Raw genomic sequence first — 57,671 nt, 5'->3', positions numbered from 1 at the left:
TGCAGTCGCCAATGCTGGTGGTAAACCTGGAATTTCTTTAAATTTACGACATTCTTTTCTAACTGATACCTCACCAACGACCTTTAGCGATCGCTTAGAAACAGGGCTGAAAATTTTAGCTGCTGATAAAAGCATTCAAGTGATTCTGATTAACTTTCTGGGTACTATTCCTCAAGTGTCCCAAATGCCAGAAATCATTGCCAACTTCCTACAACTAGACCCAAGGGAACTCCAATCTCAGGTATTAAGCGCCAATGGCAGTAAAAGTAAGCCGTTACACATCCCACGCTTGGTTGTCCGTCTTGGTGGTAGTGATTTCCATAGCGCCAGAACATATTTAGCCGCACTCAAAACCCAGAGTGACACTCTGATATTAGTAGAAAATTTAGATGAAGCTGTGGCCCAAGCAGTCCGTCTAGTCAAGTTACCTGCTCACAGAAAATAGTACGCTTTCGTTTCTGATGACCAATGATATCGTGTTCGGTTAAAGACTGATAATTAAGGCCGACGCGGAGATAGGGAGACGCGGTGACGCGGAGAGTTTTTTTGGATAAGTAATTAAGCGAACATGATATGACCAATCACCAATGACCAATCACCAATGACCAATGACCAATGACCAATCACCAATGACCAATCACCAATGACCAATCACCAATCACCAATGACCAATCACCAATGACCAATCACCAATCACCAATGACCAATGACCAATCACCAATGACCAATGACCAATCACCAATCACCAATCACCAATCACCAATCACCAATGACCAATGACCAATCACCAATGACCAATCACCAATCACCAATCACCAATCACCAATCACCAATCACCAATGACTAATGACTAATGACCAATGACCAATCACCAATGACCAATGACCAATCACCAATGACCAATGACTAATGACTAAATTTTATGAACTTAACGCCAGACAGCAAAGTTTTAATCCAAGGGTTCTCTGAATTTATATCAGCAACTGATATTGCTCAAATGAAAGCATATGGCACTAATTTGGTAGCTGGTGTCAATCCTGGATGTGGGGGACAGCAAATGTACGATCTCCCAGTCTTTGACTTAGTAGAGGAGGTGACAGCCAAATTCGGGACAATTGACACCACAATTATTTGTGTACACCCTTACCAAGTGCTAGATGCAGCATTAGAAGCGATCGCTTCTAATATTGTGCAGATAATTATTATCTCCGCTGGTGTCCCACCTTTAGATATGGTGCAACTACTCCGCAAAACTGAGACTCGTGAGATCTTAGTGGTAGGCCCCAACAGTCCGGGAATTATCGTCCCCGGCAAAATTCTCTTAGGTACGCAACCAAGTGAATTTTATACCCCTGGAGGAGTGGGGATTGTAAGTCGCAGCAGTACTCTTACCTATGAAGTAGCTTGGGAATTAACCAAAGCTGGTTTAGGTCAATCGATTAGTGTCAGCATTGGTAGTGATGCGATAGTTGGTTCATCGTTCCTCCAATGGCTGCAAATTCTGGATGAAGATGAAACCACCGAAGCGATCGTTTTAGTCGGTCAACCAGGAGGTAGAAGTGAAGAAGCCGCAGCGCAGTACATAACTGAAGCTATTGATAAACCAGTAATTGCCTACATAGCAGGTAGACACGCACCACTAACCAAGAATTGGCGACAGATGGGAACGGGAACAACTGTTGTGAGACGCGATACTAATTTTGGGACAACCAAAAGTAAATTAGCAGCTTTTCAAGCAGCACAAATTCCAGTTGCCGAAAGTCCGGCTCAGATTCCTGAATTGCTGAAAAAGTTGACTATAGCAAAGTCCTGAGTCCTGAGTGCTGAGTCCTGAGTGCTGAGTCCTGAGTGCTGAGTGCTGAGTCCTGCCCCCTGCTCCCTGCTCCCTGCTCCCTGCTCCCTGCCCCCTGCCCTAAAAAGGATGGGACATCAAATTCCCCAATTGATGCTGACACCAAAATTAGTATCTGGTTCGGCTGTCACCGTTCCCAAACCACCTTGTCCAATGGCGTTACTGGCAAAAACGTCAAATGCCAATCCTGCTTGTGGTAAAAAGCGTAAGCCAGTACTCCAAACATCTCTTCCTTCACTCAAGATGGGCGTATATTCTCCAATCAATTGCAATTTATCGGAAAGAGCCTGGTTAACCCCAAAACCCACGCCAATGCGGGAAACTTTCCCAAAAAATCCACCTTTGGGATTAATGGATATGGAAGTTTGGGGACTGAGTTGATAACTAATGGGCAACTCTGTATACAAACTGCCGGTTAAAGATTGACCTTTGAAAGTCGTCTCACTGATGCCTGCAAGTTTAAAACCCAGAGACAGGGAATCGCCTTGTGCTTGATTCAAAAACCGTAGTTTCATTGCACCGCCAATTTTGACACCCGAACCAGATACATCTTGAGCAGAAATGCGATCGCTTGCCCCAAATTGATCAACCATAAGTTCTAACTGTGCATCATTTGTCAAGCCATAGGCCAGGGCAAAACTGGCACTACCATGAGTACCCAGCCCTCCTCTAACTTGAAACTTCCCAGTTGGTAAAGTGTTAGCGCTGGCAAGTGTGAAACCATCAAACAGAAGCGTCTGATCCCGGTAGGAAAGCGGTGCTTGGGGGCGATTGTCAAAATTAGCTGCGTATCCTTGTCCAAAATCAATCACGTGCTTGAAGCGAATCCCCACCTGGAATTCATCACCATCAGGAAAAAAGGCCAGCAAGCCTGTCGTCGGTGTTGACCCATAACTGTTAGTTGCATAAACCTCTGCTCCCATTCTGGGATTAACAGCATAATCTACACCTAGAGTCCACAGTAACTGCCGAGAGATAGAACGGTCTTTGGAATTAAAAGTATTGCCTCCAGAACCAAAAGGCGCTTGAATATTGCCAAACAAATTCAGCCTTTCTGAAGTTTGCCAGCTAAATCCCGTCCCAATGTTGAAAAACGTCCCAAAAAAATTCGCTCCCCTAATTGTTTCCGGGAAGAAAACCACTCCCGGAGTCAGATGCAGTTGCAGATTTCGAGATACGTTATAAGTAGCGGGAAACTGCAAAGCTCCCACTGGTCTGGTAACAGAAAAGTTTCCCCTCGAACTGTTTGGTGAAGGATTGTCAAAAAGCTCTGAACTCGCAGTTAAGTTCAATAACTGAGCCGTACCCATCACACCGACAGCCAAACGTTCTGAGGTGATTAATCGATATTTTAACTTTGTTCCATAACTTACGGTTGTCAAATCACCGCAATTGCCTCTAGTTTCGCATTTTGCATAATCATCAAAAATATCACCTGTAAAACCTATTTGGAAGTTATCTGTCACTCCCCAATCGATATCAACTTGATAGGTTTGCAAACCCGTACCCGACAAAGAATCATCGGTTGGTAAAACTTGCAGAAAACCCGCTTCTCCCTGAACTGCTCCCTTTTTCAGCTGGTTGGCTGTTTCCAAGTTATGCAATTTGGTGGGCTGTTCTTGCAATGGAGAACGGGGAGCTACTCTCTGTACATCTTTGGTGGGATTGGGAGCCGATGATGGCTGTTCTTGCTCTGTCTGTGCGACTGTTTCCGCAGAAAATACTAAGGGAACCTCCGGCTGTAAATCTTTGGCTTGATTACTAACAGGATTACTAACAGGTAAAATCACAACGCTAGGTTTTTCTGCAACTTCCTTTGGTGCAGTTTGGGTATTAGAAACTATCGGTGCTTCTTCAGATGCATAACATACACTGGGAAAGGCAATAGTTAGCAAGGCACAAGAAAGGATTTTGAAGATATTCATATGTTTTTGTGATAATCGCATAAATTATACATTAGACAATGTGTAAAAACTGGACAAAAATCTGGTATCTATGAAAACTTAGATACACAATTTTTTGGGTATTGTATGGCATAATACAATTAAGTGAAGATTTTGTGTCACATAAATTTTTAATTACGCATTACGTAGCCTTTGGCAACGGTCGGAATCACTCAAACTACTTGAGTATGTCATTCTCCGTTAAATCTTGTTACTCCCACATTATCAAAAATCCCCAATGGGTTCTCTACCAATTCTGTGTGATAGCTTGCGTGGCGTAGCCATAGATGCACCAAATACTATTTTTTTTCAACGCAAAGGTACGCGGAGGTTAACGCAAAGGTACGCGGAGGTTTTCTCAAGATAATTCGCTATGTTCCCCAATAATTAGGCGCATTTTCACGGTATTACATATTTTCCTTGTATTTTTCTAACAATTGGGGAAGATGATCATAGCCATCTACACCAATCACAGAAATCATCTTCGGGCGATTTTGTTGAAATATAACTTGGAATTTATCAGCCCCAATTTGTCCTTTGATTATTGTTAATAAACCTGCGGCTTGTCGCCACTCGTGGGAAGAAATTTGCTCTAGTAGATACATTCCTAAACTACCAGTATAAATAGCTTTATCGGAATTTTGCAGATGATAATAAGCTTCTGCTAAATAAGCTAAATTGCGCCCTTGGAGATATAAATCACCAGAAACTTGTGCCGTTTTAAAACCTACTTCTAAATATTTAATAGCCGCTTCATGTTGTGCTATTACTAAATAGGCAATTCCTAAACTGCTAAAACATAAAGCTTGACTTTGAATATCGCCTAATTTTTCTGCTAACTTTAAACCTTGTTCTAGATAATTAATTGCCGATTCATATACTTCTGGTTCGATGTTTTCCAACTGTTGGGCTTGCATAACTTCGCTGTAACCTAGATTTACCAGGGCGTTGGCTTCTCCAGTTTTGTCACCTGCTTGCCTACTTAAGATTAATGCTCTTTGACTATAGTTAATTGCTTCGGCATAATTTTTTTCTTGGACGTAGGTACGACTGAGGTGGTTGAGATTGGCAATTTCACAAGAGCTATCTTTGGCATTTCTGGCTATTTCCAAAGCTTGCTGATGAAAATTAATCGAGCGGGGATATTTGCCTAAAGCTCGTTGAGAATAACCTAAAAGGGTCAAAATGCGGGCTTTTTCCTGTGTTCCTGCTACAGAACGCAAGGGTTCATCTAAATAATCGAGAGCATCTCGCAAAGAACTACCAGAAAAGGAAGCAAAAATCCCACCGTAGAGAGGGAAATAAGGACGCTGGGCAAAGGTTCTCAGAATTTGGAGCATTATTTGTGAAGCTCCATTGCTGTATGCTACTGCTTGGGTTTGAAAAGCGATCGCTAATTGACTCCAAATGACTGCAAAGGTCAAAAATGTAGAAATGGATAATTTGGGGCCAGCTTGGATATCATAAGCTTGTTGATCAAACCAGCTAATTAACCCACGTTGTAGGAACTGTAAAACTATTGCTAGTTCTACCCAATTGCTAAGGGTGATTTGCTGTTGCTGTTGAGTAAATTCAATTGCAGATTGCTCAAGTGCTAAGGTGCGGAAAAATGCTGCGGGAAATTCGCTTTTGACTAACTTTGCCCAACTTGCCCAAGGGCCACGTTCTCCCGGTACACCACCAAATCCTAGAGAACCTTTTTGTTCATACATCCAACTCAGTAGGTTTTCTTGAATTCGCTGCCAAGAAGCAACACCACGCGTAATTCCTGTAGATATTTCCGCTAAATCGGAATTAGCTGCACCAAATTGCTGTAAGGATTTGGCTAACTGCTGTAATTGGGATAAATTTAAGGTATGTTTTTGATTAGGATCGGTCAAACGCAAGAATACGCCTAAACGCTCATCATTGCTGGCAATAGTGATTTCGCGGACTGCCAAAATTATAACTTCTGTAGCTTTATTTTGTTCTTGCCAGCGTTGCCATTGTGTTTGAATAGTTTTAATGGCTCTTAAACTGCGCGTGGCCTTAGATTTTTTGAGTTCGTCTGGTTCGTTGTCCACTTGGGCTTGAATAGTATTCAAGCGATCGCTCAAAGCTAACTCAAACACTTCCCCTGTACCGTTCGTGATACCTTTGAGTAATATTTGATATACCTGCTCTACAGAGCTAATTTTACCCTTGAGAGTGGTTTCAACAATTTGATCAATTAATGCGAGGTAATGATCGCGCAAAGGTACGGAGTCTGACACTTTAGCTAATAGGAAACATCACAACAATTCTCATTCTATAGTAATCTACAAGATATCCGACTTCTCTAAGCTATAGAGGATATTAAGAGAATGTTGTCAGTACTCGGGCAAAATAAATTGCTCCCGTTGGGCAAGAGAACAGGAAACTCTTAACAGGCAACAAGGAATACAGCGGTATCTTCATTTCTGAAGATGAAAAAACCTCTGAATTTAAGGGTAAGCTGATCAGTATTTAAACTGTATCAGAGCGTCTTTGCGTCTTTCTGAGACTGCAGATGATGCGACTTAAAGGCACATTAACTTATGCCTTCAGCAGCAATCAAAACCGATAAAACAAAGTCTAGTACCGCTTTCTCGGAATTAAAAATTAAAAATCAACAATTTAAAAAGTTGATTAAACAAGCTTTGCAGGAATTTTTAATGGTTTGTTGACGGCTGCCGTTGTGTACTAGTAAAAATTAATCTTGTCATGGTTCACAAAATTCACCAATTTTTTGATAAATTTAAAGTAGAGACAATAATTTATAAAGTTGTCTTTTAATTCCTTGCTTGAAAATGAGGTTACAAGGTATGGATACCGCTATTAAATATGACATTGGAATGATAAAGGAAGAAGCACATCAACTTGTGAAAAAGGGACTTCTTAACCGTCAACAGCCAATTTATACTCTTTGTAAATATCTTCCTGACCGTGAATGGACTTATTTTGAGCATGAGCTAGAAAAAAATGAATATTTACTCAGAGACAGGATTATTGACCTGCTCGGTTGTGAAGATTGGCAAGAAGATTAAAACCATACTTAGAATCAATAACAAATAAACAACATCCGCAATCAATTTCAAATTTAGATATAAACTCTCAAAACATACAACCCTTGAATTAATTCGAGGGTTTTCCACTCGAAAATTATGCAAAATAAGTAGGGTTTGCTGTTCGCGTAGCGTGCCGTAGGCATAAAAGTCTTTTCGTTAGGGGTTAGGAGTCAGGAGTCAGGAGTCAGGAGTCAGGAGGAAGAATTAGAAGCAGCTTTTGAATAGTTGCTTTGGGGGAAAAGTGATAGCGTAAGCGCTGACTTGTCAGTTCAGTTTTTGATGGGTAAAATGTCTATTCCTTGCACCTTCTTAACCTTTTTCACCCCTGAATCCCTTGATTTATTTAGGTTTTACATTTATATGCCTAACGGCACGCTCCGCGAACAGCAAGCCCTAAGTAAGTCAAATTAAACTATTAAAACTGTCGGCATCATTTTTCTTTCTTGATATCAGACCAATCCTCTCCCATTCCACAGAATTGGGGTAGGTTCTTCTGTAACCATTCTTGCTGACGTGATGAGGCCAGGGAGTGACTGGAGTTGTTGTCATAAATAAGCCGCTTTTCATTTGCGTCATTGTATGCAACTCACAAAATATCTTCCTGTCGAGGTATGATCTTCATATTTCATTTTATTATAATTGTTTGGATTAGTGCCATTGCAGGTAGTGCCATTGCAGGTCAGCCATATTAGAATTACGAGGCAAAAGCTTATATGAAGACATTCCAACGCATCAAGACAGAAGTTACGCAAATATCATTTGAATCATTGCAATTGATGGAATGTCTTCCTGTTGGAGTGTGTTATTTGCAGCGTGATGGCATAGTCAGTTTTTGGAACTCATGCCTGGAAGATTGGACAAATATTTCCAGAGAAGAAATTATTGGTAAAAATCTGTTTTTATATTTCTCTCATCTCAATTGTCAAGATTATGTCGAACAATTGAACCAAACTTTCCAAGCTGGAAAAGTGACTGTTTTTTCACCCCAGTTGTACCCGCATTTTTTGACTGGTATAACTAAAGATGGAAGGTTCCGTTCGCTACAAGTGACAGCAACGCCAATTGCGACCACAAAAACTACAGGTTTTGATGCCTTGCTGTGTATGCAAGATCTGACTAACTCATTGGATCTTGTCCATCAGTGTCTGACTAATCAAAAGTTACAACCAAGCCAAGTAACTTACCCGCAGATGTTTGAAAACAACCGAGCGGTACAAATATTAATCGATCCTCTTACCCTAGGCATCTTTGACGCTAATCCAGCCGCAAGTCAATTTTACGGCTATAGCCGCGAAGTTTTGCAACAGAAAAAGCTCTCAGATTTAATTGTTTTAGTAGATGGTTCTCCTATTCCCAACAAAGCTTTAAAACAGCTGGCTTATCCGGGGAATTTTTTATATTTTCATCAGTTGGCATCTGGTGAAATTCGTCAAGTTGAAATTTATTCCAGTCGGATTAATATCGATAGACAGAATCTACTCTACTGTATTATTTCTGATTTGACAGAGCGTTTGCAGGTAGAGGCAACTCTTCGGCAAGCTAATTCTGAATTACGACGTTTAGTCAATATGGATGGATTAACGCAAATTGCCAATCGACGATGTTTTGATGCCGTAATCAATTTAGAATGGCAGCGACTGCAACGGGAAAAAATGCCTTTATCATTAATTCTCTGTGATATAGATTATTTTAAAAGCTACAACGACTGTTATGGTCATCCGGCAGGTGATGAGTGTTTGCGACAAATTGCTCAAGCGATCGCACGCACTTGCAAACGTCCGGCTGATTTGGTAGCTCGTTATGGTGGTGAAGAGTTTGCTGTTTTGCTTCCTAACACCCCTTTAGAAGGAGCAGTTTATTTTGCTCAACAGATTCAACAGCAAATAGCCAGCTTATCTATTCCTCACCATCATTCTTCAGTTAACGATTATGTCACATTAAGTATGGGCATCGCTAGTATTATTCCAGTTCCAGATTATTCACTAGAATACTTAATTAAAAATGCCGATATTTCACTATATGCTGCTAAAAACCAAGGGCGCAATACATATTCTTATATGGGATCTTGAGGGTAAAAAATTTAGTATAGACAAATTATTGACTCCTATCTACTCATGAATAGAATATCGTTCACGCAAGTATACTGACGTACCTATTTTTGTTATTGAATTGCTATGGGGGTTTTACCTAAAATTATCTCTGACAAGGAACAGTAAAGACTCTGAGTAAATACTGGCATTTCTTGCCAACAAGTACGGCAAAACCAGTAGGTTTCATCTCTGCGTATATGTTGTAAAAGTAAATTAGAACAACAGGGACAATAATTCATCTATTTCTCAAATCCGGTTTTAAAATGTGTTGATCTATTTAGGGTAGCCATGAAAACAACCCAGAGATATGAACAAGCAAGTGTTTATAGTTCTAAACTATAATTTACAAATATGAGGAAGTTGTGAGGTAACTTTAAATAACAATATATTTTTTAAGAATTTTTCACTAATTCTGGGGATTTAAGTAAAAAGCAAGTATGTTATGTCAACAATACCTTTGCCAAATTGAAAAAGCCTTGATTCGTAGGTTGGGTTGAGGCACCGTGGCGTTAGCGGTAGCGTGCCGGAGGCATCAGCCATAACGCAACGCATTTGTTGGGTTTTGCTACGCTCAACCCAACCTACCAAAAAATGGCAGGTGATATATAAAGCGCATATATGGCTACGCCACGCAAGCCATCATAGAGAAACGGTATCAGTTTGTCTCTACGTACTCGTTATATCCTCACAAGTTCCTCATATTTGACGTATATAAAAAGAATGGTGGAATTCAAAAGTAGATCAATTTATTTACTAAAAACTTCTTAATAAAATAGTTGTAGCTTTTAAAGGACTCGACAATATGCTAGAAATACGAAAAAATCAAGAAAATGATCGCCTATTATCCAAAGAACAAGCACTAGTTTTACCTTTTAATGCCGTGGGGATTGCAGATATTCCCTTCGTGGGTGGAAAAAATGCTTCATTAGGAGAGATGATTCAGCAACTGAGTCCCAAAGGAGTAAAAGTTCCCACTGGGTTTGCTACCACCGCTTATGCTTATAGATTTTTCATTACTGGGGCAGGTTTAGAAGCTAAATTGAGAAAGATATTTGCTTCTTTAGATGTAGAGGATATAGATAATTTGCGACAATGTGGTCAACAAGCTCGGTCGCTGATGCTCAACACGCCATTTCCGCTAGAATTACAAGAAGCGATCGCACAATCCTATCAAAGTCTGTGTCAAGAATACGGTGAAGATACCGACGTTGCAGTTCGTTCTAGCGCCACAGCCGAAGACCTCCCAGATGCTAGTTTTGCCGGACAGCAAGAAACCTATCTCAACGTTCACGGACTTAAAAGCCTATTAGAATCTTGCCATAAATGCTTTGCTTCCATTTTTACTGACCGTGCTATTTCCTACCGACAAAAAAAAGGCTTCGACCACTTTGAAGTAGCCTTATCAGTCGGGGTACAAAAAATGGTACGTTCTGATTTGGCTTGTTCTGGTGTGATGTTCTCCATTGACACAGAAACAGGTTTTAAAGATGCAGCCTTAATTACCGCTGCTTATGGTTTGGGTGAAACCGTTGTTCAAGGTGCAGTTAACCCAGACGAATATTTAGTATTTAAACCAACTCTCCAACAAGGCTTTAAACCAATACTCCAAAAACGTTTGGGAACAAAAGAAATTAAAATGGTTTATGACTTGGGCGGGATGAAATTAACCAAAAATGTCTCCGTTTTACCATCAGAACGCAATCAATTTGCCCTGAATAATGACGAGATTCTACAACTTGCAAATTGGGCTTGCATTATTGAAGACCACTATTCCCAAGTCCGTGGTATGGATACGCCAATGGATATTGAATGGGCAAAAGATGGGGTGACAGGAGAATTATTTATAGTCCAAGCTAGACCAGAAACAGTACAATCACAAAAATCGAAAACCGTCCTTAAAAGTTATCACCTCCAAGAAAAAAGTGCAGTTTTATTAACAGGTCGTAGCGTCGGTGAAATGATTGGTCAAGGTAAAGCCAAAGTTATTCTCGACGCGAATCAAATTCAACAATTTCAAGCCGGAGATGTGCTAGTTACAAACCGCACTGACCCAGACTGGGAACCAATCATGAAAAAAGCCAGTGCTATTGTTACTAACTCTGGTGGGAGAACCTGTCATGCATCCATAATTGCCAGAGAAATGGGAATTCCTGCCATTGTTGGCTGTGGTAATGCGACGACATTATTACAAACTGGACAAGAAATTACTGTGAGTTGTGCTGAAGGTGAAACAGGCAAAGTTTATGCAGGTTTATTGAACTTTGAAATTCAAGAATTAACATTAGATAACTTGCCACGCACCCGCACCAAAATTATGATGAATGTGGGCAACCCAGAAGAAGCACTAGGTTTAACCGCAATTCCTAATGATGGTGTAGGTTTGGCAAGGATGGAATTTATTATTGCTAACCATATCAAAGCCCATCCTTTAGCATTACTACATTTTAATGATTTAGAAGATGAACTTGCTAAATACAAAATTGCTGAATTAACTGCCCAATACGAAAATAAAGCCGAATTCTTTATTGATAAACTAGCACAAGGTATTGGGACAATTGCCGCCGCTTTTTATCCTAAACCTGTAATTGTCCGGTTGTCGGATTTTAAGAGTAACGAATATGCAAACCTCTTGGGTGGGAGACAATTTGAACCCAAAGAAGAAAACCCGATGCTTGGTTGGCGTGGTGCTTCTCGTTACTACGATCCCCGTTACCGCGAAGGTTTTGCCTTAGAATGTGAAGCCATGAAGCGGGTAAGGAATGAAATGGGTTTAACCAACATGATTTTGATGGTTCCCTTTTGTCGAACTCCCGAAGAAGGAAAACGTGTACTGGCAGAAATGGCAGCCAATGGCTTGGTAAAAGGCGAAAATGGCTTGGAAGTTTATGTGATGTGCGAGTTACCCAGTAACGTCATTTTAGCTGATGAATTTAGCCAAGTCTTTGACGGCTTTTCGATAGGTTCCAATGACTTGACACAATTAACTTTAGGACTAGATCGGGATTCTGAGTTAGTGGCACATCTATTTGATGAACGCAATCAAGCTGTCAAGAGAACAATTGCCAAAGCGATCGCAACTGCAAGACAGTTTAAACGCAAAATCGGTATCTGCGGCCAAGCACCCAGCGATTATCCTGAATTTGCCCGTTTCCTAGTTGAAGAAGGCATAGATTCGATTAGTCTCAACCCTGACTCTGTACTCAAGACTCAGTTAGAAATTGCCGCAGCGGAAGGCAATATCATGTCCAGTTGAATACTTATCATTAGGGTTGACACGGGGACGCGGTGATGGGAAGACACGGGGACGCGGTGACGCGGGGAGTTTTTTTGATATAGCAACGGACAAGGCGGTTAGGATATCAACGAATGATAAAACTTAGACAATCAGAAACTTCTAGCACTGCCCCCTGTCACCTGTCACCTGTCACCTGTCACGTCCATCCGGTTTGATTGGTGAATTGACTGGTGCAACGTATTTTTTCAAAAATAAAATAGAACTGATAAGTAGAAAGGCACAAAAAAACCGTAGACGCGCAGCGGCAGCCTACTTACAGCAGTTTGCATAGTTAGGAGGTACAAAATCTAAATTGAAACCTATATACAAAGCCAGTTTTACTCCTGACTCCTGACTCCTGACTCCTGAATTCTGCTGTATATTACCAAAATTATTAAATTAATTAATGTCTGTAAAATAAGAGATCATTTAACCCTTATTTAAGAATAGAATAATTTTGATAGCTAAAAAAATAAATCAGCTTCCTAGTTCAGTGATTAATTTATCCCCTATTATTTACCAACTCTGTAAAATTTCGGATTGATATTCATCAATAAACTTGCTAGGGACTAACGGCTTGGGTGACATCTTGCCTCATTGTCAATAGCCTAGTGCAGCTTGGCAAAAATCACTATCCAGTGAGGTTCAACTTCAAAGCTTTTTTAGAGGATGTTTTGATTTTTAATTTCCAGAACTGGTACTAGCCACCTGTTAATCAACAAGATAATTAAAATCGACCATTAATTATGCAATTCAAGAATCCGCTGATTGATTTGCCTTCTTTACATAAACTGATTGATCATTATCCCTTAATGATTAGTCCTAATAGTCATGTAGTCGATGCTATTATTTTGATGAATCAAGAACAAAGTGATTGCTGTCAACTTGCCAATTACCCAACATCATTTCCATCCAGCAAATTGAGTAAAAAAGTAACTAGCTATGTTTTGGTGGTAGAGGGAACGCAGTTACTAGGAATATTTACTATTAGGGATGTACTCCGATTAACAGCCTTGGGCATGGATTTATCCAGGGTAAAAATAGCTGAAGTGATGACGCAGCAAATCATCACATTGAAACAATCAGATTTTCGGGATATATTTACAGTTTTGTTACTTTTGAAGCAGTATCAAATTCACCATTTACCGATTGTCGATGATGAAGAAAAATTAGTTGGAATAGTAACTGAATCAGGTTTGTTACAAGAGTTGGATTTAGTCAAAATATTAGGTGTAATTGAAGACGAGCTTTGCGGGAGCAAACAAACAGAATCAGTTTTGCGTGGACTTACCGATGAGTTAGAACAACGGGTGGCAGAGCGCACAGTAGAATTGGTAACTGCTAATCAATCTCTGCAACAAGAAATCAATGAGCGCAAACAAGCAGAAGCAGCACTCAGAGAGAGTGAAGAGCGACTGACGTTAGCTTTAGAAGCCGCCAAAATGGGTATATGGGATTGGGACATAACAAATAATAACTATCTGTGGTCTCCCAATATGGGGCCACTATATGGACTACCCAGCGACACCTTATGTCCTAGCATTGAAAACTTTCTGAATTTAATCCATCCTGAAGACCGTGAATCTTTTACACAAGCTGTAACTCGCACCATTGAGCAAGGAAGCGAATTTGGCATCGAATATCGGGCGGTTTGGCCTAACGGTAGCCTACATTGGTTAAACAATAGCGGAAAAGTCTGCTATGACGAAACAGGTCAGCCGACGCGAATGATTGGGACAACTAGAGATATATCCGAGCGCAAGCAGACGGCACAGCAAATCTATGAACAAGCTGCCCTATTGGATATCGCTACCGACGCGATTTTCGTGCGAGATTTCCAGATGGATATCTTATTTTGGAATCAAGGTGCAGAGCGGATATATGGTTGGCAGATTCATGAAGCTTTGGGTAAAAACCTGAAGGATCTTTTTTACTCCACCAGTTCTTACCCACAAGAGGCAGCTGCACTGAAAGCTGTAATTAAATATGGCTCTTGGCTGGGTGAGTTATGTAAAGTGACTAAATTCGGTCAGGAAATTATTGTTGAAAGTCGCTGGACATTGATGTTTGATGGTGAAGGGCATCCCAAATCCATCCTCATTGTAGATACTGACATTACAGACAAAAAACAACTCCAAGAACAGTTTTTCCGTACCCAGCGACTGGAAAGTATTGGTACTTTAGCAGGTGGCATTGCCCACGACATTAACAATATATTGACACCCATTTTAGGAGCCGCGCAAATACTCAAAGGTAAATTCAACAAAAACCCAGAACTCCACCAGCAAATGCTGACAATCATTGAAAACAATGCCAAACGCGGTGCTGATCTAGTCAAGCAAGTGTTGTCCTTTGCACGAGGATTTAAAGGAGAACGCACGATTGTACAAGTTAGGCACTTAATTGGGGAAATTATTCAAATTGCTAGGCATACATTTCCCAAATCCATCGAATTTGTGACACAAATATCGGAAGACCTTTCGGTTGTTTGTGGAGATGTCACCCAACTACATCAAGTGATTATTAACTTAGTAGTTAATGCCCGTGATGCTATGCCAGAGGGGGGTATTCTCAATATTTCGGCGCAAAATATGTACCTTGATGAAGCTTATACCCGGATGCATCTTGAGGGCAAAGTCGGCAGTTACATTGTCATTACTGTCATGGATACGGGAATTGGAATGTCTCCAAGTATACTAGAGAGAATTTTTGAGCCATTTTTCACTACCAAAGAGGTAGGTGCTGGTACAGGATTGGGTTTATCAACGGTGCGTGGGATTATTAAAAGCCACGATGGGTTTATTACAGTTTCTAGCCAAGTTGGTCAAGGAAGCAAATTTAAGATCTTCTTGCCAGCTGTAGAAGCCCCTCAAAATCAGCCTCAAGATCAATTGGAAATGCCGCTAGGACAAGGAGAGTTGATTTTAGTGGTGGATGATGAAGCCCAAATTCGAGACGTAGCTACAATCATCCTGGAAAACCACAATTACCAAACTATGACTGCAAGTAATGGAATTGAAGCGATCGCTCTCTATGCCCAACACAAACAGGAAATCAGTGCAGTTTTGATGGATATGATGATGCCAGAAATGGATGGTATCACTGCTATCCGCACCTTGCAAAAAATAGACCCAAAGGTACAAGTTATTGCTTCTAGTGGATTAAGTACCACAGATGTATTGCCTCAAGCTGATGAAATGGAAGTGCAAGGAGTTTTATTAAAACCCTATACTGCCAATCAATTATTGCAAAACTTAAACGACATATTCAGAATGCAGAATGGTTAGCCATTTCCAGGTCTAATCCATTTCATATCGTGTTCGGTTCCAAACTTACAGCAGATTGCAGGTAAATGATTTACAGTAATATAGCAGAATTCAGGAGTCAGGAGTCAGGAGTAAAACTGGCTTGGTGTCTAGGTTTCAATTTTGATTCTGTACCTCATTGATCTGCAATCTGCTGTATTAAATCAACTGCTTCTCATGTACCCTATATAAAGTGTTATTCTAAGAATTACTCTGACACTCACTTGCATTGCATCGTTCCCTGTTTAACATTGGTTGAAGTTGCTATTCCTCTCTCTCCCGAAATATTTGAAACCTAGAATTGACAAGGCTTTTCAGCTTCTATTTCCGTTTTCGTAGGGATCTCGGCTCAATGCCTATCTTTAAGCGCCCGACGAGCTAATTTAACGTAGGTTTTCACTGTGGTGTAAGGTATTTCTAAATCCTCAGCTATTACTTGTAATGATTCCCCCATTTCTCGCCGTGCTAAAATTGTTGCCCATGTTGTAGCGATTTTTTCGGTGCGTTCTCCCCCAGTTCGTTTGCGTTGCGCTGTAAATATTGTTGTTAATTCCTCAATGCGTTCTGGGAGCAAGTTTGTTATTATTCCGGAGGATGTCTTTAATTCTGGTTCTATCCATTCTAAGCAGGTTTGTCCGAGTCCAAAAGTAGTTTTGTGGCCTGTTCCACAGTAGGGAGCAAGTTGGACTAAGGCATAAAATAACTGGGTAAACTCAATGTTAGTTAAAGCACTTTTACTCAAACCCAAGGAAATTGCCCCTGTAAAACCAGTCACTGAACCACGTTTACCAGCTGCGACTTTGACTGATTCTAAGCGGTGTTGATGAATGATGACGTTTTCATCTATCCAGTTTAGAAAAGCGTCTTGTTCTATGGACATTCCTGAAAAATCATTCCAGCGTCTGAGGTAACTATGGAAAAGATTGAAGGGAACAGGAAGGGGGAAATGATGCCCTTTGCGGCGAAAACTGGTAGGGGAAATAAAACTCAGATTAATGTTTCTGTGGTTTCCCATAGATGATTGTAGTAGTTGGCTATAAGTAGTTGGTGAATTGACAATACTTATCTGTTTTACTTGTAAGGAAGCATCCCTTAATTTCAAAGTAGTTGGAGGTTGGTTTAACCACTGACTCAAGAACTGAACTAATGGTTGAGAAATGGCGTTAATCTGCCAACGATATATATGATTTGCTTGTAGTTGTAGTTGTTTTCCGGTGGGCAGTAGTTGACCTTCGAGGGCAGAAATGTTAAAAGGTTTTTCTGATTCGCCATCATGCAGATATGCTGAAAGGGTTGGGTTAATTTGCCGCACCTGGTCTAGAAACCAAGCATGAAGTCCAATGGTATATTGCGAGTATAGGAATGTGGAATTGGTGACTTCCAGGTCAAAGACTAAACCAACTAATTCAGTATCATCAGCCCATACCAAAGGGGTATTTTTTGATGGGGTTTTGCGTTTGCTAGATGTAGCTGCTCTTGGCATTTTTTTTGATGCTACATGATCTTATGCTCAGTATTTTACTCTGTTTCAGTCCCCTTGCGGGGATTATTTATGTGGAAACTTGGAGGGGCAAAAAGAATCTTTACAAGAACATTGCAATGTTTCAGTCCCCTTGCGGGGATTAGTTATGTGGAAACTATTGCAGATACTGCTGTTGGCATCGTTATCGTTCCCTTTGCAATGTTTCAGTCCCCTTGCGGGGATTAGTTATGTGGAAACCAAAAATGCTTGATTCTCGCACACTTTATTACATCAATTTGTTTCAGTCCCCTTGCGGGGATTAGTTATGTGGAAACATCAAGCAAATATTATATTCAATCTTACGAAATTTTGTTTCAGTCCCCTTGCGGGGATTAGTTATGTGGAAACAGGAAGGTAGTAGAACAAGTGCTAGATATCCAAGGACAGTTTCAGTCCCCTTGCGGGGATTAGTTATGTGGAAACGAGTTGAATATAATACAGCAGGAGGTATTAGAGATGTTTCAGTCCCCTTGCGGGGATTAGTTATGTGGAAACTACCGTTGCTGTTTCTAGCGTTGCCGAAGCTGTAGCCGGTTTCAGTCCCCTTGCGGGGATTAGTTATGTGGAAACCTATTAGTACTTCAACTGCTACTCCAACAATTCTAGTTTCAGTCCCCTTGCGGGGATTAGTTATGTGGAAACAAAGGGATTACGCTGATCTGCACCTGAAAAAGTAAAGTTTCAGTCCCCTTGCGGGGATTAGTTATGTGGAAACAAAATGATTTACCTTGTACTCATGATGCCTTGGATGGTTTCAGTCCCCTTGCGGGGATTAGTTATGTGGAAACAATCAGATCAACTGGTCAGGGTCGAGCAAACAGTGTTTCAGTCCCCTTGCGGGGATTAGTTATGTGGAAACTTTCAGTTTTGATTGGTTAAAGGAAAGATTCAATGGAAGTTTCAGTCCCCTTGCGGGGATTAGTTATGTGGAAACTTTCTGTCAGTTCTGGTGGTTCCAAGTTGTCAATAAAGTTTCAGTCCCCTTGCGGGGATTAGTTATGTGGAAACATCAAGAGATTTAGATCCAATCGTGGGAGTTAGCTGTTTCAGTCCCCTTGCGGGGATTAGTTATGTGGAAACCTGACTTATCTTTAGGTCTAGCTCGTAAGGTAGGAGCGTTTCAGTCCCCTTGCGGGGATTAGTTATGTGGAAACTTGCTAATCCCATTGCCGGATTACTTCCACTAATTGTAGTTTCAGTCCCCTTGCGGGGATTAGTTATGTGGAAACAACTCCAAACACATCCTGAATGCAGCATAGTCAGTATAAAGTTTCAGTCCCCTTGCGGGGATTAGTTATGTGGAAACATAGCCCTTTCAATAATTCCATAGGCATCTAATTGTGTTTCAGTCCCCTTGCGGGGATTAGTTATGTGGAAACCCCGTCATCTGAAACATAATCTGCGGGCGGAATCCAGGAGTGATTTTGGCAGACCTCTCAAAAAACCTCATTTCAGGCTTTGGGTTAACTGCCAACTGAAACTAATGAAACGCTGAAAGTATTTAATTATCTAGGTTCTGGCGATTTGGCGAATCCCTGGGGTTTTTGACCTCGCTTCGGTCTGCCAAATTTATCCTTATATTACAGCATTTTTCATGTAATTAGACCACACTCTTGATTCCTCTTGACTCTTGATTCCTCTTGACTCTTGATTCCTCTTTGCGCCTCTGCGCCTCTGCGTGAGACAAAAAAATGTGGTTCATTTACCCGAAAATCGCTGTAAAAGTAAAATTTAGCAAGTTACTTGTCAAGATTTATTTGTTTACAAATAGTGAAGCATTCATTATTGACTAATTATATATGATAAAAACCTATTTCTTTGGTAATATCAGCCGCAATTCTTTGTCTTAAATCATAAGGTAATAGAATTTCTACCTTCGGTCGCCATGCTCGTAAACGCATAATTACATTATTATCTCCATGTCGATATTGAAGACTATAATAAGCATCCTTTGGTGAACGATTCTCCATAACTTTTAATAATTCTGCCTTTTGTTCTGAATTAATTACAGAACTTTGAATCAAACTTTTCGCTTTTTGGTAGCCAATCAATTTAAAAGTGTTATGCCGAGATGTATCCTGAATGTAGCGGTCATGATAATCTCGCTCAAATCGTAACAGCATCAGTCGAGATTCCAAATAAAAATCAAATCCTAATGCTTTATCCATTTGCAATTCTATTTCTTCTGAGTTTGGTAAATTCCTCTGGTGATAACGCTGTTGTAAAGTCTTGGGAATGCCAGGATTTGTCCATTCAATTGGTGTAATATTTTCAATTCTATCTAAACGAAAGTTATACCAATCTGTTTTTTTATCAGGACTTTCGCCAAAAGCGCACAAATAAACTGCACGTTGCACATAGTAAATACAGACTGGATAAACCAAACATTCTACAGAGTCTTTTAATCTGGCACTATTATAAATTAAACTGATTGGTGGTACTGGAGTTTGTGACCAGAGTTTTCGGAGTTCATCCTGCCAATTTTCAACCTGGTCTATAGCAGTCACAACATAGTCTAGTTTAAAAAAGAACCGCTGGACACCACCGATTTTTTGAGAGAGATTCTGAGCAATTTCTGCTAAATCTTCTTGATTGAGAAAATGTAATTCATTATAATTGTGTTTTATGGTGATGGGACGAGAAGGTAAATATTTGACTCGATGATATTTTTGTTCTCGAATTTCTAGCCAACCTAATTCTTCTAAGATTTGTAAATCTGCTTGTAAGGAACGACGAGTTACGCCAAATAATCGTTTATCGAGGATTTCATCTAAATTAGAGATATGAACATGAGATAATAAACAGTGTTTCCAATCTTCTGGATTCAATCCAGTTTTGGCATCAAACAACCAGTCAGCGGTAGTTTTTGCACAATTACAGTTAGGGTCATGGAATTGAGGAATCGCTTCTCCTTTGGGGTGTGTGGAACTGAAGAAAGCGTTTTTCCAGTCTGCCAAGGTAAAACCATCCTCTAAGAATATCTGGTCTTGACCTTCTCCGTATAAAGAACATAACCACACCCACAAACGAACTGCACGCAGTAGGTTTTGTTTGAGAGAACCGCGTGCTAACCATTGCAACAGTTCTACTTGGGGAACATCAGAAAAAATTTGCTCAGACACTTATCTAGGATTTTGGGTATAAGTCCAGCATAGACCAATCTGGAATAGGCTGCTTCCAGTGCCATGTATGATGTGATTGTTACTGAATCACTAAAGGTAATGACTACTTACAACATTGAGTTAAAAGACGATATTTTACGGGTTAGTTTTGCTGAACCTGCCCAAAATGACCAGATTGTCAAAGATGCTGCTATGCGGTTGGAGGAAATGTCACGGTCGGGGGAACTGACTGGAGGACAACTGCTGAAGATTAATGGCCCCGTTTCTATACCTGTAGCTTTTGTGTTGGCACATAAATTAGCTCATATTTACGGTGCAATTGGTTTTTTTGACCCAAAATTACGTAAATACGTGATTTGCATCACACACAATCCGGCCTATAAACTGGGAGACTTAATTGATTGAAGTTGTAATTAACGAAATTACAAGGGTCTTGTCTTAATGATTTTCTAATTCAGCGCCATTTAATGAACACTTACCATATCAGTTTAGACGGTGACGTTTTAAAAGTAGGATTTGGCGCTACCCTGACCACAGGTGACAAAATTGTCCGTGATGTAGCAGCTAAGTTAGACGAGATGATTGCTGCTGGGGAGTTACCAGGTGGTTCTTTAATTAAAATCAATGGCAGAATCACAGTATTAGTGAGTCAGGTATTAGCAGATAAGTTATCAAAATTGTATGATGCGATCGCTGTGTTTGACCCGAAGATTGGTGAACCAGGAATAGATAGATATGTAATCACGATTAGTAAAAACGCTGATTATCAAGTTGGGGATACTTTGGATGTGGTGCGAACAAAGCAGTCATCAAGTATCAAATTGGTAATTTGTGGCTTTGCAAATACAGGAAAGACTTGCTTCCGGGAAGGTTTAAAACAAGCGTTGTTGCAGATTCCTAATGCACCAGAATCCTATGTGTTTTCTGGATGTCCAGATGGAGATGGTTCATGGTTTGGGGAAACTGCACGACGTGATTTGGATTTAGCCAAGAAGTTAAAAGCAGAGTACAAAGCGAGATTTACACCAGAGTTTGCAGAACGCAAAGCACAGGAAGTCAGGGGGATTAATACACCAATATTTGTGTTTGATGTGGGGGGGAAAATTTCTAATGCTAACCGTTTGATTATGGGTGCAGCGACTCATGCAGTGATCTTGGTGAAGGATGAGGGTGAAATTGCACCTTGGGAAGAGTTGTGTCAGTCGCTGGGTTTGTCGGTGGTGGCGATTATTTACAGTGATTATGACGGTGTGGAGGATGTGATTTCTCAGGAAACGCCGATTCTGAAAGGTAGTGTGCATCGGTTAAAACGTGGGGAAGATGTTTCTAGTCGTGCGATCGTTCAGGCTTTGGCTGGGGTTTTAGTGGGGTTAGTTTCAGGAGAATCTAAAAATGGATAAGATGAATTCTATTAGTATTGCGATCGCTTGGTGTCTAGCTTGGGGTAATGAACGTCAACCGCAGTTTGATATTTCTGTTTTACAGGAAATGCGGGAGGCTTTGAATAATGGGAGAGATGTACCAGAAGCGGTTAGAGAAATTGTTGAACAGGTTAGGGAATTTCAAGGTATTCCAGATGATTATTTTCCGCCAACTCTGGACGAGTTAAAGCAGAAATATTCTAATTTATGGAATCCAAATACTAAAATTGGTTTGGTTTATGGTGGTGTAACTAAAGTTAAACAGTATGTTTTTGAATCATCAAAAATTCAAGAAATTCGTGGTGCATCAGGTTTGTTAGATAGAATTAATATAATTGATTTACCAGCATTTTTTAATAAAACATACCAATCAGAATCAGATAAAAAGGACGAAAAAAACAAGTACAGTATTCAATGTAACGAAGTTAAACAATGGTTGAACGAAAACTTTAATCAAGATTATAAATTATCAGAAGTTCTCATTCCCGAACTCATCATATATTCAACAGGTGGAAATATTCTTGCTTTTTGTCCTGCTGCTTATATTCATGAATTAGCTGATGCTATTGAGAAACGCTATACTACAGAAACATTAACAGCTAATTCCTGTGCAGTTGGTGATAGATTTAGATTATTAGAAATTCGGTTTGGTCTACTCAAAGAAAAGATAGAAGAGACACCTTGGTTAGATTGGTATCATCAGAATTACAAGAAACCAATAGTTCAGGCTTATTTTGGATATCCCAAAAATGACCAGGAACAGTTAGAAGTATTTAAAACCCGTAAAAGCTTTAATGAAATAACTACCAAATTAGCGGTTTTATTTAATCAACGTCGTAGCGGTAATGATATTCCTGGACGTAAAACCACCCGCCGTTATCCACCTATGCTTGAAACCCATCCTTATTTAGTCAGAGATGGAGTAGAAAACCGTTCTGCTATTTTACAAATAAACAAAGAAGGTAGAGAAGTAAACTTTTCCGAAGCATCAGTTAGAAAATATCTTTTTGGTGATAGGGCTAAAGATGGTGATCCAAAAGAACCACAATGGTATATTAATTCCCAGTTGGAATGGCGTAGAGGCATAGTTGAAAGTTGGGTAGATAGATTTAATGAATTTCTCAGTGAAAATCCTACTTATAAAACTAAATACTATGCAAATTTAGAAGCAGGTGTAAAACCCAGTGATGTAAAAATAGCTCAAACTCTGACTCATGTTAGTAATGCTAGTAAAGGTTTTATCGGTTATATCTATGCTGACGGTAATAACATGGGTGGATATATCCAAAAAATTCGGAAACCAGAGAAACACAAAGAATTTAGTCGAGATGTGGACTTAGCGACACGATATGCTGTTTATCAAGCATTAGCTGAAAACTTGCACCCCCACACACTCAAAAATTTAAATGATGAAGAATCAGAACTAGAAAATGGTGATATAATTCATCCTTTTGAAATAATTACTATTGGTGGTGATGACATTTTAATTGTTGTACCTGCAAATAAAGCCTTAGAAATTTCTCAAATGATAGCTGAGAGATTTGAAGAAATTTTAATCAAGAAAATTGAATTAGCGGAAATTCAAATTCAAGAAAGAGAAAAGCGCATTTTAGGTAATTATCAACTCAAATTTGATAAACCATTTGAACCACACAAAATTCACCGCTACCAACCAGCAACAGCCAAACGATCAGAATGTGAACTTAGTACATCCATCGGTGTTTTGATTACTGCTGTTAATACACCCATTTACTACGCCCAAGACTTAACAGAACAGTTACTAAAAACTGCCAAAGAACGAGCTAAAAAATTGAAGAAAGTAGGTTATTACGGGGGAACAGTAGACTTTTTAACACTAAAATCTGTGACAATGATTGCATCCAATGTAAAAGATTTTCGCACTGAAGCTTTAACTATAGAAACTTCCCCCAAATTAAAACTATACGCTGCACCTTATACTCTACATGAATTAGGGGGATTACTTAAATCAATTTCAGCATTGAAGAAAGCCAAATTTCCTAAATCACAACTTTACCAAATTCGTAGTTTATTGGAACGTGGTAAACATACAGCAATTCTTAATTATCGTTATTTTCGCGTGAGACTGAAGCAAGGACAAAAAGAACTAAAAACCAATTTTGAAGATGTTTGGTGTTTACCTAAAGATGATACGAATAAAGGTAATTTAGCACCTTGGATGTATGATAAAGAAGAAAAAACTTATGAAACAATTTGGCGAGATATGGTTGATATCTATGAGTTTGTAAAATCATCAGAAGATGAAGAATCAGCAATTTTAACTGCGGAGGTTGAGTCATGATTAAATTAGAACAACTATCTAACTCAATTCAAACCTATCCCATTACAGCTATCATTGATACAGCTTTATGTATTGGTGCTGGTGGTTCTTCTGGTTCACTCGCAGATAAACCCATTGTTCGCAACGCAGAAAGAAATTTACTCATTCCCGCTTCACAATTAAAAGGACGTTTACGCCATGAATGTGAGAAAATTGCCAGAGGTTTAAAATGGGATATTTGCTGTTCTCCCAACCCGCAAAGTATGTGTCCACAAAGAGCAGGTTTAGATGGTAATTTTGCCAGAGAAGAATATCAAATATCAGAAGATGATAAAAACCATCATTGTTTAGTTTGTCAAATATTTGGAAATCCTGTTTTACCTTCTCGCATTATGTTTGATGATTTAATTTGCGAAGAAGATGCAGAAAATTTACCAGAAATTATTCGTCCTGGTGTCACTATTAACCGTCGTCGTCGCACTGCGGAAGAAAGTAAACTTTACTTTTTAGAAACATCACCTGCAAATACAAAACTGAGATTTACAGGAAATATTTATTTATCAAATGTTCCAAATTATGCAAGTCCACTAATTTTAGCAGGATTACGACATATTAACGCTTTAGGTGGGAGTAAATCAGCTGGTTTAGGTTGGTTAACTTGGGAATTACCTAATTTACCAATAGAAGCAAAAGCATGGGAATTTTTAGCTAAAGGAGTGGAAAATAATGAAAGAAATTGAATTAGAAATTAAAGCTTTATCTCCTTTAGCAATTGGACGTAAAAAACCAGGAGGAAATATAAGTGAAGCTGAAACTTTTATTCCTGGTTCAGCAATTCGTGGTGCTGTTGCTAGTCAGATATTAAAAGAAGCAAATCAAGAAATTGAAGAAGGTGATGATTTTTATAAATTATTTTTGAGTGAAAATCCAGCAATTTTTCAAAATGCTTATCCAGGGAATTTAAAAATTGATGATTTTCATATCATTAAAAATAATGTTGGAGTGTTACCCGCTACTGTACTCAGTTCTAAACGAGACTCAGGGTTTAAATCAGAAGAAACAGATAAAAATGGTGTCTTTGATACTTTAATAGACAGATTTTGTGCTGAAAATTATAATCAAATCTATGATCCAAATTGTCCAACAGAAAAAACTACTTATGGTGAAAGAGTAGATAGTTTTAGTGGCTTTTATGCTGAACATAATGATGAATACTATAGTGCATCTGCAAAAACTCGTTTATTAACCAGAGTCGGTATCAATCGCCGTCGTGCTGCTTCTGAAGAACGGGTACTTTACAGTATTGAAGTGTTGAACGAATCAAAAGAACAAAAAAACCAACCTGTAACATATACAAGTAAAATTTTAGTACCCAATGATTTAGCAGATTCTCTTTACACATTTCTTCATAATCATCAAGATAACTTTCGTTTAGGGGGTGCAAATTCAAGAGGTTTAGGAAAAGTAAAAATAACAGCTAAAAAAGCAAGTGATATTCATTTAAATTTAGATGAACGTATTAATAAATTTAATGTGGGATTACGTACAAGATGGAATGAATGGGGTAATATATTTGGTACGATATCAGAAATACAAAACGATAGAATTCATTTCACAATTGATTTACAGGCAGATGCGATTTTAACAGAAAATTGGCAACATACAACGGTCATTTCTGAAGCAATGCTACAACAGCTTACAGGGGTGAATGATTCATCTTTAGAACTTCATTCTGCTTATAGCAGTTATGATTACCGTTCTGGTTGGAATACCGCTTGGGGTTTAATGAAAGATGTAGAGTTAGTAACAAATAGAGGAGGTGTGTATTTATTTAGTACAGATAATAAAGAGTTGTGGTTAAAGGCTTGGGAAGACTTGGAAATTTATGGAATAGGCGATCGCACTTCCGAAGGTTTTGGACAAGTACAAATTTGCAATGAATTTCATAATGTATTAAGAGAGGAAGCTGTTTAAAAATGATTGAGTTAACTAATGTATTAAAAGAACAACTTGCTTTAAGAGTTGAAAAAGGTATCACCAATCAGATGGATGAGATTATCCGAAAAATGGGAGAACTATCAAAAAAATTTGCAATAGCAGGAAAAGATAAAAAATCACCATTTAGAAATGTACTTGGTGTTTCTGTTGATTCTAGTTCTTCTCTAGAAGTCATCAAAAATTATATTCGTTACCAAATTGGTAGAAGTGGTTCAAGTCCTATTTGGACGACTCCTAAAGATCAAGAAATATTTGCAGTAGCTTTAGTTAAAGAACTAGATGATCTGAAGCAAGATGCAGAATTAATAGTAAAAAATGTACAAAAATGTATTCCCAAAGGTCATAATTTAGAGCCGTATATAGAGGATAAGAATAACCAGCATCAATTGATAAAACATATTCATATGAAACTTGTGCAGCTATATCTAGGCTATTTAGCAAGAGAACATACAGCCTCAGTTGGTGAACTCAATTTAAACAAGTAAACTATTTACATACAAGTAAGAGGATTTTAAATATGTATCGTTTTGTGGTATCAACAGTCGGAACAAGTTTACTTACTAATCAAATTCGCCAAAAAGCAGACCCAAAGAATTGGAAAGAATTGTTAGATAAAACTGCTCATTTAACAGACGAGCAAATTAAACAATCATCTCCAGAAATTATAGATATTCTTTCAGAACTCACAAGTAGAGCAGAAGAACAACTGAAAAGTGGTAATACTTTAGAGATAAAAGAAGCAAGCGCAGAATTAAATGGCATCTATAGCCTCTATGAAGATAACGTTGATAATGGTAAACTAGATTATCACTGGTTAATAACTACGGATACTGCACAAGGTCAAATTACAGCAAAAATAATTCAAGGTTTTTTAAATAAAAAAATTAATTGTATTGAGATATATACACCTTATGAGCTTTCTGTAAAAAATACTTCAAAATTCAAACCAGGAATTGATGATTTAATAGATTGGCTTTCAAAGAAATATAAAGAAGCTAAAAAAGATGGTTATGATATCTACTTTAATTTAGTTGGTGGTTTTAAAGCAATTCAAGGATGTATGAATACTATCGGTATGTTTTATGCTGATAAAATTATATATGTATTTGAGGGTTCATCATCTAGTCTAATTACTATTCCTAGATTGCCAATTACTGTAGATTATGAACGAGTGAAAAAACACCAAGTCAATTTGGCTTTGTTAAATGCAGGTGCAAGTTTATCTCCTTCGCTAACTGAAAAAATTGAAGAAGCATTAGTCGCAGAAATTGATGGAAAGATTACAATTTCTAATTGGGGACAACTAATTTGGCATCAGTGCAAAGATAAATTTTTATCATCAGACTTATTAGATTTTCCAAAAATAGATTATGACGACACATTTCGCAAAGATTATAAATCTATTAATGATCCACAACACAGAGTAAAGCTGCAAGAAACTCTAGCTAAAGTCTCATATCAATTTGAAGAATCAAATGGAGATACAAGAGTTTTAGGAAAGACTGTTAGTTATTATGCTTATCAGGGTGCAAAAGATAAGGAAGGTATTGATCATTTTTATGTGGGAATACAATTTCGTATTAGCTGTAAAGTTGTAAATGGAAGATTAAAATTGCGACATTATGGAACACATGATTATGTTGAAACAAAAGAGACTAATTAAACTAATAGGATAATTAAATTATGTTCGACACATTCAAAAACCGCCTAGAAATCACAGGTAAACTCACCACAATCACCGCATTACGCATTAGTGCAGGACGTTCCACCGAACCCATAGGAACAGATTTACCCGTCATCAAAGACGCATTAGGACAACCATTAATACCAGGTTCAAGCTTCAAAGGTGCATTAAGATCCCGTCTTGAAAGTTTCCTCAGAGGAATTGATGATAAATTTGCAGCTAACCCAGCAATTCAAGAAGAGTGGTCAATTACATCTCAACAGATGAAAGAATTAAAAGAAAGTTTTGATAATGACCAGCTTTTAACTGAAGAAATCATTAAAAAAACAGATTTAATATCTCGTTTATTCGGTTCTCCCTGGATAGCAAGTAAATTTCAAGTCCGCGATTTAATCGTACTACCTGACACCTGGTTTGGACAATATCAAGAACGAGACGGAGTATCAATTGACCGAGACACCGAAACCGCAGCAGATGGTAAACTTTATGATTTTCAAGTAGTACCAGCTAGTACACAGTTTGAATTTCGTGCAGTGGTGGAAAACGCAGAACCTTGGGAATTGGGATTATTAATGATTGGGTTACATCAATTTGAAACAGAACAAATTCCCCTTGGTGGTGGACGTTCTCGCGGTTTGGGAGTTGTTAAACTAGATATAGAGAAAATGGATTGGCTTGATGTTAATAATAATCCAGAAAAATTATTAACTTATTTGACAGAATTAGTTAATAGTAAAATAGGAGATAAATTACCTATTTATCAAGATGCTAACGATTTTAAAGATGTTTGGACTAAAGCACTTATCAAACGTTTAAGGGAAAATATACCCAATCACCCGCCCAGAACTGAAGTTCCGGGCTAATAGCAAAAGTCCGTTAAAACGGACTGAATCTATAGACAATAGTCGTCTTGAGACGACTTCCGCTATTAGCCTCAGAATTCATTCTGAGGTGGGCTATAAACTTGACATTCTCAACTGAAAATTATGCACAAGAAATTTGTTAATCACTGCACCATAGATTTAACCATCATTCCCGATGGACCAATTCTCATCAAATCTGGAAAAGAAGGTGCAGACCCTACAAATCCTGATATGGAATTTGTTAGAACATTTCATGAGGGTGGATGGTCAATTTACTTACCAGGAAGCAGTTTAAAAGGTGCTATTCGCGCTCATGCTGAAAGAATTGTCCGCACGGTTGGAAGTGATACTAATACAAAAAAATTATGGGCAAGTGACCCCATAAAAGGTGATTATTTACCTAAAGATTTAGCAAGTCACGAAATCTATAAACAATCTTCATTTACTGACCAAATCTTTGGTAATACCTCTATCGCTAGTCGCATTCGTATTGAAGACGCACATCCAGTTGATATCAAACAATTGAGATTAGAAGAACGGAATGGTGTAGCTATTGACAGAGTTTTTGGTTCTGTTGCTGTCGGACCCTTCAATTATCAAGTGTGTACTGCTGGAGAATTTAAAACCAAAATACATTTAAAAAACTTTACCCTTGCACAGTTAGGTTTAATTGGTTTAGTATTACGAGATTTAAATGATGGTTGGTTTGGTTTAGGTTTTGCTAAATCTCGCGGTTTAGGAACTGTGCAAGTTAAATATAATTCTGCTGTAGTACAGTATCCGGGATGTATATTAGATGATGAAAATAAAAAAATTCGTCAATTAGGAAACAATAAAGAATGGGATTGGACTTTTTTACTAGGTGCTGGTGAGTTTTTATCTTATACATCTGAAAAATTACAACTAGAACAAAATTATGGTTTTCTCACATTCGATAGACAAGATTCTCCAGTCCGTGCAGAACCTATGGATTTAGGTTTTGGTGTACAGATGAAATGGAAAGGTGATACAGAAGCAGGTGTGAAAGATTTATTTATGCGTGCGGTTCGTTCTTGGGGTGAGGTTTTAGGATGTACGACAACATGATCAAAGGATATGTATATCACAGGCAATTTGTATTATTGGATGAACTCAATAATTTAATTACCCAAATTGCTAAATTACCAAAGAATTATTACTTTTTACGCTATTCTCATGGTGTGAGTGGAATTTGTCAATATTTACCTGCTGAGAGACGAGAAATAGAAGGACAGGTTTTTAATTCTCTCTGTGAAATGCGATGGAAAAAATATAAAACTGGCTATGAAGTTTTAATTCTTAGTAACCAGCAATTTAAATTAGAAGAACAGCAATTTAAATTAGAAGGATTTGAAGAATTAACAGGTAATTGGGAAATTTGTGATAGAGATGCCTTTTGGCACAACCCAGAAGAAACAAGGTTTCCCAAAGGTTTCATTTTTAAAGATGAAAATCATCAACTTATCAAACATGAAGAAATAACAAAAAAAATACCAATCAAGCAAAGATATTTCCAAGATGCTGATACAGCAACTATTCATTTTATCGCTTTAACGGTTAACTAAAATGACAGATATACCCAAACCTAAGCCACGAAAAGCCGTATCTTCTCAGCCAGTATCCCGTGATGATTCGACGGTAAATAACATAGAAAAACCATATAAATTCGTTGCTTTTCCACAAGAAAGACCGCGTTTAGAACATCCTGCTGGACATGATAAATTTGATAAAAATCGTCTGCATGGAACTTTATTTTTAAAGCTGACAGTTAAAACCTCACTTCATGTTTCTACTGGTGTAGTAGTTCCTGGTAGTGATATTTCAACTCGCGTACCTTTGATTAAAACAATGGTGCAAGGAGTTGATAAATATCTGATTATTCAAGGAAGTTCTCTTAAAGGTTGTATTCGTTCTGTGTATGAAGCAATCACAAATAGCACCCTTGCAGTAGTTACTTCAAGATATCGGGATAAAATATCCAACGAAAGATTACCTTGTCCAAATAAAGAACAATTATGTCCTGCTAGTCAAGTATTTGGGGCTTTAAATTGGCAAGGATTAATAGAATTTAATGATGCTAAATGCGAAAGTATGGGTTTTAATACGGGATTTATGCCATCCTTGTATCGTCCTCGTCCTGAACCCGGAAGCGCATATTTTAACACCAGGGGAAAAGTTGCTGGGCGTAAGTTTTATTATCATACAATTCGCGCAATTGAAAAAGGACAAAATCAAGGAATTCCAGTTCAACAAGCTGCTAGAGAATATAGTTTTACAACTCAATTGCAATTTAAAAATCTTAAACCTGAAGAACTAGGAACATTATTTATTATTCTGGGACAAGATTCTAATTACCCCATAGCTTTAAAAATTGGTGGTGGTAAACCCATTGGAATGGGGACAATGACTGTAGAACTTACCCAAGCTAAGATATTACAAAATTTTGAGGATTTGCGATCGCACTATTGCAGCTATACCCCTAATAAAGATCATCTTCTTACAGGAGAAGCACTGCAAAAATTTATCGAAACTAAAATTAAAACTGCACATTCCCAACTCGTGCAACTTCCCCAACTCCAACAACTTGCAGAAGTTCTACGCTACCCAACTGACCGCAAACCACCTGAAGGAATGTATTGATGTTAACTACAGAATCTTTAACAGAAACGGAATCCCAACTTGCACATAATTTAGCCATAACTTTGGTTAAAGAGGAAACTGATGTTAACGAAGTAGGAAAAGTTATTGCATATCTGCGGAGTATTGTTACCCAACCCGACGCAGGACGGCGATTTTTTAACTACCTGAAAACTCTTGTTACTCATGGTAGACAAATTGGACACAGTGGACGCACCGCAGGCTACTACCGTAGTATAGAAAGTGCCTGTAATCAATATCTGCAAAATCAACAAACAAACGCCCAGGCTATGTTAAAAATATTAGGCTGGGCTATGCGTTTGATGCGCTATTACAAGTTTATTCCGATTGAGGAAATTTCTGTTGCTGAGGTTGAAGAAATTTCTGAACGTCAAGCGGAAATTGCGGAAGTTATTAGTAGTCAGAAATTCACGGTTGGGCAAATTCTAGAAGCTATGGTAACTGCAAAAAAAGGGAATAAAGTAACTTATGAAATTTTTGGAACGATTAAGTTGACTGAGAAGGAACCTAAAAAAGCAGAATTACTTTCAGAAGGACAAACCCTCAAAGTAGAGGTTTTAGACATCAAGGAAGACGGTAGTATCCGCAAGGTTAGGAGTATTGATTAAATAATCTGATGATTTGGCACTGACCTTTTAGTGATAGTAATATGGATATATGGCTTTTACAAGCCAGATTTAACCGTAAATTCAAATACTGGAAAATCAGGGATATAAGTATGAGTGAGTAATGACAGGCTTGAAATACACCAATTGATGTAGCCAATTTTGTCAGGTAGTATCCAGCCTGATAGAAAAAGTTTAACTGAAGTAACCGTTCACACATTGTACAGAACCGATTTTAGAAAATAGAGGCAAGTATGCAAAAAGACTGTTTACCATCTGATAGCAACGCAGGTAACATTTCCTGCACACTTTATGGAAGCTGCTCTCATAGTAGATATATTACTCAACTACAGCAACAGTTTGAGCAATTACAAAAGCAGTTTAAAGATTTAAAAAAAGAACAAGAATCATTCAAAATCCAGATGGGACATTGTTCAGCCAATTTAAATAGGTTAGGTATCTCAACAGATCCAGGTAGTCTGGAAGCCTATAATGAATATAGCTGCGGCAATCATTACAGCTGGTAGGAACATAGAAACTACTATAGGTTAAAAAGAAAACTCAGCATTAGGTTGTCTGGAGTAAATTTTAAATTTACTTCAGAAATCTATTTTGTCAGGTTATTGTTTCTCACTGGACTTTAGACACATATATTTGAAAAAATTGAAGATATAAATTTACAGTTTTATTTGACCTTATGAGACTTTTTAGATAATATTATTATATAGAGACCTGTGCTTGAGAAATCCAAACAAGCTTTAAATTACCCCGCAAGGGGATTGAAACAGGTCTCTGTAACATGGCTAAACTGTTACCTCAGTTTTAACCACTTCCCCGCAAGGGGATTAAAACTATAAAAAAACTTAATAGATTAACTTAGAGATGTAACCCCTCCCATTTTACAACTATGACTCTAACTAAAAACCGACTCACATTTGAGCAATTCCTCAACCACGACTTTCCCGAAGAAGGGCGCTATGAACTTGTAAATGGTGAAATCATGCGGATACAAGCAACAAGAAAACATGATAACTTAGCAGAATTTATCGCTGATACTTTTAAATTAGAGGTCAAACGTCTGAATCTCAATTATAGAGTCTCTGGAAGAATTTCCATTAGAACTTTAACAGCAAGTGGTAAAGAACAAGGTCGTGTTCCTGATGTTAGCGTAGTAGATAAAAACTTGTGGGATGCTAATTTATCCGCTTATACTGCTTTTATTGAACCATTACAATTAGCAGTAGAAATAGTTTCCACTAATTGGGAAGATGACTATATAGATAAGTTAGAAGAATATCAACTTTTGGGTATTTCTGAATATTGGATAGTTGATTATTTAGCAATTGGTAGTCGTAATTATTTAGGTAATCCCAAAGAACCAACAATTTTTGTATATATTCTCAATGAACAAGGCATTTATCAACCAAATGCTTATCGAGGTACAGATAAAATTATATCTCCAACTTTCCCGGAATTGAATATTAAAGTTAATGAAGTTTTTGCAGCATAGATACAATCAAAAAAATTTAACAAAATCAATATTAATTCTCAGAAAGCCCTTCAGGACTATGGGGGGCTGTTGTTAAATCTAAGTTGCATTGGTTAAAATTTATAAATGTTTCTGCATACTTAATCCCCGCAAGGGGACTGAAACACGGGTGCGTAGGCTGGAGGAATGTTTATGCGTATCGGCTCAATAAGTAGGGGTAGCAGAGGAAAATAAGGGAAGCAAGGTACACACAGTGTCATAAAATAGGACACATGACGCAAAAGCTTATTTCAAATGACTTTTCAGAACTAGATTTGCTGCAAACCATCGAGCCAAAAGGGATTGTAGATGAATCGATGCGTCATACAGTAGAGGTATCGGGTTTCAATAACAAAAATATAGTCAGACACTAACATATGTGGTATTTTTCAGAAATGAAACTATCTGACTATGCCAAATCAAAAGGAATTAAGCTATTACTCAACTTAATAGAGCAATTACAATCAAAAGTAAAAAGCGTAGAGTCAGTGAATCAACTCACAAGTGACTTGCTGGAGCATTTCCAACTACCAATTAAATGTAAAAACGCTCTTAATCCCTTTGGTTGCTTATAGATGCCCAAATAACTCTTTCCCCGAAATATTGAGGGGATACAAAATATGTTTATGTCCACAATTATCTAAGTATAAATTACACATTTTTGTATGAAAAGACCATTACCTGATCATGAATCACAAAGATTAGAAGCACTTTTAGAATATAAGATTCTAGACACCCCACCCGAAGAAGCGTTTGACGATCTTACTCAACTAGCTTCATATATTTGTGGAACTCCTATTGCCTTGGTTAGCCTAGTCGATAAAAATCGCCAATGGTTCAAATCCAAAGTAGGTTTGGAGGCATTAGAAACATCTCGTGATATTGCATTTTGTACTCATGCCATCCAACAAAAGGATGTTTTTATCGTTCCTGATGCCACAATTGACGAAAGATTTGCCACTAACCCCCTAGTGGTATCTGATCCTCATGTCCGGTTTTATGCTGGAGTGCCTTTAACTACATCTGAGGGATACGGGCTGGGAACGCTCTGTGTAATTGATCATATACCACGGGAACTCACTCCCGAACAGGTAGAAGCATTAAGAATTTTAGGTCGTCAAGTTATCAAGCAACTAGAAATTCGACGCAATTTAGCTAGTTTGGTACTTGTAAGCCAGGAACGCAAACAACCACAGGAAATACGCATTCAATTTTTCAAAAGAGTTGCAGCAGGATTTGGATTAGCATCAGCAATTTTAGTGATGATTGGTGTTGTTTCTTATCAAAATACGAAACTATTTATTAAAACTAGTAATCAAGTCATAAAAATCCAAGAGCAAATAAACAAGCAAGAAAGATTACTATCTTTAATTAAAGATGCTGAAACTGGACAACGTGGTTACTTGCTTACAGGAAAACAGTCTTATTTAAAACCATATGAAGAATCTGTTGGCAAAATTAATCAAGAACTTCAAACTTTGAAGTCTTTAACAGTAGCACAACCATATCAACAGCAGCAAATCGTCATTCTGGAACGTTTAATAGCAACTAAACTTTCAGAACTCAAGCAGACTATAGACTTCCGCCAACAGAACAATTTGGAAGCAACCGTGCAGCTAGTGCTGACAAATCAAGGACAGTATGTTATGGATGATATCCGCAAGCTGATCATTGATATGGAAAATGAGGGAAACAAACTGCTGAGGAAAGAGTCTGCTACAGCAAAAACTAATGGAAAAAAGACAATTGTTAATGTGGCAATCGCCATCTGTTTATGTTCTATTATTCTGGCGTTAGTCTACTACTTCATTTATCAAGAATTTACCGAACGGACACGAACAGAGGCAACACTGAAAAAAGAACGCAACTTTATTTCAGCAGTCCTAGACACAGCCAGCACCTTAGTTATTGTTCTCGACTCACAAGGGCAAATTGTTCGCTTCAATCAAGCCTGTGAGCAAGTAACGGGTTACTCATTCGATGAGGTGAGGGGTAGGTATCTTTGGAATTTGTTCATCCTTCCTGAAGCAGTAGAGTCCGTCAAAGTATACTTAGCGCAGTTACGAGATCATAAAAGTCCCAAGGAAGTTGAAAACTACTGGGTAAGGAAAGATGGAAGTTTGCGATTGATTAAATGGACAAACACCACCCTAGAAGACGAAGAAGGGACAGTAGAATACATTATCAGTACGGGTATTGATATTACCATTCGCAAACTAACTCAACAGCATCTAGCGGCACAATACGCAGCAACCAGCGCCTTGGCAGAGTCGATGACTATTAGTGAGGCTACTCACCGGATATTACGAGGAATCTGCGAGAATTTAGGTTGGGATGGGGGTGAAATTTGGCTAGTAGATCAACAAGTAAATGTTTTACGTTGTCTTGATTGTTGGTATGGAGAAACCCCAGAACTACAAGAGTTTGAAGCAATAACCAAACAAACAAACTTTGCCCCAGAAATGGGTTTGCCTGGTCGTGTCTGGGCTAGTTCTGAACCTGTTTGGCTGACTAATGTTATTGATGATGCTCACTTTTTGAGAGCAAAAGCTGCGGCTCAAGTAGGACTGCAATCAGCTTTTGGTTTTCCTATATGCAGTGGAAACGAAACTTTTGGAGTCATAACTTTCTTTAACAAAAAAAATCAGCAAGAAGATGCAGATTTGCTCAAGAATATGATGTCCATTGGTAAGCAGATAGGTCAGTTTATAGAACGCAAGCAGGCAGAAGAGGAAGTTCAACGCCAGAATTGGCGATCGCAATTGTTAGCCGATATCACCCTGAAAATTCGCCATTCTCTACAAATCGATGAAATTCTCCAAACCAGTGTCACAGAAGTGCAGAAGTTACTGCAAGCAGACCGTGTACTCATCCTAGAGTTACAGGCAAATAGCTCATTAACAGCACTAAAAGAAGCGTTGATTCCCAGCATACCTGCGATTCTGGGACAGAATATTGTTGATCCTTGTTTTACAGAACAGTACATCCAAAAATATCGTCAAGGAAGGATTAGCAGTATTAATGATATCAATCAAGCTAAAATCCAGCCTTGCCATTTGGAATTGCTGCAACGATTTCATGTCAAAGCCAACCTTGTCATTCCCATTTTCCTCAAAGATAAATTTTGGGGGCTGCTAATTACCCATCAATGCCACAATTCCCGTAATTGGACTACCTGGGAAATTGAACTTTTAAAATCGCTCGCTGACCAAATTGGTATTGCCTTAACTCAAGCCAAATTGCTCCAAGCAGAAACTTTGCAAAGACAAGAACTCGAAGTTGCTCGTCACCAAGCTGAGTTAGCTTCTCTTGCCAAAAGTAGCTTTTTGGCTAACATGAGTCATGAAATCCGCACCCCTATGAATGCCGTTTTGGGAATGACCGGCTTATTGTTAGAAACTCCTCTCAATGCAGAGCAGCAAGATTTTGTGGAAACAATTCGTGTGAGTGGAGATGCTCTCTTATCCCTGATCAACGAGATTTTGGATTTATCCAAGCTTGAAGCCGGGGAAATGATGCTCGAAACCCTAGATTTTGAATTATCCACTTGTATTGAGGAAGTTTTGGAATTACTCGCTCCCCAAGCCCATAAAAAAGGATTGGAAATTGCGGCCTTGATCGATCGCAACGTCCCCACTCACCTTCAAGGAGATGCTAGTCGCCTGCGGCAAATTTTGATGAATTTGATCAGCAATGCTCTCAAGTTTACCAGCGTCGGAGAGGTAGTGGTGCGAGTAGAACTGAAATCAGAAAACCATAATACAGCTACTATCCATTTTGCCGTTACAGATACTGGGATTGGCATTAGCCCAGAAGATCAAAACAAACTGTTTCAACCATTTACCCAAGTAGATGCTTCCATTACCCGCCAGTATGGTGGTACAGGTTTGGGATTAGCCATCTGTCAATATTTAGTGAATTTGATGGCAGGAGAAATCGGAGTAAAAAGTCAGATAGGTAAAGGATCTAAATTCTGGTTTGAGCTACCTTTTACCAAACAGCCACAGCCTATTTCCCAGCTTCAAAACTGTGAGCTACTCACTGAGCGCCGCTTATTAGTAGTCGATGACAATGCTACTAATCGTAAAATTATCTACCACCAAGCTACTTCTTGGGGAATGCAAGTGGAGGAGGCTAGCGATGCGACTACTGCCTTAAAGGCTTTAGAGATAGCTGCCGAACAAGGGAAGCCCTATGATATTGCTGTGATTGATATGCAAATGCCCCACATAGATGGCTTGACTTTGGGAGTGCAAATTAAGGCAAATGCAGCTATTAATAATATTCCTTTAATTATGTTGACCTCTACTGATCAAAGAGATGAAGTACAAAAAGCTTTAAACATAGGATTTGCTAGTTATTTGGTCAAGCCGGTCAAGCCATCCCGGTTGTTGGATACAATCATGAATATTTTGGGCAACCAAGCAAAACTAGATTATGTGGAGGTTCTTAAAATTGAGCAACCGTCTGCGAATAAGGCGGGTAAACAGATAGCTAGTTCTGCTAAATCAAAGCTAAAATTACTAATAGCAGAAGATAATTTGATCAATCAAAAAGTTCTCCTCAAACAGCTTCAGCAACTAGGCTATGATGCCGATACTGTAGCTAATGGTCAAGAAGTTTTGCAGTTATTGGATAAAATTCCCTATGACTTAATTCTCTTGGACTGCCAAATGCCAATTCTAGATGGTTTGGAGACTGCACGACAAATTCGTCGTCGGCAAGCAAGCTCATTTGCTAGCGGTCAGCAACCTGTAGTAATTGCTATCACTGCTAACGCCATGAAAGAAGACCAACAAAGCTGTCTAGATGCTGGCATGGATGACTATCTGAGTAAGCCAGTAGTTAAAGATAAGTTAGCAATGGTACTAGAACGTTGGAGTCAGGTGATAGTTACTCAACAAAAAACAATGATTTCAGTGGCAACAACGCCAACAATTTCTGGCACAGATAGCAGTTTGCTCGATGATTTAGCAATTAATTGGGATCATCTACATCAACTCTCAGAAAATAATACAGAATTTGAGTTTGAGCTATTAGAAATGTTCGTGGAAGATATCCCGTTTCATGTAGAGACAATCAAAGCCGCAATAGCAATTAATGACTATCGAAAACTGGGGCAAGAAGCCCATCATCTTAAAGGATCTAGTGGTAATATAGGAGCTACAATCATCCAGCACACAGCAGAGAAACTAGAACAAATGATTCGTAGTCAGGATCTTACTGGTGCAGATAAATTAGTAGCTGATTTAGAAGCATCGCTTCAGGGGATTCAAGCCTTTTTAACCAAAAGAAAGCAATCTCAGTAAGATTTGCTCATATAGCAGGAGGCAGGAGGCAGAGGGCAGGAGGCAGGAGGGAAAGCCTTATTATATCTAAGTTTCAAGGATTAATAATGTCCTAATTATCCTGGCTACAGCTATATCTTCTGTAATACTATTACTGGATACACCACCAATTAATTCAAATTCATCTAATCGTTTTTCATCTTTAATAAATTCATCGGCAAAATATTGCAGTCCTACATTAATCAATGCGTCTCTTCTGAGGACAGCATTCACGCCTTCAGAGTCGGTGTAGTATTCTTTTAATCCTACATCCAACCCAATTGTATTTCCTGATGATTGAATCGCCTCACAACGATCTACAGCTATACAAAATTGAGCGTAGTAACCGTCCGCCCGTTTTACCAATCTTACCCGTTTAATTTGGTTGATTATGTTTTTCAATGCCCTGGAAATTGTGCGTTGGCTAATCTGTCCGTCCCATAGCTGTGCCATTTCACTTTGGGTTTTATCCCCTTGCTCTTTGACAAAGGTGCGAAACTTTTCCCAATCCCTGATTTTGCCCTTCTGCGGCGATGCTTTCCTCTGTTTGGGTTTGACATCTCCCGTTTCGGCTTTGCGCTGACACCACAAGTTAATTGTGTTGCGACTAATATTGAACACAAGGCTTGCCTCACACTTCTTGAGACCGTCCAACTCTATCGCTTGCATTACCTTTTGCCGGAAATCATCACTATAGGGTTTAGCCATTTAAATGGGGTAAATGCTATGTGGTAACTCTTATAGTTTACGTCCTAATCTTTATGGCTATAGCTATAAATACTGCTTTATTATTGTTTTATATTAGACTTGTATGTTCTCTATTATCTCTGATTTTTTTTCAAAAATCAAATATTATTCCTATATCTCTGTTAAAATCTTTCTAAAATGCACATAAGCCAGAAGTAGTAAAGAGAACAGTAATGAGACGAATTGCCATAGCCCAAAATACCCTAGAAATTCTTGATGTCGGTAGCTATATCTCTCCTAATGGCAATCAAGTTGATATCGCTCGCGAATTAAAATATTGTTTTGATTCGACAAAATGCTATAGTCCTGACAATTTAGCTGAGATTGAATCTGGGGTACTCAATAGCATTCCTCGTTTCTCAGGGACTGGGTTTGAAGTCAGGAATGAGACAACCCTGATGGGAGCAGAACGCATAGCAAGAACTGGGCAATTTCAACAAATTGGTGTTCTAAATTTTGCTTCCGCGAAAAACCCAGGGGGTGGATTTCTTAAAGGATCACAAGCGCAAGAAGAGAGTTTAGCAAGAAGTTCAGCACTCTACAAAAGCCAGTTGAAATGCCGTCAATATTATGATTTTCATCGCCATGAGAGTTCACTTTTGTACTCAAATTGGATGATTTATTCTCCGAATTGCCCAGTTTTTAAAACCGATGATGGAGAGTTGCTAGAAAAACCATATCTTGTAGATTTCATTACCAGTCCAGCACCAAATGCTGGAATGATTCAAAAAAATCAACAGCATTTAAGTGAAAAAATACTTTCCACTCTTATTAATCGTACATCAAAAGTTTTGAGTTTGGCAGTCGAGGGCGGTTGTGATGCTTTGATATTAGGCGCTTGGGGATGTGGAGTCTTTAAAAATGACCCAGAGGTAGTTGCCCAAATCTTTGCAGACTTTTTATTACCGGGTGGTCAATTTTGGGGCAGATTTAAAAGTGTAATTTTTTCGGTTCTTGACAACAGCAAACAACAAGAGACTTTTACAGAGTTTTACCAGCGATTTTCTGGTTAAACTGTGGTTCATTTACTCGAAAATCACAGATTTTTGATAAAATCAAAATCTTGCCACGTTCTATAAGTGTTGATATCGATAGATCAAATAACGCCTTGACTACGGTAAAAGAATGACAGAAAAAATAAAACTCTCTAATTAGGGTTTGCTGAAAAAGTCTTTTCGTTAGGAGTCAGGAGTCAGCACTTCTCTTCTCCTGTCGGAGACACTACGTGAACGAGACGCTTCGCGAACGACTACGCTCAGTGACCAGAGGAAGAATTAGAAGCAGCTTTTGAATAGTTGCTTTGGGGGAAAAGTGATCAGTTTTTGATGGGTTTAATGTCTATTCCTTGCACCTTCTTAACCTTTTTTACCCCTGAATCCTTTGATGTATCTAGGTTTTACATTTATATGCCTAACGGCACGCTCCGCGAACAGCAAGCCCTAATTAATCGTTTTGCTTGCAGCCAAATATCTTCTACAGGATTCTGTTGTGGTGCATTCACCTTACACAGACTTTGCCGAATTTCTAGTATAATTCTGCACGTTAGCTGGTAATTCAATCTCCGGTGATAGACGGGGATCTGGTATAGGCATTGTCGTTGTTAATCGTAATGGCAATTCTCCCGCCCACACTGGTAAAGCATAATCCTCCTCATCATCGATTGGCGGACCTGTTCTCACTTTGGCAGAGGCTTCTGTTATGGGTAGTGATAACACCAGTGTTCCGGCAAGTTCCTGACGGGTGGGAGGACGCACCTCGTCCCAGCGACCAGAAACAACGTGTTCAGTGAATGCTTTCAATGCTGCTAATTTTTCGGCTTCATCTTCGACAACGGTTGCAGTTCCAAAGATGACAACAGAGCGAAAATTCATTGAATGATGAAAAGCTGAACGCGCTAACACTAACCCATCTAACAAAGTGATGGTGATGCAAACTTCGATACCCTGTTTCAGGTTTCGCAACATTCGACTAGCTGGGGAACCGTGGATATACAAACACTCATCTATTCTGCCGTAGGCAGTAGGAATCACAAATGGTTGAGAATCAACTACAAATCCGACATGACAGACCAAGCCTTCATCTAAGATTGGGTCAATCACTTGGCGCTCGTACTTTCCTCGTTGCGGTAATCGTTTGATTTGATTACGTTGGGTAATAGTTAATAAATCAGACTGGGTTTCAGTTGGTAATGAATTCATATAGCAATCCGGTTTGATTGGTAAAATTACTGGTTAGGGCAAGGAATAGGGAATAGGCAAGAATGGAACTTCTTGTGTAGGGAATTTTTACGTGTTTGTGCCTGTTCACTTAATCTGGGAATCCAGCAAAAGAATGCAAATCTAGCCGCCTCAGATTGCTGTTTGTAAATCCCAATTGTGAATAAACAGATTCACCAGATGGCGAGGCATTGAGAACGGCATGGGTACAACCAATTGTTTTCAGATAGTCCATCGCCTGTTTTGTCAATTGGGTGGCAATTCCCTGACGACGGTAAGCTGGTTGCACATAAACGCCCCAGATATATCCATCACAGCGTTCTCTCGCTTTCATGATATTTGGATACAATCCAGCAAATCGTTGACAACCGACAGAACCGACAATGAGACCGTCTATTTCTGCGACAAATGCCTGATATTTTAGTTCTCGACGGGCATGATCAATAAAGTGCAACACTGTGTCCAACCAATCGGCTGTAATTGCTTCAGGAGAAATGCCGATATCTAGCCACATCTGATAAAAGTGTTCTGCAATCAGGGCATCTTCCTGGGGAGTTTCTGCCCTAATCTGAATCTTCTGTTGGGTTAGCATCATTGAGTTGTTGAAATCCTGTTATCAAGAAAGGCAGAGGGCAGAGGGCAGGAGGCAGAAGGGAATACTGATTCGGATTTCTCTGCCAGTGACCGGAGGGAAAAAGGGTTAAAGACCCCCACTGAACCTTGATTCAGTGCTTCCAAGTCAGGAGGGGTCTGAATCCCCTTGTGACTTGTTTCTTCTGCCCTCTGTCTCCTGCCTTCGTTATGACTAAGTTAGTCATTTAAGTGGACTTTAACAAGAGCCAATTTTATACTTTTATATAAGTCCACTTGGGAATTGAGTATGGATTTAGCGATCGCTCTAGATAGTCATCTACCACAGCCACTTCATCAACAAATCTACGAAGAATTACGACGGGCAATTTTGACTGGGCGGTTACTACCACGCCAAAAAATTCCTTCCACGCGATCGCTGGCTAAATCTCTGGGTATTTCTCGGACAACGGTAACACAGAGTTATGAACAACTTTTGAGTGAAGGCTATTTGCAAACAATTATTGGTTCTGGTACTTATATCTGCGCTCAACTACCTGATGACCTGCTGCATTCTGTGCCTGTGATTACCGATGACAAACAAAATGCTTCCCCTATTCAGCTTTCACAGCAAGGAACTCGCTTAACCAAGACACTCTTCTCATTACAAACAGAAGTGAACACTGCCATCAGTTTTCGCTATGGAAGACCTGCGCTGAAGGATTTTCCGAGAAAACTTTGGTCTAAGTTGTTGTCACGTCACTGCAAGGCAGATTTAGACTGGTTGGACTATGCGACGGATTTTCAAGGATATCTGCCCCTACGTCAAGCGATCGCTCATTACTTAGCACGAGCTAGGGCTATAAAATGCGATCGCGAACAAATCATCATCACCAATGGGACTCAACAAGCTTTGGATTTAGTGATGCGGTTGTTGGTTGATCCGGGTGATAGTATAGCGATGGAAGACCCTGGATATTTGAGCGCCCGTCGGGTATTTCTCAGTCATGGTGTAAATTTGTTACCTGTGCCTATAGATGACTCTGGTTTGATGGTCGAAAAACTGGCAAACAGCGATGGAGAAAGAATTCGCATGGTCTATGTCACTCCTTCCCATCAGTTTCCTACTGGATCTACTCTATCTCTACCCCGGCGTTTGGAGTTGCTCTTATGGGCGCAACAGCATGATGCTTTGATTTTGGAAGATGATTACGATAGTGAGTATCGTTATGGCGATCGCCCTATTCCTGCTCTTCAGGGATTAGACCAGAGCAATTGTGTAATTTATATTGGTACTTTTTCTAAGGTTTTGTTCCCTTCGCTGCGAATAGGTTATTTGGTTGTACCACCACATTTAGTATCGCTGTTTGCCCAGGTGAAGTGGTTGAGTGACAGACAGCTACCAACTCTAGAACAAAAGGTATTAGCAGAGTTTATAGCTGATGGATATTTGGAAAGTCATATTCGGAAAATGCGCTCTCTATATGACCAACGCCGGCAAGTTTTGGTGCAAGCATTAAATACACACTTTGGCGAACAAGTTACTATTTTTGGTGAGAATGCAGGTATTCATATCATGGTGAAATTTGACACTCATTTGAGTGATGAAACCATAATTGAGCGTGCGGAAACGGTGGGAGTGGGCTTGATGTCTGCTCGTTCTTCTTATCTTAATTCATGGAGCCACAAAGAGGAAAAGGGGCAGGGGGCAGGGGGCAAGGGGGAAGACCGGGATGGAGCTTGGACTCTGCCCCGTATAAGCGTCCTAGAAGGACGGGGCTTGTACCCATGTTCCGCTCCGCTCCACCCAGAGGGAAAGGGCTTGTTCCCCCCGCTCCCTGCTACCTTTCCCCCTGCTTCTTCCGGTCAAGGTGAATTTATTTTGGGCTATGCTGAACTGGATGAAATGCAGATTCAAGAAGGTATTAGTCGATTGGTTGAGGTTTTTAAGTAGTTCTACCAAATCAGTAACCAGTGGTCAAATCCGTAGTAGCAATGAGAGCATATCTATACGAAGGTCAACATAATTCGTAATTGATAATAATGCCGACCGCAGGCTACCGCCAACGTAATTCGTAGTTACAATCAATGGGGGCTTGTACCCTCTTTAATTACGAATTACGAATTACGAATTAGTAATTACTTGGTCAATTTATAGTTCAAAATGGTTATCATGACAACAGAATTGAACATCAACTGCTGGAGATAAAACTCAAGAATGCGAGCTAAAATACGGGATACAGAAATCTATTTTGATGTTGACGGCTGTGGTTTGGTGGTTGAAGAACAAGGAATACGAGAGAACCCTGTTGCTTTTATAATTCATGGAGGACCTGGAGTTGATCATACCAGTTATAAACCGTGCTTTTCTCCGCTGGTGCATCACCTCCAGTTAGTCTATTTTGACCATCGGGGGCAGGGAAGGTCAGCCCGTGGAGCGAAAGAAACCTATACCCTGGATAATAATGTTGACGATATGGAAGCTCTACGCCAATATCTGGGGTTGGATAAAATCGTTTTAATTGGTTCTTCCTATGGAGGTATGGTTGCTCTTTCTTATGCTGTGAAGTATCCCCAAAATGTTTCACACCTGATTGTCATTGCCACAGCAGCTAATTCCCGGTTTCTAGAACGCGCTCAGGAGATTTTGGCAGAACGGGGAAACGAAGAACAAAAAGCGATCGCTCTTCAACTTTGGTCTGGTAATTTTGAGAATGAAGAGCAGCTACGCCAATTCTTTCGGGTGATGGGTTCAATGTATTCCCAAAGCAATGACCGAAAATTAAATTCCCCAGACTCAGACGAAACAATCCTCTCAGTTGATGCCATTAATGTTGCCTTTAGTGGCTTCTTAAATGACTACAATATCCTCAACGAATTACATAAGATTACCTCACCAACTCTCGTAATTGGAGGACGGCATGACTGGATCTGCGCTCCAGAGTTTTCTGAAGAAATTGCTGAAGCTATTCCTAATGCTCAGTTGAAAATATTTGAGAACAGCGGACATTTGATTCGTGTTGATGAACCGCAATCAATGTTAGATGAAATTGCTAGGTTTTTAAGTCTTGGTAATTTGGTGTTCTAGTTAGCTGACGATACGGTATTGCTAAAATAATATAGTTATAAAAAATTCATACACCTAAATGATATTTTGTCAAGATAATTTAGATGCGTTTCCCCTGCTCTACCGGGTCAGGAAAAAAAGTTGATACAAATAGGTAGCAGGGATCAAGAGATTTATCAAAACTCAGCACACACCACTCCTGAACAAATTTTCCCACTTGACACCTGCTAGGCTAGGTAAAACAATATCAGCAGCCCCGACTCTCTCAACAGGCCCCAGTCCTACCGCCAACATTCCTGCCGCTTTAGCTGCCTGAATACCTGCCGCTGCATCTTCAAAAACTACACATTGACTAGGTGGGATTCCTAGCTGTTTGGCGGCATAAAGAAATAAATCCGGGGCTGGTTTGGGTTCTTGGACACTATAACCATCAGCGACAGCATCAAATTTATCCGCAATTCCTAATCGTTCAATGACTACACGAGCATTTTTACTCGCTGAACCAAGGGCTATTTTGATTCCAGCTTGGCGCAATTCATCCAACAGAGAAACCGCCCCAGGTAACAAATCCTTCGACGTGATATTGTGAATCAATTTCACATAATAGTCGTTCTTGCGTTCCATCATTTCCTGAATTTGCACTTCTGAATATCGTCTATCACCAATAATCAACATCAGAGAAGCGCGACGAGAAACACCCCGCAATGCTTCATTAGCTTGGCGGTTAAAAGGTATACCCTCTTCATCTGCTAACTTCTGCCAAGCTTGGTAGTGATAGTCTGCGGTATCTGTCAACACACCATCTAAATCAAAGATAATTCCTCGGATGTTGGGAACTTGGGGAGATGGAGCGGAGGGACGTAAATCAAAATCGTGCCATTTACCGCGCCAGTGTAACTTAAATTGGAGACGTGTCCAACCTGCTGGTAGATGAGGATTGGCTACGGGGAGATTGTCCTGAAATTGGATACCGCCAAATCCGAAAACTATAACCTGCCAAATTCCCCCAGCACTAGCACCGTGAATCCCATCTTGAGTGTTACCGCGTTTATCTTGCAAATCCACCATAGCCGCTTGCATAAACAGATTATATGCTTCCTGTGATTTGCCTAAATCGGCGGCTAAAATCGCGTGAATTGCCGGTCCCAGAGAAGAACCATAGGTGATATCTGTGCGAGGTGCGTAGTAGTCCCAATTTGCTTGTAATGTTTTCTGGTTGTAGGGAAATTCAGCAAATTCTCGCATTAGATAAATTAGCATTAACACATCTGGCTGCTTGAGGACTTGGCGTTTGTTGGCTCCTTCAATTCCCAAGATGGTTTGCATTGACTTTTGGCGTGGTTCGTAGTCGGCTAAATTGATATCTTCTAATTGGAAAAATCCCTCACATTGCTCAATTAATTCCGTTTCTGGGTTGTAGGAAATCCAAATTTTGTTAATGATTTCTTGCCAATTAGTTCTGATTTTGGTTGTAAGTTGCAATTTTTCCGCTAATTCTGCTGCTTTTTCTGGGAACTGACGATGTAACCAATCATCAACTAGACAAGCTTTTTCTAAATGCCATTGCACCATGCGGTTAGTAAAACTATTGTTATGTACCAACTCGTGATATTCATCTGCACCTATCACCCCGCGAATTTCATACCGTTGAGCTTGAGAATTAAACTCAACGCGGCTATTCCAGAAAATAGCAGTATCCAAGATCATCTCTGCGCCATAATCTCGCATCCACTCGTCGTCCCCAGTTACCTGCCAGTAGTTCCAAGCCCCATAGGTAATATCTGCACTAATATGAATTTCCCGATCACGACACCAAATCCGCACATCTTCAGCATAAAAATCATTCGGTAGTGACCATCTAGGTGTGACTTCATCTCCTGTCACAGCACTTTCCCAAGCAAACATCGCCCCTTGATATCCATAATGAAGCGCCTTGCGTCGCGCTCCATTTAAAGTGTGATAGCGGTAACTGAGCAGATTTCGAGCTATGGCTGGTTGGGTGAAAGTAAAAAATGGCAGGATAAAGATTTCTGTATCCCAAAAAACATGACCATGATAGCCAAATCCAGACAGAGTTTTAGCGGGAATACTCACCTTGTCATCATCACGTTTCGCAGCAATTAGTAATTGAAATATGTTGTAGCGAACTGCAAAAGCTGCGGTAATATCACCCTCAATCACAATATCACTTTGTTGCCAAACCTCAGCCCAGGCTTTTTCATTGGCATTGCGAAGGGTGATATAGTCTGGTAGTTGGGCGAGTTTTGCTGGTGCTGTTGTGACTGGTTCCTCAACATCCCGCGAGGTAAAAACTGTCACAATTTTCTCTAACGTCACAGTCTGTTCTGGTTCAGCGAAAAAAGTTGCGCTGACGGTAGGATAGCCCGGTGCAGTATTAACTTGCAGCACCGCTTCAGTTCCTGATATGGTCATCCGCGCCGCCATGCCGATATCTATCTGCGTGTTGCGGGTGCGACTGTGTAACCAGAACCCTTTGTCAATCTTACCTTGGTCTAGTCCTTCCCAATGATTGAAACCTTGATTTTCTGGGTAGCCATTAATACTAGCTTCTATTTCGATTAACCCATGAAAATTTACTGGTGTTAACTGGCAGCGTTGCCCTAAGACATGGTGATCTGCTAGGCTGGCGAAGCGTTCAAAATCGATATCTATGGTCTTGCCTTTGGGACTACGCCAACGCACAGAACGGCTGAGAACACCCTGACGCAGGTCAAGTTGTCTGTTATATGCTAGTATTTCACCTTGGTCAAGGCGGAAGCGTTCCCCATCAATTATTACTACCAATGGTAGCCAATCTGGACAATTGGCGAGTTCGGTATAAACTACCGGCACATCATCATAAACACCATGAATAAAAGTCGCTGATAAAGCGCGAGGATAGCCTTCTTCAAAACTTCCCCTTGTCCCTAAGTAGCCATTACCGATGGTAAAAATTGTTTCTCTAGGTTGCAATAGCTCAGGGTTAAACTGGTTTTCATTTAATATCCAGTCTGTGTAGATAAAATCGTGATAAATGCCTGTGATATTCATATTTAGAACAAATAAATTCTCATACCATTTTGGATTTTAGATTTTAGATTGTTAAAGATAGACAGGTAATGGTTTTGTGCTATTCATCTTTCACAATCTTTTTTTTGAATTGGGATAAATTCTAAATTCTAAATTACAGAAAACTTCTATTTTTGAGGATTGGAGACTGGGAATTTTTTTTGCATAGTTCCCTTGGTGTTCTTGGGGTTTATATTCGGTGAGGACATGAACTGACCAAAAGAGTTTTCAGCCTGTTACTCCCTTCCGAGTGTAAGATTAGCTATCTTCTTCCTTCTTTACTTCGCGTTCTACCCTGCGGGAAGCCACCCTTCGGGTGTCTATGCGTCTTTGCTGTTCATTTAATCGGTATTCTTTTAGTGGGAAGGGAGTAAGAGTTTCCTACTATAGGAATAATATTTGATTTTTGATACGTAGGGTGGGTAATCCAAACCCTTGCTAAGGTGGGCAATGCCCACCCTACGAGACTTAAAATTTTTCAGTTATCATTTATGATTCCTGCTATAGTTTGTTAATGTTCAATGAGAGCATGACGCTCCATATGTTGAGCCAGAATTTTTTCGGCTCTGGGTTTATAGATGAGATGGAATAAAGTTTCCATATAGCGATCTCTGGCTTCGTGATCTTCTGGAGCTACAAAATTCCAAAAACTAAACATTTTCGCTAGTAATAGCAATTGTTCGGTGTGTAAATTCCAATTGTATTTATGGCGAATTCTTTGGATCATCCATTGGGAAATTGTTTGCCAATATTCGGGGGATTTATCACATTGCTCTAGAAAGTCTAAAATTGTTTTCGCTGTTCCTGCTAAATCCGTTGGGTTAAGATGAAATTTTCCGTCCTGATTATCAATAATTTCTAATGCTCCACCAAATTTAGTTGCAAAGGTTGGTAAGCCAGAAATCATCGCTTCTAAAATGCTCCGCCCGAAAGACTCATAAAGAGCAAAGTGGACATAAATACCTTGATGATCGGCAATTATGCGGTAAGCTTCACCCATGTTACGGCTAGGAAAGCGCATCCCTAGCCAACGGATTTTACCTTGGATATTATATTGATTAATAATATCGTGAAGTTTTTCTATTTCTCTTGCGTCTTCTGAGTTAGTCGATTGATCAGGATGTACTTTACTAGTTAACAAAATTAAGTTACAGCGCTCTTGTAATTCCTGACTTTGACCAAAACATTCAGCTAAACCAGTGAGATTTTTAATTGATGTGACGGGAGTAACCGCAAAAATTGGTCTTTTTGTTAGGTCATCTAAGTGACCAATAATGTTGTCATCCTCACGGCTAAAAAGTAAGTCTTGAATATCTTGGCACAGGAGTGAATTTCGTTTTTCTGTTTGGCTGTATGGAAAAAAGAAAGTTTCACTTACTCCCGGTGCTACCATGTTGAATTTAGGACTAAATAAATCAATCCCATTAATTACATGATATAACTGGGGCATGGTAAAACAATTGTAAGATTCGTACTGCCCGATGGTGTCTGGTGTACCGAGAATTTCTTGATAGGATGATGCTATAATAAAATCCGCTGAATTCATGCTGATTAAGTCAGCAGTGAATTGGGCAGAGAAATGATATTTTTCTTCTAAGTCTTGCCAATATAAGTTACTAAATAGATATTTAGGTTTTTCTAGAGAATGAGCAATGTTGCATTGGGTGACTTTCAGTCGGCGGGAGAGGAGAAAGGCGACTAAGTTACCATCACTGTAGTTGCCAATAATTAGATTGGGTGTACCTTTAAATTGGGCTAATAGTTCTTTTTCGGCATCGTGGGCGAATGTTTCTAGATAAGGCCAAATTTCAAATTTAGAAATCCAGTTATTGGTCACTTCTGGATTAAATTCTGCAAAGGGAATCCGCAAAATCCAGGCGTTTTCTGTATTGTGAACTTTTTCTAAACGCAAGTCGCAAAATGTCTCTTCGCAATTGGGGATGAGGCGGGTGAGAATAATTACATGAGGTTTAATACCTAATATGTCAAGACCTGCAAGTTTGATTTCCTCTCGCAATTTGTTTTCTAAGCTGCGTGCTTGTTCGAGGACATAGATAACTTGACCTAATGTTTCATCTCTTCCTAAAACATCTTCTTGAGCCACCCAGCCATGTATGGAAATGAGGACGACGCGAAAGACGGCGGGGATACGCGCTACAAAGGCTTCAAGGATTGAGGGTTGGGGGGTGTCGATGAGTCTTTGTAAAAGTTCTAGGGTTTCTCGAACTCGCCCTGCATTGTTACCCCAGCCGGCTTCTAAACCGAGTTCTTGGAGGTGAAAGCGGAATTCTGGGTAGGGTTCCTCAGGGGGTCTTGCACTCAAAAAAGCGATCGCTGGCTTAATTTGTTTGGCTAGTTCGATTCCTGAGTGAATGCGTAGGCCGATTAGTAGCCGGATGCCATTGTATTGCAATCTTTGTAATGCTTGAAACAAAAGCTCTAGCCAGTATTCAGGGTCATTGACAACTTGATTGCATAGGTAATGGTTGAGGAAGGCTAGACCTTGACCAATGTTTCTGGGGTCGCTGATACTGGGGGATGTTTGGTAAAAGGGGCGAAGGTCGATTTCTAAAATGTCGGGTTGGTAGCGGTTGACTAAGCGATCGCGCACATCTAATAATTCTTTGGATGTCATCAGATCAAACCCACTGCAATCTGCGGTTAGTCGCCACACTTCTTGGCTTGCTATCTTCGGTCTGACCACAAACCAAGTACTTTCATGGTCGAGAATTATTTCATGGGTGTAGTGTATGAGTGTGCCGATCGAGGAAGAGTGATAAAAATAAGTAGGTTTTTGGGATTGATGACAGTAATTTGCAAAGGCTTGCAAAATTTCATTTCTCAGAAAGTAAGATTTATCAGTAGTACCTAAAGTCAAGATAAACTGCTGGAGTGCGGTTTTTTCCTCACTATTTAAAACAGTTTGCACTAATTCATACATAGCAAATTCCCAAATTCTAGCTAGGCTACACCCTCATTTTTTCTCTCCTCAAAAACTGTAGTTCTAGATGATGGTTTTTGTGAGGTGCATTTTCTCTTTGAAGATAAACAATTTGTAATATTTATCGCATCTAGCTCAAGTATGAAACCCTCTATCATTCCTCAGATATAGAACTAAGGGAAATGGCGGAAATACTGATTTTTTAAGCCAGAGAACCGGCCATTTTTGCTATATATGACTCCTATTTGATTTTTGTGAAAGTGTCCTGCGCTTTGCGCTTAATAAAAATCAGTACATATTTACCTCTCCTGTTCCCTATTCCCTATTAAGAACCCACATAAGTAAATTTAGTAATCAAACCGGATTCCTATAGTTGATGTGGCATTATATCGTGTCCGGTTCTTCACTTCAGCATATCCTTAGAGATAGATTTATTGTTAGGGCTGATGTTAGGGCTGACGGGTCGAGTTTTTTGATCAGCAATTAGCCGGACTTGATATTAGTCATACGCCCCCGTCAGGAAGACACAAAAATCAAATAGGAGTCTTATAACATCACTAATTAATGACACTTTCGGAGGTTCATATATGCTGAACACAGTTTTGTCAACTACTGTAAACTATAATTTTTTTAGAGAAAAATTTGCCAATTTGGCTAAATAGACTACAAAAAAATAGTATCCTGCATATCATGTGAGTGTCTGTGTTCCCTATTTTCTAATCACAAGATTGACTTGGGCGCTAAAGTCAGGGCATAGGTTTAGAATTTGCGTACAGGTAAGGGAAAATGGGTAAGTTAAGTAGTGCTAAGTCCTGAGTAAAATCCTATAACTAAAGTTAGGTGATGAGAATAAGGATGCTTTTTTGTCAGTAATTGCTAGGAACACGATCAGTTTATACGGTAAAATCACTGATAATTCTTGAGATCATGACAAGCGATCGCCAAATCTTTATGACTCGGTTTTGTTGGGGTTTTGGACATCTGTAACAGACAACAATATCCCGCACATATGCAACGCTAAACCTCCATTGATACAAAAAACATCAGGGTTAGTTATGAACTACCAAGTTTCTTCTTCTCAGACAAATTTTCAGACTGCTATTACTCCTGAAGAATTAAATCAGATCATTGAAACCATTGCTGATGGTAAATATTCCTGGGCTTGTGTACTGATTTTACGTTTTATTGGCTACAATCCACTTCATTACATCCCCCAGCGTACTTACAGTCGTTTAATGAAAGAAAACAGCGAATTTGTAACAACATCAACCACAACTTCACAGAAAATCCCAGCCAATATCACATCTTCGGTAAAAAGCCCTAATTGCGTGGCTGCATCTCAGATTTTCAGCACAAATTAGTACTGCTGCACAAAAGTCAAAATTCAAACATCGAAAAGCTTATTAAGTACTCTTGCAAAATAAATTATATAGTTGGGCAAAGGAACAGGGAACTCTTAACGGGCAACAGTAAAGGAATACAGAGATTTCTGTTTTTTTGAAAAATGTATAAATATTTTTGCATAAGTACTTATATAGAAATAAAGTTTGATTATGGAAATATACGTAGGGTGGGCAATGCCCACCTTAGCAAGGGTTTGAGAGGCAATGCCACCCTACGAGACTTAAAATTTTATGGCTACGCCACGCAAGCTATCAAATATCATTTATGATTCCCATATAAGCTTTTCGTCAACTTGGAATGGTTACTATAGCAGGAGGCAGGAGGCAGAGGGCAGGAGGCAGGAGGGAAAGCCTTATTATATCTAAGTTTCAAGGATTAATAATGTCCTAATTATCCTGGCTACAGCTATATGACAGGAGACAACCCTATTACCTGTTAAGAGTTCCCTGCTGTAAATTTGTACCTTTCTCTACTAAAAAACGCTCTAAATTATTTTTGTAGTAAACATAATTTGATAGTTTGTTGCCATGCTTGTTCAAAATCAATTCCTTGTTTAGTGGCAATATATAACAATACTATAGCTGCTGAACGGATAGAAATATCACAATGTATCAGCATTGGTTTAGGTAATTCTCTAATAATTTGAAATACCCGGAGTGCAGCTTGATGATTGAGACTTTCAAGTTTTGTGGGTACATTCACATAGCACAATCCTAAAAATTCAGTATTTTTCTGTTCATCTTCCCACCAACATTTTTCATCTGCAAAACACAAATTAAGGACAGATTTGTAACCCTCTTCAGCAATTTGGTTTAACTGATATTGGGTAATTTGCCCACTGATTGCTAATTCCTGATTAATCTTTCTAACAATATTCATGTATCGGCACATTTTTAATCCTGGCTAATGTGTTAAATGTTTGGAAGTGTGACAACAAGGCTAAAAATAAGTCTAGGTGTAGGGAAAATATAAATTAATCAATTTTTCATCAATTTTTAATTTATACCAATTTAATCTGAGGTATCACAGACTCATAGAATCCATGAATTCATCTGGTATTTATCTGTATTCTTTTCTCTTCTCCTGTCGGAGACGCTGCGCGTTGGCGTTAGCTTCGCTTTTGGCGATACGAGAAGCAACTCAACGGGAGTCTATATCTGCGGTAGTTGTCCTGGAAATTTTATTCTATGCAGCTTCATCTGAAAAAAAGGTATTAGGATTTATTACCTAGTTGTACTTTAGGCTAACTATTAGCTCTGCTCTTAACTTAGAGCAACAATTTGAGGAAGTTGTGAGGAAATAATTTTTGTGGAAGAATTTTATAGGTTTGGAATGAGGTCTTTAGACCTGAAAGTAAGGCTGTAGCCTTGACTACCAGCAAATTTCCAAATTTGTTACCTTACTTAACATAGTTTGATTTTTTTCGCCTACTTAAAAAACCGCTGAAATTCCCCAATCATATATAAGGACAGGGTTTCCGATACAAAAAAGCTAACAAATGCTAACAATTGTCCGCTTTTTCTTCCTGCTTCATCCTATTCGTGTCGGCACTATCTAGTCCACAGGCTAACACGGTCAATCTGACCGCTTCATTACTTATATTAAGCGCAGCATTTAAATCTCTATCACACTCAAAGCTACATTTCTCACATTGAAACACTCTTTGAGACAGTGACAGAGATGATTTTTTCTCACCACAACGAGAGCAAGTTTTACTACTGGGATAAAATCTATCCACAATGACTAACTTACTACCATATAGTTGAGTCTTGTATTCTAGCTGCCTACGAAACTCATAAAAACCCATATCAGCTATAGCTTTAGACAACTTACCATTAGCTAACATTCCTGATACATTCAAATCTTCTATCCCTATGACTGCGTGGTTTTTGCTGACATAAGTAGTGATTTTATGTAATGTATCTTTTCTGATGTTGGCTATTTTTTGATGTAGTCTCGCTATCTTGATTTGGGCTTTTCTATGATTATTAGAACCGACTTTTTTATGCCGATTCAAATATTGCATTCTTGTTAGTAAGGATTCATACTTTTTATAGCTTTTTGCTCCATCAAATACTTCTGTTGTTGATAATATTGCTAAATGATTTATTCCTAAGTCAACTCCGACAAACTCTTGCTTTTTAATGGTTTGACTTGTTTCTACTTCTATTTTCCAGGAGATAAACCATCTGTCAGCTTGTTTGCTAATTGTGACTGATTTCGGTTGATATCCAAACGGTAAAAGTTCATAGGTCTTTATCCATCCAATTATAGGAACTCTTACCTTTTTATGGTCAATATGAATTGCACCATCTAATGTAAAAGAATCATTTCTACCTTTTTTCTTGAAGTTGGGAAACCCTTTAACTTTTTTGAAAAAAGATTTAAAGGCATCTGATAAATGTCTTAATGCGTATTGAGGAGCGCACTTAGATACTTCATAATACCAAGGATGGGTAGATTTAACTGCTGCTACTAACCATTTATGTAAGTCTATGGCTGTGGGAAATTTAATTTTATCGTCAGGGTTTGTCCGATTATGTATTATTACCTGTTGACAAAGTGCTAATCCTTGATTCCAAGCGTGTCTGGCTACTCCTGCGTGTTGTGCCAGTAGTAGTCTTTGTTGTTTGCTTACCTTCAGTGCTGTCTTGAATCCTAGTAGCATGATTCTATTTTACAGCCTCATGCCTACTATTCACAGAAAATATGACTTGAGTATCAACAAACTTAATGTAAGCAATTGTTAATAATTGTTAGCTTTTAGCTTACTGTTGATTAACCCCAGCCCTACAACAGAAATAATTACTTTGCTGGGGGGAGAGTTAGCGCACTATCAGCAGGGGGTTCTGTGTATTCGCAAAAGATATTTAAGCCTATTTTTAGGATATACAAAACAACCACTGTTGCAATAGCTGGATCAATTGGTAAACCTGCTAAACCAACGAGGGAAACAATCAATCCTGTTAGTAAAGGCGCACTTCCTGGATTTTTACTGTATTCTTTGATTTGACTGCGAAAACCTTCATCACCACAAAGTTCTCTCCGCAATACTTTTAATGTTACTTGCCAGAGGGATTTATCCTCAACCAAGGTTCGTGACTGTCCATTTTTTTCTACCCATAAATCCTCGAAAGTGGTTTCTATATTGCCATTGTGGATGATCAATTTATCCATTGCTGCTTGTGCGGGGGCGTAATCTTGCATTAATTCCCGCATTTCTTGGATTTCTTTAGTTGCTAATTGAGCATCCATAGTCATTTGTTCCTCAGTTGAATTTCCGCTCTTAATACTGTGGCATCGGTTGTGGTTTCGATTCGGAAACCGAGTTTTTCACAGATTCGCTGCATACCTAAATTATCAGCCAAAATATCAGCATAGATACAGCAGATTTTCTCATTTTTACCAACTTCTAGTAATCGGCGGACTAATTCTGTCCCTAAACCTTGACACTGAAAGCGATCGCTCACCAGCATAGCAAACTCCGCTGCATCACTCCCATGTAATTTACTTAATCTTCCTACTGCTAATATTTCCCTGTTTTCTGTTTCGGGATTTTGGTATTCTGCGACTAAAGCCATTTCTCTGTCATAGTCAATAAAGCATATCCGAGTCAGTCGTTCATGGGTGATGCGTTGACTCAATTTAATCAGGTGGAAATAGCGGAAATAAACACTTTCTTCCGATAGAGTTTTGTGAAATTGTATCATTAATGGTTCGTCTTCAGGACGAATGGGACGAATAGTAATTGGTGTCCCATTTTCCAATTTCCAATTACTAATATATTGACTAGGATAGGGACGAATTGCTAATTTGGGTAATTGATTTTTTTCAACATTAGCAGAATGCAAAACTATCCGCGCATCTAAAGCAATTAATCCCCCAGGATTTACAGGAGTGGGGGGAATAGCTAACAATGGATTAATATCAATTTCTTTAATCCCAGGTTGTTCCACAACTAATTGACTAAATTCTACCATTAATTCTTCCAGGGCAGCGATGTCAATACTTTTACGTCCTCTGACTCCTTGCAAGGCTTTGTAAATTTTGGTTTGTTCCATCATGCGCCGTGCTAGGGTAGTATTGAGAGGAGGAAGTGCGATCGCACTATCTTGAAAAATTTCTACCAATTGTCCCCCAGCCCCAAACAACAACACTGGTCCAAATTGCGGATCTAAACTACTCCCAATAATCAATTCATAACCATCGGTTTTTACCATTGGCTGTACAGTTACACCCAGAAAATCGTCGGCGTTGGCTTTCTCTTTTACCGATGTTTCAATCTTTTGATAAGCAAGTTTTACAGCTTCTGCATTTTGTATATTTAACTGAACACCACCCACATCAGTTTTATGAGTAATTGTCTGAGAATAAAGTTTTAAAACAACCGGATAACCAATATTTTCTGCACATTCAACTGCTTTATCTGCACTTTCAGCAATGCAACCAGCAACCACAGGAATACCATAAGCGGCTAAAATTTCCTTAGATTCAAATTCGGTGAGAATTGTTCTTCCTGCTGTTCTTGCAGCTTGAATAATATTCTCGACTATGGCACAATTTCGAGTATTAGCATCACAAGTTAATGTAGGTAAAACCGGAGTTTCATAAATACCGCGCAGGTTATAACTCGACTTCCACATATAACTAAATATCCGCGCTGCTGTATCGGGATAAGAGTATGTGGGAATACCTTGACTGTTCAGAATTTGTTCTCCCTCAGCTACATCAGCACCACCCATCCAACTTGCTAAAATCGGTTTATTCGACATTTGCGCGTAGGGTTTCAATTGTTCCGCTGTTTGGGTAGGATCTGTCATTGCTTGGGGTGTTAAAATCACTAACAAACCATCACTATTGGGATCTTTTGCTGCAATTTCTAAGGCTTTTGTATAACGTTGGGGATCAGCATCTCCTAAAATATCAATTGGGTTATTATGACTCCATTGTGCTGGTAAAATCTCATTCAAAGAAGTCATTATTTCCGGAGAAATAGATGCAAGTTCTCCTCCGCTTTCAATTAATGTATCTGTTGCTAATACTCCCGGACCTCCAGCATTAGTTAAAATCGTCAACCGTGAAC

40 protein-coding genes and 1 CRISPR repeat array (2 of these 41 cut by a window edge) are annotated in these 57,671 nt (G+C 39.1%); of the genes, 27 read left to right on the top strand and 13 right to left on the bottom strand.

Annotated features, from left to right (window positions below; translation table 11 throughout):
- Together H6G68_RS03980 and H6G68_RS03975 are read left to right on the top strand one after the other, a co-directional pair.
- On the top strand, nucleotides 1–445 hold the 3' portion of the coding sequence (locus tag H6G68_RS03980) for a succinate--CoA ligase subunit beta (RefSeq protein WP_190905459.1). The gene continues 779 nt to the left of window position 1, outside the view; 445 of the gene's 1,224 nt are visible here — the last part of the coding sequence; its start codon lies beyond the left edge, outside the window; the stop codon is at nucleotides 443–445.
- A gap of 477 nt (nucleotides 446–922) precedes the next feature.
- Nucleotides 923–1,813 carry a succinate--CoA ligase subunit alpha gene (locus tag H6G68_RS03975; RefSeq protein ID WP_190905458.1) on the top strand — a complete coding sequence of 297 codons (891 nt, stop codon included), beginning with the start codon at nucleotides 923–925 and terminating at the stop codon, nucleotides 1,811–1,813.
- Between the two features lie 116 nt (nucleotides 1,814–1,929).
- Here H6G68_RS03975 and H6G68_RS03970 read toward each other — a convergent pair whose 3' ends face one another.
- Both H6G68_RS03970 and H6G68_RS03965 read right to left on the bottom strand, forming a co-directional pair.
- Entirely contained in the window at nucleotides 1,930–3,798 is a 1,869-nt protein-coding gene (locus H6G68_RS03970) for a porin (RefSeq protein ID WP_242045127.1), read from the bottom strand.
- Nucleotides 3,799–4,202: 404 nt separating this feature from the next.
- Nucleotides 4,203–6,047 (bottom strand): tetratricopeptide repeat protein, encoded by a 1,845-nt coding sequence (locus H6G68_RS03965; protein ID WP_190905457.1) that lies wholly within the window; start codon nucleotides 6,045–6,047, stop codon nucleotides 4,203–4,205.
- A gap of 303 nt (nucleotides 6,048–6,350) precedes the next feature.
- On the opposite strand from H6G68_RS03965, the gene H6G68_RS27560 reads away from it, so the two are divergent.
- From H6G68_RS27560 to H6G68_RS03945, 5 genes are all read left to right on the top strand, one after another.
- The gene (locus tag H6G68_RS27560; RefSeq protein WP_277925377.1) at nucleotides 6,351–6,479 is read left to right on the top strand and encodes a hypothetical protein; all 129 of its coding nucleotides are present in this window, start codon (nucleotides 6,351–6,353) and stop codon (nucleotides 6,477–6,479) included.
- 138 nt (nucleotides 6,480–6,617) lie between these two features.
- The gene (locus tag H6G68_RS03960) at nucleotides 6,618–6,839 is read left to right on the top strand and encodes a DUF4327 family protein (RefSeq protein WP_127056894.1); all 222 of its coding nucleotides are present in this window, start codon (nucleotides 6,618–6,620) and stop codon (nucleotides 6,837–6,839) included.
- 734 nt (nucleotides 6,840–7,573) lie between these two features.
- Entirely contained in the window at nucleotides 7,574–8,929 is a 1,356-nt protein-coding gene (locus H6G68_RS03955; RefSeq protein ID WP_190905456.1) for a diguanylate cyclase domain-containing protein, read from the top strand.
- Nucleotides 8,930–9,752: 823 nt separating this feature from the next.
- Nucleotides 9,753–12,203 (top strand): phosphoenolpyruvate synthase, encoded by a 2,451-nt coding sequence (gene ppsA, locus H6G68_RS03950; protein WP_190905455.1) that lies wholly within the window; start codon nucleotides 9,753–9,755, stop codon nucleotides 12,201–12,203.
- 767 nt (nucleotides 12,204–12,970) lie between these two features.
- Nucleotides 12,971–15,511, top strand: coding sequence for a PAS domain S-box protein (locus H6G68_RS03945; RefSeq protein WP_190905454.1), 2,541 nt, complete (start codon nucleotides 12,971–12,973; stop codon nucleotides 15,509–15,511).
- A 367-nt stretch (nucleotides 15,512–15,878) separates the two neighbouring features.
- On the opposite strand, the gene cas6 is transcribed toward H6G68_RS03945, so the two are convergent.
- Both cas6 and H6G68_RS03935 read right to left on the bottom strand, forming a co-directional pair.
- Nucleotides 15,879–17,012, bottom strand: coding sequence for a CRISPR-associated endoribonuclease Cas6 (gene cas6 / locus H6G68_RS03940; RefSeq protein WP_190905453.1), 1,134 nt, complete (start codon nucleotides 17,010–17,012; stop codon nucleotides 15,879–15,881).
- A gap of 42 nt (nucleotides 17,013–17,054) precedes the next feature.
- A CRISPR array of direct repeats spans nucleotides 17,055–18,430; the repeat unit is 37 nt; unit sequence GTTTCAGTCCCCTTGCGGGGATTAGTTATGTGGAAAC.
- A gap of 414 nt (nucleotides 18,431–18,844) precedes the next feature.
- Nucleotides 18,845–20,173: a TIGR03985 family CRISPR-associated protein gene (locus tag H6G68_RS03935; protein WP_190905452.1), complete on the bottom strand. Its 1,329-nt coding sequence runs from the start codon at nucleotides 20,171–20,173 to the stop codon at nucleotides 18,845–18,847.
- A 99-nt stretch (nucleotides 20,174–20,272) separates the two neighbouring features.
- Between H6G68_RS03935 and H6G68_RS03930 the strand changes: the two genes are divergently transcribed.
- The 15 genes from H6G68_RS03930 to H6G68_RS03860 all read left to right on the top strand — a co-directional run bounded on the left by H6G68_RS03930 (nucleotide 20,273) and on the right by H6G68_RS03860 (nucleotide 38,556).
- Complete coding sequence (locus H6G68_RS03930) at nucleotides 20,273–20,578, top strand: CRISPR-associated protein Csx3 (RefSeq protein ID WP_190905451.1); 306 nt, start codon at nucleotides 20,273–20,275, stop codon at nucleotides 20,576–20,578.
- Nucleotides 20,579–20,640: 62 nt separating this feature from the next.
- Nucleotides 20,641–21,573 (top strand): CRISPR-associated protein Csx3, encoded by a 933-nt coding sequence (locus tag H6G68_RS03925; RefSeq protein WP_190905450.1) that lies wholly within the window; start codon nucleotides 20,641–20,643, stop codon nucleotides 21,571–21,573.
- Nucleotides 21,566–23,914: a type III-B CRISPR-associated protein Cas10/Cmr2 gene (cas10, locus tag H6G68_RS03920; RefSeq protein WP_190905449.1), complete on the top strand. Its 2,349-nt coding sequence runs from the start codon at nucleotides 21,566–21,568 to the stop codon at nucleotides 23,912–23,914. Before H6G68_RS03925 ends, cas10 begins: the two co-directional genes overlap by 8 nt.
- Entirely contained in the window at nucleotides 23,911–24,633 is a 723-nt protein-coding gene (locus H6G68_RS03915) for an RAMP superfamily CRISPR-associated protein (protein ID WP_190905448.1), read from the top strand. The genes cas10 and H6G68_RS03915 overlap by 4 nt, the downstream gene beginning before the upstream one ends.
- Complete coding sequence (gene csx10, locus H6G68_RS03910; RefSeq protein WP_190905447.1) at nucleotides 24,620–25,867, top strand: type III-D CRISPR-associated RAMP protein Csx10; 1,248 nt, start codon at nucleotides 24,620–24,622, stop codon at nucleotides 25,865–25,867. The genes H6G68_RS03915 and csx10 overlap by 14 nt, the downstream gene beginning before the upstream one ends.
- Nucleotides 25,868–25,869: 2 nt before the next feature.
- Nucleotides 25,870–26,376 (top strand): hypothetical protein, encoded by a 507-nt coding sequence (locus H6G68_RS03905; protein WP_190905446.1) that lies wholly within the window; start codon nucleotides 25,870–25,872, stop codon nucleotides 26,374–26,376.
- Between the two features lie 32 nt (nucleotides 26,377–26,408).
- Nucleotides 26,409–27,554 (top strand): putative CRISPR-associated protein, encoded by a 1,146-nt coding sequence (locus H6G68_RS03900; protein ID WP_190905445.1) that lies wholly within the window; start codon nucleotides 26,409–26,411, stop codon nucleotides 27,552–27,554.
- 20 nt (nucleotides 27,555–27,574) lie between these two features.
- Nucleotides 27,575–28,438 (top strand): type III CRISPR-associated RAMP protein Csx7, encoded by an 864-nt coding sequence (csx7, locus tag H6G68_RS03895; protein WP_190905444.1) that lies wholly within the window; start codon nucleotides 27,575–27,577, stop codon nucleotides 28,436–28,438.
- 123 nt (nucleotides 28,439–28,561) lie between these two features.
- The gene (locus H6G68_RS03890; protein ID WP_190905443.1) at nucleotides 28,562–29,524 is read left to right on the top strand and encodes an RAMP superfamily CRISPR-associated protein; all 963 of its coding nucleotides are present in this window, start codon (nucleotides 28,562–28,564) and stop codon (nucleotides 29,522–29,524) included.
- Nucleotides 29,509–30,021 (top strand): hypothetical protein, encoded by a 513-nt coding sequence (locus tag H6G68_RS03885; protein WP_190905442.1) that lies wholly within the window; start codon nucleotides 29,509–29,511, stop codon nucleotides 30,019–30,021. The genes H6G68_RS03890 and H6G68_RS03885 overlap by 16 nt, the downstream gene beginning before the upstream one ends.
- 1 nt (nucleotide 30,022) lies before the next feature.
- Nucleotides 30,023–31,096 carry an RAMP superfamily CRISPR-associated protein gene (locus H6G68_RS03880; RefSeq protein ID WP_190905441.1) on the top strand — a complete coding sequence of 358 codons (1,074 nt, stop codon included), beginning with the start codon at nucleotides 30,023–30,025 and terminating at the stop codon, nucleotides 31,094–31,096.
- Nucleotides 31,096–31,722, top strand: coding sequence for a hypothetical protein (locus tag H6G68_RS03875; RefSeq protein WP_190905440.1), 627 nt, complete (start codon nucleotides 31,096–31,098; stop codon nucleotides 31,720–31,722). The genes H6G68_RS03880 and H6G68_RS03875 overlap by 1 nt, the downstream gene beginning before the upstream one ends.
- A 251-nt stretch (nucleotides 31,723–31,973) precedes the next feature.
- Nucleotides 31,974–32,246, top strand: coding sequence for a hypothetical protein (locus tag H6G68_RS03870; RefSeq protein WP_190905439.1), 273 nt, complete (start codon nucleotides 31,974–31,976; stop codon nucleotides 32,244–32,246).
- Between the two features lie 380 nt (nucleotides 32,247–32,626).
- Nucleotides 32,627–33,229: a Uma2 family endonuclease gene (locus tag H6G68_RS03865; protein ID WP_190905438.1), complete on the top strand. Its 603-nt coding sequence runs from the start codon at nucleotides 32,627–32,629 to the stop codon at nucleotides 33,227–33,229.
- A 683-nt stretch (nucleotides 33,230–33,912) separates the two neighbouring features.
- Nucleotides 33,913–38,556, top strand: a complete 4,644-nt coding sequence (locus H6G68_RS03860) for a GAF domain-containing protein (protein WP_190905437.1) — start codon at nucleotides 33,913–33,915, stop codon at nucleotides 38,554–38,556.
- A 66-nt stretch (nucleotides 38,557–38,622) separates the two neighbouring features.
- Here the strand turns inward: H6G68_RS03860 and H6G68_RS27555 are convergent, their stop codons facing one another.
- A complete protein-coding gene (locus tag H6G68_RS27555; protein ID WP_190905436.1) occupies nucleotides 38,623–39,282 on the bottom strand; it encodes an IS630 transposase-related protein in 660 nt (219 codons plus the stop codon).
- Between the two features lie 212 nt (nucleotides 39,283–39,494).
- Here H6G68_RS27555 and H6G68_RS03850 point away from each other — a divergent pair, with 212 nt between their 5' ends.
- A complete protein-coding gene (locus H6G68_RS03850; RefSeq protein WP_190905435.1) occupies nucleotides 39,495–40,334 on the top strand; it encodes a TIGR02452 family protein in 840 nt (279 codons plus the stop codon).
- A gap of 489 nt (nucleotides 40,335–40,823) precedes the next feature.
- Here the strand turns inward: H6G68_RS03850 and H6G68_RS03845 are convergent, their stop codons facing one another.
- A complete protein-coding gene (locus tag H6G68_RS03845; protein ID WP_190905434.1) occupies nucleotides 40,824–41,519 on the bottom strand; it encodes a pyridoxamine 5'-phosphate oxidase family protein in 696 nt (231 codons plus the stop codon).
- Between the two features lie 109 nt (nucleotides 41,520–41,628).
- A complete protein-coding gene (locus H6G68_RS03840) occupies nucleotides 41,629–42,132 on the bottom strand; it encodes a GNAT family N-acetyltransferase (protein ID WP_190905433.1) in 504 nt (167 codons plus the stop codon).
- Nucleotides 42,133–42,417: 285 nt separating this feature from the next.
- Between H6G68_RS03840 and pdxR the strand changes: the two genes are divergently transcribed.
- Both pdxR and H6G68_RS03830 read left to right on the top strand, forming a co-directional pair.
- Nucleotides 42,418–44,061: a MocR-like pyridoxine biosynthesis transcription factor PdxR gene (gene pdxR, locus H6G68_RS03835; RefSeq protein WP_190905432.1), complete on the top strand. Its 1,644-nt coding sequence runs from the start codon at nucleotides 42,418–42,420 to the stop codon at nucleotides 44,059–44,061.
- Nucleotides 44,062–44,325: 264 nt separating this feature from the next.
- Nucleotides 44,326–45,195 (top strand): alpha/beta fold hydrolase, encoded by an 870-nt coding sequence (locus tag H6G68_RS03830; RefSeq protein ID WP_190905431.1) that lies wholly within the window; start codon nucleotides 44,326–44,328, stop codon nucleotides 45,193–45,195.
- A gap of 162 nt (nucleotides 45,196–45,357) precedes the next feature.
- On the opposite strand, the gene pgmB is transcribed toward H6G68_RS03830, so the two are convergent.
- Both pgmB and H6G68_RS03820 read right to left on the bottom strand, forming a co-directional pair.
- On the bottom strand, nucleotides 45,358–48,225 hold the full coding sequence (gene pgmB / locus H6G68_RS03825) for a beta-phosphoglucomutase (RefSeq protein WP_190905430.1): 2,868 nt from the start codon (nucleotides 48,223–48,225) through the stop codon (nucleotides 45,358–45,360).
- Nucleotides 48,226–48,754: 529 nt separating this feature from the next.
- Nucleotides 48,755–51,184, bottom strand: a complete 2,430-nt coding sequence (locus H6G68_RS03820; RefSeq protein ID WP_190905429.1) for a sucrose synthase — start codon at nucleotides 51,182–51,184, stop codon at nucleotides 48,755–48,757.
- Between the two features lie 1,055 nt (nucleotides 51,185–52,239).
- On the opposite strand from H6G68_RS03820, the gene H6G68_RS03815 reads away from it, so the two are divergent.
- Complete coding sequence (locus tag H6G68_RS03815) at nucleotides 52,240–52,545, top strand: HetP family heterocyst commitment protein (protein WP_190905428.1); 306 nt, start codon at nucleotides 52,240–52,242, stop codon at nucleotides 52,543–52,545.
- Nucleotides 52,546–53,077: 532 nt separating this feature from the next.
- On the opposite strand, the gene H6G68_RS03810 is transcribed toward H6G68_RS03815, so the two are convergent.
- Entirely contained in the window at nucleotides 53,078–53,467 is a 390-nt protein-coding gene (locus tag H6G68_RS03810) for a protein tyrosine phosphatase family protein (RefSeq protein ID WP_190905427.1), read from the bottom strand.
- Between the two features lie 163 nt (nucleotides 53,468–53,630).
- Between H6G68_RS03810 and H6G68_RS03805 the strand changes: the two genes are divergently transcribed.
- Nucleotides 53,631–53,819 carry a hypothetical protein gene (locus tag H6G68_RS03805; protein WP_190905426.1) on the top strand — a complete coding sequence of 63 codons (189 nt, stop codon included), beginning with the start codon at nucleotides 53,631–53,633 and terminating at the stop codon, nucleotides 53,817–53,819.
- Nucleotides 53,820–54,089: 270 nt separating this feature from the next.
- On the opposite strand, the gene H6G68_RS03800 is transcribed toward H6G68_RS03805, so the two are convergent.
- The 3 genes from H6G68_RS03800 to H6G68_RS03790 form a co-directional block, all read right to left on the bottom strand.
- Nucleotides 54,090–55,256 (bottom strand): RNA-guided endonuclease InsQ/TnpB family protein, encoded by a 1,167-nt coding sequence (locus H6G68_RS03800; protein ID WP_190905425.1) that lies wholly within the window; start codon nucleotides 55,254–55,256, stop codon nucleotides 54,090–54,092.
- Nucleotides 55,257–55,393: 137 nt separating this feature from the next.
- Complete coding sequence (locus tag H6G68_RS03795) at nucleotides 55,394–55,843, bottom strand: hypothetical protein (protein ID WP_190905508.1); 450 nt, start codon at nucleotides 55,841–55,843, stop codon at nucleotides 55,394–55,396.
- Between the two features lie 2 nt (nucleotides 55,844–55,845).
- Nucleotides 55,846–57,671 carry the 3' portion of a bifunctional acetate--CoA ligase family protein/GNAT family N-acetyltransferase gene (locus H6G68_RS03790; RefSeq protein WP_190905424.1) on the bottom strand. It continues 952 nt past the right edge of the window, so 1,826 of the gene's 2,778 nt are visible here — the last part of the coding sequence; its start codon lies off the right edge, out of view — the gene reads right to left on this strand; it ends in the stop codon at nucleotides 55,846–55,848.

The sequence above is a fragment of the Anabaena catenula FACHB-362 genome, from assembly GCF_014698735.1.
GTDB lineage: Bacteria > Cyanobacteriota > Cyanobacteriia > Cyanobacteriales > Nostocaceae > Anabaena > Anabaena variabilis_A.
The sequence above is the reverse complement of the archived record's forward strand: the minus strand, read 5'-3'. Positions and strand labels throughout refer to the sequence as shown.

Excerpts from the sequence above, each read along its gene's own strand:
- H6G68_RS03975 (WP_190905458.1), top strand. The coding sequence starts at position 923 with ATGAACTTAACGCCAGACAGCAAAGTTTTAATCCAAGGGTTCTCTGAA.
- H6G68_RS03970 (WP_242045127.1), bottom strand. The coding sequence starts at position 3,798 with ATGCGATTATCACAAAAACATATGAATATCTTCAAAATCCTTTCTTGT.
- H6G68_RS27560 (WP_277925377.1), top strand. The coding sequence starts at position 6,351 with ATGCCTTCAGCAGCAATCAAAACCGATAAAACAAAGTCTAGTACCGCT.
- H6G68_RS03960 (WP_127056894.1), top strand. The coding sequence starts at position 6,618 with ATGGATACCGCTATTAAATATGACATTGGAATGATAAAGGAAGAAGCA.
- H6G68_RS03955 (WP_190905456.1), top strand. The coding sequence starts at position 7,574 with ATGAAGACATTCCAACGCATCAAGACAGAAGTTACGCAAATATCATTT.
- ppsA (WP_190905455.1), top strand. The coding sequence starts at position 9,753 with ATGCTAGAAATACGAAAAAATCAAGAAAATGATCGCCTATTATCCAAA.
- H6G68_RS03945 (WP_190905454.1), top strand. The coding sequence starts at position 12,971 with ATGCAATTCAAGAATCCGCTGATTGATTTGCCTTCTTTACATAAACTG.
- cas6 (WP_190905453.1), bottom strand. The coding sequence starts at position 17,012 with ATGCCAAGAGCAGCTACATCTAGCAAACGCAAAACCCCATCAAAAAAT.
- H6G68_RS03930 (WP_190905451.1), top strand. The coding sequence starts at position 20,273 with ATGACTACTTACAACATTGAGTTAAAAGACGATATTTTACGGGTTAGT.
- H6G68_RS03925 (WP_190905450.1), top strand. The coding sequence starts at position 20,641 with ATGAACACTTACCATATCAGTTTAGACGGTGACGTTTTAAAAGTAGGA.
- cas10 (WP_190905449.1), top strand. The coding sequence starts at position 21,566 with ATGGATAAGATGAATTCTATTAGTATTGCGATCGCTTGGTGTCTAGCT.
- H6G68_RS03915 (WP_190905448.1), top strand. The coding sequence starts at position 23,911 with ATGATTAAATTAGAACAACTATCTAACTCAATTCAAACCTATCCCATT.
- csx10 (WP_190905447.1), top strand. The coding sequence starts at position 24,620 with ATGAAAGAAATTGAATTAGAAATTAAAGCTTTATCTCCTTTAGCAATT.
- H6G68_RS03905 (WP_190905446.1), top strand. The coding sequence starts at position 25,870 with ATGATTGAGTTAACTAATGTATTAAAAGAACAACTTGCTTTAAGAGTT.
- H6G68_RS03900 (WP_190905445.1), top strand. The coding sequence starts at position 26,409 with ATGTATCGTTTTGTGGTATCAACAGTCGGAACAAGTTTACTTACTAAT.
- csx7 (WP_190905444.1), top strand. The coding sequence starts at position 27,575 with ATGTTCGACACATTCAAAAACCGCCTAGAAATCACAGGTAAACTCACC.
- H6G68_RS03890 (WP_190905443.1), top strand. The coding sequence starts at position 28,562 with ATGCACAAGAAATTTGTTAATCACTGCACCATAGATTTAACCATCATT.
- H6G68_RS03885 (WP_190905442.1), top strand. The coding sequence starts at position 29,509 with ATGTACGACAACATGATCAAAGGATATGTATATCACAGGCAATTTGTA.
- H6G68_RS03880 (WP_190905441.1), top strand. The coding sequence starts at position 30,023 with ATGACAGATATACCCAAACCTAAGCCACGAAAAGCCGTATCTTCTCAG.
- H6G68_RS03875 (WP_190905440.1), top strand. The coding sequence starts at position 31,096 with ATGTTAACTACAGAATCTTTAACAGAAACGGAATCCCAACTTGCACAT.
- H6G68_RS03870 (WP_190905439.1), top strand. The coding sequence starts at position 31,974 with ATGCAAAAAGACTGTTTACCATCTGATAGCAACGCAGGTAACATTTCC.
- H6G68_RS03865 (WP_190905438.1), top strand. The coding sequence starts at position 32,627 with ATGACTCTAACTAAAAACCGACTCACATTTGAGCAATTCCTCAACCAC.
- H6G68_RS03860 (WP_190905437.1), top strand. The coding sequence starts at position 33,913 with ATGAAAAGACCATTACCTGATCATGAATCACAAAGATTAGAAGCACTT.
- H6G68_RS27555 (WP_190905436.1), bottom strand. The coding sequence starts at position 39,282 with ATGGCTAAACCCTATAGTGATGATTTCCGGCAAAAGGTAATGCAAGCG.
- H6G68_RS03850 (WP_190905435.1), top strand. The coding sequence starts at position 39,495 with ATGAGACGAATTGCCATAGCCCAAAATACCCTAGAAATTCTTGATGTC.
- H6G68_RS03845 (WP_190905434.1), bottom strand. The coding sequence starts at position 41,519 with ATGAATTCATTACCAACTGAAACCCAGTCTGATTTATTAACTATTACC.
- H6G68_RS03840 (WP_190905433.1), bottom strand. The coding sequence starts at position 42,132 with ATGATGCTAACCCAACAGAAGATTCAGATTAGGGCAGAAACTCCCCAG.
- pdxR (WP_190905432.1), top strand. The coding sequence starts at position 42,418 with ATGGATTTAGCGATCGCTCTAGATAGTCATCTACCACAGCCACTTCAT.
- H6G68_RS03830 (WP_190905431.1), top strand. The coding sequence starts at position 44,326 with ATGCGAGCTAAAATACGGGATACAGAAATCTATTTTGATGTTGACGGC.
- pgmB (WP_190905430.1), bottom strand. The coding sequence starts at position 48,225 with ATGAATATCACAGGCATTTATCACGATTTTATCTACACAGACTGGATA.
- H6G68_RS03820 (WP_190905429.1), bottom strand. The coding sequence starts at position 51,184 with ATGTATGAATTAGTGCAAACTGTTTTAAATAGTGAGGAAAAAACCGCA.
- H6G68_RS03815 (WP_190905428.1), top strand. The coding sequence starts at position 52,240 with ATGAACTACCAAGTTTCTTCTTCTCAGACAAATTTTCAGACTGCTATT.
- H6G68_RS03810 (WP_190905427.1), bottom strand. The coding sequence starts at position 53,467 with ATGAATATTGTTAGAAAGATTAATCAGGAATTAGCAATCAGTGGGCAA.
- H6G68_RS03805 (WP_190905426.1), top strand. The coding sequence starts at position 53,631 with ATGAATTCATCTGGTATTTATCTGTATTCTTTTCTCTTCTCCTGTCGG.
- H6G68_RS03800 (WP_190905425.1), bottom strand. The coding sequence starts at position 55,256 with ATGCTACTAGGATTCAAGACAGCACTGAAGGTAAGCAAACAACAAAGA.
- H6G68_RS03795 (WP_190905508.1), bottom strand. The coding sequence starts at position 55,843 with ATGGATGCTCAATTAGCAACTAAAGAAATCCAAGAAATGCGGGAATTA.